Origin of the sequence: Promicromonospora umidemergens (assembly GCF_024171995.1) — a bacterium.
Taxonomy (GTDB): Bacteria; Actinomycetota; Actinomycetes; order Actinomycetales; family Cellulomonadaceae; genus Promicromonospora; species Promicromonospora umidemergens.
In genome coordinates this window covers 1-56,763 of record NZ_JAMTCT010000007.1, presented here as the reverse complement: position 1 = coordinate 56,763, position 56,763 = coordinate 1, and the positions used below count along the sequence as shown (strand labels likewise).

Annotated in this window: 53 protein-coding genes and 1 pseudogene (1 of these 54 only partly in view); 30 read left to right on the top strand and 24 right to left on the bottom strand. The window is 70.5% G+C overall.

Features of this window, described 5'->3' with window-relative positions:
- The 7 genes from APR04_RS13615 to APR04_RS13585 form a co-directional block, all read right to left on the bottom strand.
- Positions 1-555 carry the beginning of a hypothetical protein gene (locus APR04_RS13615; protein ID WP_253871093.1) on the bottom strand. Its footprint begins 570 nt before the window's first position, so the window shows 555 of its 1,125 coding nt (coding positions 1-555); it begins with the start codon at positions 553-555; its stop codon lies beyond the left edge, outside the window.
- Between the two features lie 48 nt (positions 556-603).
- Positions 604-1,062: a hypothetical protein gene (locus APR04_RS13610; protein ID WP_253871092.1), complete on the bottom strand. Its 459-nt coding sequence runs from the start codon at positions 1,060-1,062 to the stop codon at positions 604-606.
- 141 nt (positions 1,063-1,203) lie between these two features.
- Positions 1,204-2,703: an SDR family NAD(P)-dependent oxidoreductase gene (locus APR04_RS13605; RefSeq protein WP_253871091.1), complete on the bottom strand. Its 1,500-nt coding sequence runs from the start codon at positions 2,701-2,703 to the stop codon at positions 1,204-1,206.
- Positions 2,704-2,868: 165 nt separating this feature from the next.
- Complete coding sequence (locus APR04_RS13600) at positions 2,869-4,464, bottom strand: alpha/beta hydrolase (protein WP_253871090.1); 1,596 nt, start codon at positions 4,462-4,464, stop codon at positions 2,869-2,871.
- A gap of 131 nt (positions 4,465-4,595) precedes the next feature.
- A complete protein-coding gene (locus APR04_RS13595; protein ID WP_253871088.1) occupies positions 4,596-5,195 on the bottom strand; it encodes an LURP-one-related/scramblase family protein in 600 nt (199 codons plus the stop codon).
- Positions 5,192-5,977, bottom strand: a complete 786-nt coding sequence (locus APR04_RS13590; RefSeq protein ID WP_253871087.1) for a hypothetical protein — start codon at positions 5,975-5,977, stop codon at positions 5,192-5,194. Before APR04_RS13590 ends, APR04_RS13595 begins: the two co-directional genes overlap by 4 nt.
- Positions 5,974-6,681 (bottom strand): ABC transporter ATP-binding protein, encoded by a 708-nt coding sequence (locus tag APR04_RS13585; protein ID WP_253871086.1) that lies wholly within the window; start codon positions 6,679-6,681, stop codon positions 5,974-5,976. The genes APR04_RS13590 and APR04_RS13585 overlap by 4 nt, the downstream gene beginning before the upstream one ends.
- Before the next feature lie 162 nt (positions 6,682-6,843).
- On the opposite strand from APR04_RS13585, the gene APR04_RS13580 reads away from it, so the two are divergent.
- The gene (locus tag APR04_RS13580; protein ID WP_253871085.1) at positions 6,844-7,980 is read left to right on the top strand and encodes a sensor histidine kinase; all 1,137 of its coding nucleotides are present in this window, start codon (positions 6,844-6,846) and stop codon (positions 7,978-7,980) included.
- On the top strand, positions 7,962-8,630 hold the full coding sequence (locus APR04_RS13575; protein WP_253871084.1) for a response regulator transcription factor: 669 nt from the start codon (positions 7,962-7,964) through the stop codon (positions 8,628-8,630). Before APR04_RS13580 ends, APR04_RS13575 begins: the two co-directional genes overlap by 19 nt.
- 6 nt (positions 8,631-8,636) lie before the next feature.
- On the opposite strand, the gene APR04_RS13570 is transcribed toward APR04_RS13575, so the two are convergent.
- Together APR04_RS13570 and APR04_RS13565 are read right to left on the bottom strand one after the other, a co-directional pair.
- On the bottom strand, positions 8,637-9,383 hold the full coding sequence (locus tag APR04_RS13570; RefSeq protein WP_253871083.1) for a class I SAM-dependent methyltransferase: 747 nt from the start codon (positions 9,381-9,383) through the stop codon (positions 8,637-8,639).
- Positions 9,384-9,748: 365 nt separating this feature from the next.
- Complete coding sequence (locus APR04_RS13565) at positions 9,749-10,315, bottom strand: DUF3558 family protein (protein WP_253871082.1); 567 nt, start codon at positions 10,313-10,315, stop codon at positions 9,749-9,751.
- A 164-nt stretch (positions 10,316-10,479) separates the two neighbouring features.
- Between APR04_RS13565 and hrpB the strand changes: the two genes are divergently transcribed.
- The 3 genes and pseudogenes from hrpB (at position 10,480) to APR04_RS13550 (ending at position 13,821) form a co-directional block, all read left to right on the top strand.
- Positions 10,480-13,005 (top strand): ATP-dependent helicase HrpB, encoded by a 2,526-nt coding sequence (gene hrpB / locus APR04_RS13560; protein ID WP_253871069.1) that lies wholly within the window; start codon positions 10,480-10,482, stop codon positions 13,003-13,005.
- A gap of 101 nt (positions 13,006-13,106) precedes the next feature.
- Positions 13,107-13,511, top strand: a pseudogene (locus tag APR04_RS13555) (class I SAM-dependent methyltransferase); the annotation flags it as partial.
- 151 nt (positions 13,512-13,662) lie between these two features.
- Positions 13,663-13,821: a hypothetical protein gene (locus APR04_RS13550; RefSeq protein ID WP_253871349.1), complete on the top strand. Its 159-nt coding sequence runs from the start codon at positions 13,663-13,665 to the stop codon at positions 13,819-13,821.
- 159 nt (positions 13,822-13,980) lie between these two features.
- On the opposite strand, the gene APR04_RS13545 is transcribed toward APR04_RS13550, so the two are convergent.
- From APR04_RS13545 to APR04_RS13535, 3 genes are read right to left on the bottom strand one after another with little or no spacing between them, the layout of a single operon-like run.
- On the bottom strand, positions 13,981-15,474 hold the full coding sequence (locus APR04_RS13545; RefSeq protein WP_253871067.1) for a tripartite tricarboxylate transporter permease: 1,494 nt from the start codon (positions 15,472-15,474) through the stop codon (positions 13,981-13,983).
- A 12-nt stretch (positions 15,475-15,486) separates the two neighbouring features.
- The gene (locus tag APR04_RS13540) at positions 15,487-15,966 is read right to left on the bottom strand and encodes a tripartite tricarboxylate transporter TctB family protein (RefSeq protein WP_253871065.1); all 480 of its coding nucleotides are present in this window, start codon (positions 15,964-15,966) and stop codon (positions 15,487-15,489) included.
- The gene (locus tag APR04_RS13535; protein WP_253871063.1) at positions 15,963-17,024 is read right to left on the bottom strand and encodes a Bug family tripartite tricarboxylate transporter substrate binding protein; all 1,062 of its coding nucleotides are present in this window, start codon (positions 17,022-17,024) and stop codon (positions 15,963-15,965) included. The genes APR04_RS13540 and APR04_RS13535 overlap by 4 nt, the downstream gene beginning before the upstream one ends.
- Positions 17,025-17,146: 122 nt before the next feature.
- Here APR04_RS13535 and tcuA point away from each other — a divergent pair, with 122 nt between their 5' ends.
- The 14 genes from tcuA to APR04_RS13465 all read left to right on the top strand — a co-directional run bounded on the left by tcuA (position 17,147) and on the right by APR04_RS13465 (position 31,185).
- Complete coding sequence (gene tcuA, locus APR04_RS13530; RefSeq protein WP_253871061.1) at positions 17,147-18,631, top strand: FAD-dependent tricarballylate dehydrogenase TcuA; 1,485 nt, start codon at positions 17,147-17,149, stop codon at positions 18,629-18,631.
- A 56-nt stretch (positions 18,632-18,687) separates the two neighbouring features.
- Complete coding sequence (locus APR04_RS13525) at positions 18,688-19,356, top strand: GntR family transcriptional regulator (RefSeq protein WP_253871059.1); 669 nt, start codon at positions 18,688-18,690, stop codon at positions 19,354-19,356.
- A gap of 23 nt (positions 19,357-19,379) precedes the next feature.
- Entirely contained in the window at positions 19,380-19,991 is a 612-nt protein-coding gene (locus APR04_RS13520; protein ID WP_253871057.1) for an NUDIX hydrolase, read from the top strand.
- 33 nt (positions 19,992-20,024) lie between these two features.
- Positions 20,025-20,453, top strand: coding sequence for a PIN domain-containing protein (locus APR04_RS13515; RefSeq protein WP_253871055.1), 429 nt, complete (start codon positions 20,025-20,027; stop codon positions 20,451-20,453).
- Between the two features lie 72 nt (positions 20,454-20,525).
- Positions 20,526-21,158, top strand: coding sequence for a pyridoxal 5'-phosphate synthase glutaminase subunit PdxT (pdxT, locus tag APR04_RS13510; protein WP_253871053.1), 633 nt, complete (start codon positions 20,526-20,528; stop codon positions 21,156-21,158).
- 68 nt (positions 21,159-21,226) lie between these two features.
- Positions 21,227-21,988 (top strand): YebC/PmpR family DNA-binding transcriptional regulator, encoded by a 762-nt coding sequence (locus APR04_RS13505; RefSeq protein WP_253871051.1) that lies wholly within the window; start codon positions 21,227-21,229, stop codon positions 21,986-21,988.
- 78 nt (positions 21,989-22,066) lie between these two features.
- A complete protein-coding gene (gene ruvC, locus APR04_RS13500; RefSeq protein ID WP_253871049.1) occupies positions 22,067-22,633 on the top strand; it encodes a crossover junction endodeoxyribonuclease RuvC in 567 nt (188 codons plus the stop codon).
- A 171-nt stretch (positions 22,634-22,804) separates the two neighbouring features.
- Positions 22,805-23,434: a Holliday junction branch migration protein RuvA gene (gene ruvA / locus APR04_RS13495; protein ID WP_253871047.1), complete on the top strand. Its 630-nt coding sequence runs from the start codon at positions 22,805-22,807 to the stop codon at positions 23,432-23,434.
- A gap of 64 nt (positions 23,435-23,498) precedes the next feature.
- Complete coding sequence (gene ruvB / locus APR04_RS13490; protein WP_253871333.1) at positions 23,499-24,539, top strand: Holliday junction branch migration DNA helicase RuvB; 1,041 nt, start codon at positions 23,499-23,501, stop codon at positions 24,537-24,539.
- A gap of 136 nt (positions 24,540-24,675) precedes the next feature.
- On the top strand, positions 24,676-25,119 hold the full coding sequence (gene yajC / locus APR04_RS13485) for a preprotein translocase subunit YajC (RefSeq protein ID WP_253871045.1): 444 nt from the start codon (positions 24,676-24,678) through the stop codon (positions 25,117-25,119).
- Positions 25,120-25,200: 81 nt separating this feature from the next.
- The gene (secD, locus tag APR04_RS13480; RefSeq protein ID WP_253871043.1) at positions 25,201-27,066 is read left to right on the top strand and encodes a protein translocase subunit SecD; all 1,866 of its coding nucleotides are present in this window, start codon (positions 25,201-25,203) and stop codon (positions 27,064-27,066) included.
- Positions 27,066-28,157: a protein translocase subunit SecF gene (secF, locus tag APR04_RS13475; protein WP_253871041.1), complete on the top strand. Its 1,092-nt coding sequence runs from the start codon at positions 27,066-27,068 to the stop codon at positions 28,155-28,157. The genes secD and secF overlap by 1 nt, the downstream gene beginning before the upstream one ends.
- A gap of 22 nt (positions 28,158-28,179) precedes the next feature.
- Entirely contained in the window at positions 28,180-28,770 is a 591-nt protein-coding gene (locus APR04_RS13470) for an adenine phosphoribosyltransferase (protein WP_253871332.1), read from the top strand.
- A gap of 75 nt (positions 28,771-28,845) precedes the next feature.
- On the top strand, positions 28,846-31,185 hold the full coding sequence (locus APR04_RS13465) for a RelA/SpoT family protein (RefSeq protein ID WP_253871039.1): 2,340 nt from the start codon (positions 28,846-28,848) through the stop codon (positions 31,183-31,185).
- 19 nt (positions 31,186-31,204) lie between these two features.
- On the opposite strand, the gene APR04_RS13460 is transcribed toward APR04_RS13465, so the two are convergent.
- Together APR04_RS13460 and APR04_RS13455 are read right to left on the bottom strand one after the other, a co-directional pair.
- Positions 31,205-32,362, bottom strand: a complete 1,158-nt coding sequence (locus tag APR04_RS13460; protein WP_308292351.1) for an ATP-dependent DNA ligase — start codon at positions 32,360-32,362, stop codon at positions 31,205-31,207.
- A gap of 14 nt (positions 32,363-32,376) precedes the next feature.
- Positions 32,377-32,940 carry a dihydrofolate reductase family protein gene (locus APR04_RS13455; protein WP_253871037.1) on the bottom strand — a complete coding sequence of 188 codons (564 nt, stop codon included), beginning with the start codon at positions 32,938-32,940 and terminating at the stop codon, positions 32,377-32,379.
- A gap of 111 nt (positions 32,941-33,051) precedes the next feature.
- On the opposite strand from APR04_RS13455, the gene APR04_RS13450 reads away from it, so the two are divergent.
- Positions 33,052-33,321 (top strand): DUF7218 family protein, encoded by a 270-nt coding sequence (locus tag APR04_RS13450; RefSeq protein WP_253871035.1) that lies wholly within the window; start codon positions 33,052-33,054, stop codon positions 33,319-33,321.
- 132 nt (positions 33,322-33,453) lie between these two features.
- Here APR04_RS13450 and APR04_RS13445 read toward each other — a convergent pair whose 3' ends face one another.
- The 4 genes from APR04_RS13445 to APR04_RS13430 form a co-directional block, all read right to left on the bottom strand.
- The gene (locus APR04_RS13445; RefSeq protein ID WP_253871033.1) at positions 33,454-34,542 is read right to left on the bottom strand and encodes a DNA polymerase domain-containing protein; all 1,089 of its coding nucleotides are present in this window, start codon (positions 34,540-34,542) and stop codon (positions 33,454-33,456) included.
- Positions 34,543-34,551: 9 nt separating this feature from the next.
- Complete coding sequence (locus APR04_RS13440; protein WP_253871032.1) at positions 34,552-35,172, bottom strand: hypothetical protein; 621 nt, start codon at positions 35,170-35,172, stop codon at positions 34,552-34,554.
- 71 nt (positions 35,173-35,243) lie between these two features.
- Positions 35,244-37,142, bottom strand: coding sequence for a DUF349 domain-containing protein (locus APR04_RS13435; protein WP_253871030.1), 1,899 nt, complete (start codon positions 37,140-37,142; stop codon positions 35,244-35,246).
- Positions 37,139-37,915 carry a peptidylprolyl isomerase gene (locus APR04_RS13430; protein ID WP_253871028.1) on the bottom strand — a complete coding sequence of 259 codons (777 nt, stop codon included), beginning with the start codon at positions 37,913-37,915 and terminating at the stop codon, positions 37,139-37,141. Before APR04_RS13430 ends, APR04_RS13435 begins: the two co-directional genes overlap by 4 nt.
- A 206-nt stretch (positions 37,916-38,121) precedes the next feature.
- Between APR04_RS13430 and APR04_RS13425 the strand changes: the two genes are divergently transcribed.
- From APR04_RS13425 to APR04_RS13400, 6 genes are all read left to right on the top strand, one after another.
- On the top strand, positions 38,122-38,784 hold the full coding sequence (locus APR04_RS13425; RefSeq protein ID WP_253871026.1) for an MBL fold metallo-hydrolase: 663 nt from the start codon (positions 38,122-38,124) through the stop codon (positions 38,782-38,784).
- A 77-nt stretch (positions 38,785-38,861) separates the two neighbouring features.
- A complete protein-coding gene (gene hisS / locus APR04_RS13420; protein WP_253871024.1) occupies positions 38,862-40,232 on the top strand; it encodes a histidine--tRNA ligase in 1,371 nt (456 codons plus the stop codon).
- Between the two features lie 67 nt (positions 40,233-40,299).
- Positions 40,300-41,421: an Rv2578c family radical SAM protein gene (locus APR04_RS13415; protein WP_253871022.1), complete on the top strand. Its 1,122-nt coding sequence runs from the start codon at positions 40,300-40,302 to the stop codon at positions 41,419-41,421.
- 61 nt (positions 41,422-41,482) lie between these two features.
- Entirely contained in the window at positions 41,483-42,067 is a 585-nt protein-coding gene (locus APR04_RS13410) for a GNAT family N-acetyltransferase (RefSeq protein ID WP_253871020.1), read from the top strand.
- A gap of 156 nt (positions 42,068-42,223) precedes the next feature.
- Complete coding sequence (locus tag APR04_RS13405) at positions 42,224-44,188, top strand: hypothetical protein (protein WP_253871018.1); 1,965 nt, start codon at positions 42,224-42,226, stop codon at positions 44,186-44,188.
- Between the two features lie 51 nt (positions 44,189-44,239).
- On the top strand, positions 44,240-46,000 hold the full coding sequence (locus APR04_RS13400) for an alpha/beta fold hydrolase (protein ID WP_253871016.1): 1,761 nt from the start codon (positions 44,240-44,242) through the stop codon (positions 45,998-46,000).
- A 91-nt stretch (positions 46,001-46,091) separates the two neighbouring features.
- Here APR04_RS13400 and APR04_RS13395 read toward each other — a convergent pair whose 3' ends face one another.
- On the bottom strand, positions 46,092-47,306 hold the full coding sequence (locus APR04_RS13395) for a pyridoxal phosphate-dependent aminotransferase (RefSeq protein ID WP_253871014.1): 1,215 nt from the start codon (positions 47,304-47,306) through the stop codon (positions 46,092-46,094).
- A gap of 52 nt (positions 47,307-47,358) precedes the next feature.
- Here APR04_RS13395 and APR04_RS13390 point away from each other — a divergent pair, with 52 nt between their 5' ends.
- The 4 genes from APR04_RS13390 to APR04_RS13375 all read left to right on the top strand — a co-directional run bounded on the left by APR04_RS13390 (position 47,359) and on the right by APR04_RS13375 (position 52,244).
- Complete coding sequence (locus APR04_RS13390; RefSeq protein ID WP_253871013.1) at positions 47,359-47,610, top strand: hypothetical protein; 252 nt, start codon at positions 47,359-47,361, stop codon at positions 47,608-47,610.
- Positions 47,611-47,788: 178 nt separating this feature from the next.
- Positions 47,789-48,769 (top strand): hypothetical protein, encoded by a 981-nt coding sequence (locus APR04_RS13385; protein WP_253871012.1) that lies wholly within the window; start codon positions 47,789-47,791, stop codon positions 48,767-48,769.
- On the top strand, positions 48,766-50,517 hold the full coding sequence (locus tag APR04_RS13380) for a peptidase M16 family protein (protein WP_253871011.1): 1,752 nt from the start codon (positions 48,766-48,768) through the stop codon (positions 50,515-50,517). The genes APR04_RS13385 and APR04_RS13380 overlap by 4 nt, the downstream gene beginning before the upstream one ends.
- On the top strand, positions 50,514-52,244 hold the full coding sequence (locus tag APR04_RS13375) for a peptidase M16 family protein (RefSeq protein ID WP_253871010.1): 1,731 nt from the start codon (positions 50,514-50,516) through the stop codon (positions 52,242-52,244). Before APR04_RS13380 ends, APR04_RS13375 begins: the two co-directional genes overlap by 4 nt.
- Positions 52,245-52,284: 40 nt before the next feature.
- On the opposite strand, the gene APR04_RS13370 is transcribed toward APR04_RS13375, so the two are convergent.
- From APR04_RS13370 to APR04_RS13350, 5 genes are all read right to left on the bottom strand, one after another.
- Entirely contained in the window at positions 52,285-52,755 is a 471-nt protein-coding gene (locus tag APR04_RS13370) for a PPOX class F420-dependent oxidoreductase (RefSeq protein ID WP_253871009.1), read from the bottom strand.
- Between the two features lie 79 nt (positions 52,756-52,834).
- Entirely contained in the window at positions 52,835-54,088 is a 1,254-nt protein-coding gene (locus tag APR04_RS13365) for a hypothetical protein (protein WP_253871008.1), read from the bottom strand.
- A 284-nt stretch (positions 54,089-54,372) separates the two neighbouring features.
- On the bottom strand, positions 54,373-54,525 hold the full coding sequence (locus APR04_RS13360; RefSeq protein ID WP_253871006.1) for a hypothetical protein: 153 nt from the start codon (positions 54,523-54,525) through the stop codon (positions 54,373-54,375).
- A 161-nt stretch (positions 54,526-54,686) separates the two neighbouring features.
- Positions 54,687-55,235 (bottom strand): hypothetical protein, encoded by a 549-nt coding sequence (locus APR04_RS13355; RefSeq protein WP_253871004.1) that lies wholly within the window; start codon positions 55,233-55,235, stop codon positions 54,687-54,689.
- Positions 55,236-55,399: 164 nt separating this feature from the next.
- Positions 55,400-56,763, bottom strand: a 1,364-nt coding sequence (locus tag APR04_RS13350; RefSeq protein ID WP_253871002.1) for a polymorphic toxin-type HINT domain-containing protein, incomplete at its 5' end; no start/stop codon positions are given.

Below are 56,763 nucleotides of genomic sequence, written 5' to 3'. Positions count from 1 at the left end.
CTCGTGGAGCGGGACATCCTCCATGTGGAAGCGCAGCTCGCGCCCGCAGGACCGGCATGTCGGCATCGGCGGATCAGCGTCGTCGTTCGTCATCCCGCTGCACACCGCGCACTGCAGGAATCCGCAGTGCTCGCACGAGAACCCGTGACCGCGCTTGTACAGCGGTCCCTCCACCAGCACATGCGTCGCCACACTGCTCACAACCTCATGAAATCTGAGCCTGGGAAGCTCGACGGGGACGACGAAGTGGCCGCACCAGGCACAATGCGTCTCTGACGGTGTGGGGTCCGAGCTTGCCGGCCGCGGCGCAAGGGCCAGGGGCGTTCCATCGCTCTCGTCGAAGATGTAGACGAGATCGCGCCCGATATTTCCCTGTGGCGTCTCGACGATGAGATAGACGAACTCTTCCGTCACCGGAGTCTGCCGCAGGAAGTCGAGCGCAGCGGCCAAGCGGGCCGCACTGTAGATGATGTAGGTGGCCCGCTCCCGCTCGTCGCGCCCCACCAGCCGCACGTTCGCCGACGTCTTGTCGCGTCCGCGCTTCCGTCGAAACATCACATCGCCGTCCTCGGATCGGTGCTGATGGTCTGACGTGTCGGGTGGCTACCGTCGCCGCCAGGGCAGCCAGCTCGACCGGCGTGTTCGCGGAAGCTCTGCGGTGATGACCTTCACTCCATCGAGCGAGACCCGCGGGCGGCCTACGCGGCCGGCGATACCGAGACCCTCGAACACGCGCGCTCGGGCCTCGGAGCGACTCTGTAGATACTCGTCGATCGCGCCGACGAGCAGGTCCCAGCCGGTCGCAGGGCCGCAGGTAGGGCACTTCGGTAGCCTGGTAGCGGCAGCGATGGTGTAGACGGACATCCGCCCGGACAGAGGCCCGCTGATGTTCACGTTGCCTGCTCCCGGCGATCCCGCGCGCATGGCTTGCATCGGCAGAACCAAGAGTTCCGCGAGGCCGGCAGGGCCGCAGTAGCCGCACACGTATGTCCCACTCTCCGGGGCGGGGATACCGGGCTGCAGGTTGACGCTCGGCGCGGTGTCGTCAGGTGTATCAGTCATAGCGGGCCTCCGATGGCGCTTGACGTGGACCGACATGGACGCTCTCCGAGATCGTCGTCCCACATCACCTGGCGCCGGCCGCGAGCGGGACGTGCACGCCAGGATAGCGGCCCGATGGCCGGGCGAAAGAGGTGTTCAGTACTACCAGGGCGACGGCTCGTAGTCCTTGAGGAAGCAGCCGTACAGGTCGGTCTCGGCCTCGCCCTGGACGATCGGGTCATAGACGCGGGCGGCGCCGTCGACCAGGTCGAGGGGCGCATGCCAGCCCTCGGCGGCGATCCGCAGCTTCTCCTGGTGCGGGCGCTCGTCCGTGATCCACCCGGTGTCGACCGCGGTCATCAGGATCCGGTCCTTCTCGAACATCTCTGCCGCGGAGGTCCGGGTCAGCATGTTGAGGGCGGCCTTGGCCATGTTGGTGTGCGGGTGTCCCGCGGACTTGTAACGGCGGGAGAACTGCCCCTCCATCGCCGAGACGTTGACGACGTACCCGCGTCGCGCCTTGGACGTCGCGGCCCGCATCGCGGGCCGCAGCCGGGAGATGAGCAGGAACGGCGCGATCGCGTTGCAGAGCTGGACCTCCAGGAGCTCCAGCGGGGCGACCTCGTCAACGACCTGGGTCCAGGAGTTGCTCGTCTGCAGGTCGGGAAGCAGCCCGCCGGCATCGACGGCCGTGCCGGCCAGGTGGGCATCCAGGGAGGCCGAGCCCGCCCGGAGCGCCAGCGCCGTCAGAGACGCCGCGCTGTGCATCGCGACGGCGTCGTCCTGCGACTGTCCCTCGCGGTGGGCGACCGACAAGGCGGTCAGCGCCCCCGCGATCGCAGCAGGGTGCGCCTCCGAGATGCGGTCGAACGTGACCATCTCCGGTGCTTCCAGCCCGTGGGGAAGCGGGGCGACCGGCGACGACTCGCCCGTGACGAGCTGCGAGTAGGACCCAGGGGAGCGGCGGACCGTCTGGCAGGCGTTGTTGACCAGGATGTCGAGGGGGCCCGCCGCGGCGACGTCGTCGGCCAGGGCGATCACCTGGGTGGGATCACGCAGGTCGATCCCGACGATCTTGAGCCGGTGCAGCCAGTCGGCGGCGTCGGGCATCGCGGAGAAGCGGCGCACCGCGTCCTTCGGGAAGCGGGTGGTGATGGTGAGGTGAGCGCCGTCGCGCAGCAGGCGCAACGCGATGTACATGCCGATCTTCGCGCGGCCCCCGGTGAGCAGGGCGCGGCGGCCGGTCAGGTCCGTGCGCTGGTCGCGCCGCGTGTGGCTCTTCGCGGAACAGTCGGGGCACAGCCCGTGGTAGAACGAGTCGACCAGCGTGTAGTCGGCCTTGCAGATGTAGCAGGCGCGAGCGGTGCGTAGCTCCCCGGCGAACGCCCCCGCCGCGTTCGAGACCAGCGGGATGCCGGCGGTCTCGTCGTCGATCCGCGCTGCCGAACCGGTCGCCGTCCGTTCGATGACGCTCCGGTCGTGCGCCTGGATCTCCTCGCGGACCGCGGCCTTACGGGACTTCTTGAGCAGCTTCCACATGTAACCGGTCGCCCTCTTGACCGTCTGGACGTCGGGATGGTTGGGTTCGAGGTCCTTGAGCCGGCCCAGCACCCGAAGGGTGGTGGCAAGCTCGTCCGGGTCGATCCCCGCGTTCGTTGGCACTGCCGAAGAGTACCCGTCGCCCGGCCCGAAGCCTGGCTCGGTCACCACGCGCAGCTGCGCTCAGGATCGACAGCGCGGCACCGGAACTCCTGGTGAAACGGCGGCTGGTCAGCGGCCGAGTCACCAGGAGTCCCGTCTACGGACACTTGCCGCCAGTAACCAGCGTCACTGCGGGGCGACGTCCGTGCAGTAGACCTTCTTGCCTGGCAGCCGGCCGGTGGTCAGGAACGTCACCGTCGCCTCGTCCACGCACGTCGAGCCCTGGCCGTAGACGTAGTGCCCGCCGTTGTCCGCGCCGACGAAGGCCGCTCGCTTGCCGAGGACCTCGTACAGCCCGAGGCCGTCCTCCCACGGTGTGGCGTTGTCCCTGCGGTTCTGCAGGATCAGCGTGTTGCGCGGTCCCTTGTCGGTCACGTGGACGGGCTCCTCGATCGGCTCCGGCCAGAACGCGCACGCCCAGATGTTGGCGGGCATCCCCGCGGTGAGCGGCCAGGCCGCGCGGTCCTCGGCTGTGCGGCGGGCGTACTCGTCGACGTCGTCGGGCCACTGCGCGTCACCACAGGTCAGTGCCAGGAACATGGTGGCCTGGTTGTCGGCAGGCACGCCAGGGGTCGGCGGCGGTGCGGCGAACACCTGCTGCAGCACCTGGCCGTCCGCCTCGGTGAGCGTGCCGTCGGCCAGCCCGGCGGCGGCCTTCCAGAACTGGGCGAGCATCGGGAGGTTCTCGTTCTGCAGCAGGAGGCTGTAGGTGACGGTGCGCAGCATCGAACCCGTCAGGGCCTGTTCGGTGCCGGGGACGGGCGCTGGGGTGTGGTCGAGGCGGTCGGCGAGCGCGAGGTAGTTCTGGGTCACCTCGTCGACGGTGCCGCCCAGCCCGAGTGTGGCGTGCTGTGCTGCGGCGACTCGTGCCGCGTCGGGGAAGCGTTCCGACATGGCCTTGCCCCAGTTGTCCTTCGCGTTGGCCCAGACCTTCGTGGGGTCGACGTTGCCCTCGAGGACCACCCGGTCGGCGCGCTTCGGGAAGAGTGACTCGTAGACGACGCCGAGGTACGTACCGTAGGACTGACCCCAGTAGGAGATCTTCTTCTCACCGAGCGCCGCGCGGATGCGGTCCAGGTCGCGGGCCGTGTTGGCGGTGGTGAAGTACCGGAGCTTCTCGCCGGCGTTCGCTGCGCACAGCTCGGCGTCGGTGCGGGCGTGGTCGACGTTCGCGGTGATCGACCCGTCCGCGGCCGGGTACGGGAAGAGGCCGGCGAGAGACGGGTCGTCGAAGCCGCAGCTCTGCGGGGTGCTGTGCGCGACCCCACGCGGGTCGAAGCCGATCAGGTCGTAGGCCGCCAGCACCGACGGCGGCAGGGTCTGTGCCACGTCACTCGGTGTCTCCAGGCCGGGCAGCGCCGGGCCGCCCGGGTTCAGAAACAGGACACCGCGGCGGTCGCGGGACTTCTTAGCGGGCAGCTTCGAGACGGCTACCTCGATCTGCTCGCCATTGGGATTCTGGTAGTCGAGCGGAACCTTCACCGTTCCACAGGTGAGCCGGGGGTCGCGACCGGCGCCCTCGGCCAGCTCGGGGCACTCGCCCCAGGTGATGCGCGACGTGGCGGCCGCCTCTGCGACCGGTCGTGCGGCCCCACCCGCCGCGCCCGTGTCCGAGGTGGTGGCACAGGCCGCCATCGTCGCGACGGTGAGCGCCGCCGCGATCACCGTCGTGGTGAGTCTCCGGGGGATACCGGTTCTCGCTGACCGTTGGATCGTCTTCAACGTCGTGCCCTCCAGCTCTTGATGTGTCACGACGTGCTGACGCCGCTACCGATGAACCTATGGAAGATGGCTGCGCCACAAATCCCCTTGATGTGGACACTTCTCTGTACTCTCACGGGGGACAGCGGCCGTCACCGCCCCAGCAGCGCGTCGACGCCGACGGCGACCGAGGCGGCGAGCCGGAAGTCCACCCGGGCGTCGGGCACCTCGACGGTGTACCGGTCGCGCAGGCTGAGCTGCCGCTCGCTGGTCAGGACGGGCGCACCCGTCCCCGTGTCGCGGAACGTGAAGTGGACGGGCAGCGGGAGCTCGGCCACGCGGCGCAGGATTGCGACGAGCGTGCTGCGCTCCTGGCCGTAGGCCTCCAGTGCAGGGGCCCGGAGGTGAAAGCTGGAGCGGATCAGGCTCGCGGCGAAGTCCTTCTCGAAGGATCCGATCGCGGACCCGTCGGCGGTGGTGACGTCGTAGGCCGCCGCGACGTCGATCAGCTGCCGTGCGCGGAAGCCGAACAGCGGCCGGGTCCTCGCCTCGTCCTCGTAGAAGGTCACCTTCTCGCGCACCGCGAGCCGCTTCTGCTGGGCGAACGCGAGCATCCGACCCTCCGACCCGTCGTCGAGCGCCTCGACGATCGTGTAGCGGTTGACCAGCACGGTGAAGTGCTGCTTGACGAAGAAGCGCGGCAGGTGCTGGACGGCGGAGCTGGTCATGGTCACCTCGTCGGGGTCGCTCATCGAAGCTCCATCCGGTGCACGCGAAGGAGGCCGAGGAGGAAGGGCCCCGCGACCCACAGGCCGGTCGAGGCGAGGAGCGGGCCGACCGCGTCGGTGCTCATCTCGCCGCCGGCCAGCGGGACGGTCGTGACGTTCAGGTCGAGCCAGCCCGCGAGCGTGCTGCCGAGATCTCCGGTCAGTCCGATGAAGCCCCAGGCGATCGAGGCCACGAAGTAGACGACGATCGATGCCCCAGCGTTGAGCAGCATGGAGCCCAGTGCGATACCGCAGAGGGTGAACAGGACGCTGACGGCGGTCCAGGCGGCGAGGGCCACCGGGTCGAGCGTGAAGTCCGCCTCCACGCCGCGCACTGCGGCGGCGACGGCGGTCGTCGGGTAGGCGAGCACGATCATCAGGGCGCTGGTGGCGACCGCCACCACGGTCCCGGCGACGGCCTTGGCGACGAGCACGCGCCAGCGGCGTGGTTCGAGGGCGAAGGTCGTGAGCGCTGTGCGCTTGCTCCACTCGCTCGTCACCGAGACGATCCCGAGCACCGGGAGGAACAGGCCCAGGGTGAGCGCCGCGCTGCTGGCGACGTCCTGGACGTCCTGCGTGAAGTAGGCGGCGTTGATGATCATCGCGCCGACGGCGCTGAGCACGAGCAGCGTCAGGAGCACGAGCGCTGTCCGGGTGTCGGCGAGCTTGCGCATCTCTACGGCGGCCACACGGGTGAACGGGACGGTGCGTGAGGGGCCACTCTCCGCGCGTACCTCGCCGGCGGGGGTAACGGTCGTGCTGCTCATGCTGCGCTCCGATCATCTGTCGAGGTGAGAGCGAAGTAGCGGCTCTCCAGGTCCTGCGTCGTGCTGTGGTCGACCGGGGTGTCGTCAAGGATGCGGCCGCGGCCGATGATGACGACGCGGTCGGCAAGCTGCGCCACCTCGTGCAGCAGATGGGAGCTCAGCAGCACGGCGCACCCGTCGTCGGCGACGGCACGCAGCAGGTCGCGGATGGCCCGGATGCCCTGCGGGTCGAGGCCGTTCGCCGGTTCGTCGAGCACGAGCGCTCTCGGTGCGCCCAGGAGGGCCTGGGCTATCCCGAGGCGCTGGCGCATACCGAGCGAGTAGCCCTTGACCGTGCGCCGGCTCTCGGCGACGGAGAGGCCGGCGAGATCGAGCACCTCCCCGATGCGTCGCCGGTGGACACCGATCATCGCCGCGGCGATGGCCAGCGTCTCGGCGCCGGTGCGGCCGGGGTGGACCGCCTGCGCGTCGAGGAGGGCGCCCACCGTTCCCGCGGGGTTGCTGATCCCCGCGTACTGCTGCCCGTCGATCGTCGCTCTGCCCGAGGACCGGGTGTGGCCGAGGAGGATCCGCATCGCGGTGGTCTTGCCCGCTCCGTTGGGCCCGAGGAAGCCCGTGATGGAGCTCGCCGGCACCTCGAACGAGACGTCGTCGAGTGCGAGTGTGGCGCCGTAGCGCTTGGTGACGTGGTCGAATGTGATCATGAGTCCAGTCCACCCGCCGCGGGTCGCGGGTGCTACGGACCCTTGGCCATACCGGATGGTGCAGGTCTCCTTTGAGCCGGCCGGATCGTCGACGTCGGTCTATCGGACCGTAGCCCCAGGTCGCTGGGCACCGGCCCCACCGGCTGCCTACGATCGGTCGCGATGAGACCCCTCACTGGCCGGCAAGAGCTTCTGCGCTACGCCATCGCGTCGGTCCCCCTGGCGCTCATCGGGTTCGGCTGGGTGTTCCTCGTCGCGCAGGGCTTCGCCGAGTGGCCGATGGGCGCGCTCGACGTCGCCCTCGGAGTGGTCGGCCTGATCCTGCTGCGCTGGCGCCGGCGGCTGCCGTTCACCATCGCAGTCGTGACCGCCGTGCTCACTACCTGGTCAGGCTCGGCCACGGGTGCCGCGTCCGTCGCCCTCGTTTCGCTCGCCACCCACCGCGACGTCCGGCGTGTCGCCGTGGCCTGCGTGGTGCAGTGGTTCGCGTTCATCGGCACCTCGTTCGTCGACGACGGATGGGAATGGGGGGACGCCACCCTGGTGGCCGGGATCGGCGGCGCCGTGACGATCGCGTGCCTGGTCGGCTTCGGCCTGTATCTGCGGAGCACGCGGGACCTTGCGCTGTCGGAGGAACGACGGCGGGAAGGGGAGCGCCGCGACGGGCTGGAGCGTGCGCGGGCGGGAGAACGGGCGAGGATCGCGCGCGAGATGCACGACGTGCTCGCCCACCGGCTGTCGATCCTGTCGCTGCACGCCGGCGCGCTCGCGCACCGTACCGACCTGACCGCCGACGAGGTCCGCCAGGCGGCGGCGATCATCCGGGACAACGCCCATGCCTCGCTCGAGGAGCTGCGCGGCACCCTCGGCTCGCTGCGCGAGGAGGACCCGCTGGGTGGCCCGCAGCCCTCCTTCGGCGACCTGGCCGCGCTCGTCTCCGAGGTGCGGGAGGCGGGCCAGCGCGTCGAGTACCGCGCGGCCCTCGAGCAGGTCGAGCAGCTGCCCCCGCAGGTGGGCAGGCACGTCTACCGCATCGTGCAGGAGGCCCTGACCAACGCACGCAAGCACGCACCGGGCGCGCCCGTGACCGTCGAGCTGAGCGGTGCGTGCGGGACCTCCGTCGAGGTCCGCGTGACGAACGTGGCGGGCTCCCCGGGTGAGCTGCCCGTATCCTCCGACGGGCTAGGACTCATCGGGCTCGGTGAGCGAGCGGCACTCCTCGGCGGCACCCTGACCCATCACAACGACGGCGACCGATTCGTCGTGGAGGCATCTCTGCCATGGAGCGTGACCGCGTGATCCGCCTCCTGCTCGTCGACGACGATCCACTCGTACGCCGCGGCCTCAGCCTGATTCTCGGCGGTGAGAACGATATCGAGATCGTCGGCGAAGCCGCTGACGGGATCGAGGCCGAGATCGCGACCCGCGATCTCGCGCCCGACGTGGTGCTCATGGACGTCCGTATGCCCGTCCAGGACGGCGTCACGACGGCCGAAGGCCTGCTCCGGCGGCCCGACCCGCCCGCGATCATCATGCTGACCACGTTCCACGTGGACGACCTGGTGCTGCGTGCCCTCGCCGCCGGTGTGTCGGGTTACATCCTGAAGGACGCCGCACCCGACAAGGTGATCGCGGCCATCCGGTCCGTGTCCGACGGCGAGCCCGTCATGTCGCCGACCGTTGCCCGTCAGGTGATCACGGCGGCGACCGCCGGCACGGCCGACGGCGTGAAGCGGGAGAGCGCCCGGGCCCGGCTCGACGTCCTGACAGCGCGCGAGCTCGACGTCGCCATGGAGATCTCCCGCGGGGCGAGCAACGCAGAGATCGCCACGCGGCTGTTCATCAGCGTCCCCACCGTCAAGGCGACGGTGACCCGCATCTTCCTCAAGCTCGAGACCGACAACCGCGTGACCATCGCACTGCGGATACGCGACGCCGGCCTGCTCTGAGCTCGACTACTCGCAGATGCAGAGCTGGAGCGGCGCATCACCGGCGAACGGGAGACCCGACCAGTCGCCGAGGCGCTCGACGAGCTCAAGGCCGCCGAGCGAGAGGAGCAGCGGCAGCTCCTGCGGGAAGATGCTCCTGATCTCGAGCGGTGCGACGACGAAGTCGGGCTCGGAGCCGGTCGAGAGGTACCACGTCCCGCGCGTGACCTGCGTGGCCGCATCGTAGGTCTCAGCGACGTCCACGCTGACGTCGCCACGGTCAGGGTCCACGAACGACAACGACTTCCGGGTGCGGCGCACCCCATCGGCGTCGGCAAGCAGCCGCACGCTCGGGTTGAAGACATTGAAGACGAACCGTGCGCCAGGTGCCAGGTGTCGTCGAACCGACCGGAAGCAGCTGACCAGATCCTCGGCTTCATGCAGATGCAGCAGCGAGTTGGCAGCGATGAACACGTAGTCGAAGGTGCGGCCCAGATCGAAGTCGCGCATGTCGCCCTGGATCCACTCCACCGCGACACCGCGCTCATGCGCTTTACGCTGCGCCTCAGTCAGCATGTCTGCCGAGAAGTCCAGGCCGACGCACGGCTGCCCGTCGGACGCGACAGGGATCAGCTTGTTCCCGGTGCCGCACCCGAGCTCCAGCACCCGCCCGCCCTGCCGGTTGGCGTCGGCCCGGTAGAAGTCGACCGCGGGCCCACCGCCCGGGAACATCAGGTCGTACAGCCTCGCGTGCGAGTAGAACGCTTCACTCATCGAGCGCCTCCTCCATCCCGGCTCATCCGCAGCCGGCCTTTCGTGCATGGTCGTCCGGCAGTTCGCTGCTCCAGCAGGTCCGATCCCGCGCGGACCCCCGCGAAGGGCTCTGTCAGGTCGAGGCGCATGCCTGACAGTGTGCCCAGACGATCGGCTGATCGGCCAAGGATTACGCGGTGGCTCTCGACGCATCTGAAGGACGAGTGGACGGGTCAGCCCGGATCAAGAACGCGAAGACGGCCGAACTGAGGGGCATCATCCTGTGACCTGGCCCGGAAGGTCGCGACCCGGGCGGTCCGCTGTGGCCGCGGGGTGTCCTGTCGGACGCGAACGTCTTTTCTCCCGCGTGCTGCGGCCAGCCGTCGCTAGCCGAGATTGCTGAGCACCGCGCTCGCGAAGTCTGCGGCTCGGGCGCAGGTTCGTCCTGACGGCCTGGTCCCGTCCCAGTGCTCGGCGAACTCCAGCGAGGTGCCCTTCTCGTGACTGACGTGCACGACACAGCCGCGGTCCTTGATGTAGATGCCGACGAGTGCGCGGTGCCCGTCGATCGTGCTCTCGCTCATCACCTCGCGAGCTTCCCGATCGGCGGTCTGGTCGACAGCTGTGTGCGGCACGAAGCTCACCGTCCGTTGTGGCCCCATCCACATGCATGCCGGGCGCTCGACGTCATCCATGGGTACCGCGAGGCCGGCGTCGAGCTGGTCCAGGTCCGCGTCGCTGAGGGCCAGGCACGGCTCAGCCTTGAGGGCGGCGAGGTCGAGCGTGTCCGGTAGCTCCTCGGGTGGCGGTCCGATGGGACGCTGGACCGTCGCGCTGGGGGTCGGCGATGCCTCCGAAGGCTCCTGGCTGGGCGATCCAGAGCCGGGGGAGCAGGCCGTCAAGATGGCAGCAAGAAGTACTGCGTACGTCGTCGCGGGCAGGATGAGCCTCATCCACGTGACGGTAGGGCAGTGCCTCCGGGACTGGTCCCGAAGGCTGTAGGCCTCGGGTGAGACGAGCCCGGTACGCCGACTTCAGGACGATGTTCGGTGGCGTGGGTGAATCCGCTCGCGGGCGGGTGAGGAGCTCAGCGGCGGCGGTCGGCTACGGTCGGGTCGTGCTGCTGCCTGAATCGTCGGTGCCCGGGGCGGACCTGCCCGTCCGGGCCGTCCTGCCTGCGACGGTCGACGCGGTGCGGTCCCGCGGCACCGCTGTGCTGGTCGCGCCGCCCGGGTCGGGGAAGACCTCGCTGCTGCCGCTCGCGCTGGCCGACGCGCTCGAGGGCACGATCCTCGTCGCCGAGCCGCGCAGGATGGCGACCCGCGCGGCGGCGGCCCGGCTGGCGATGCTCGTCGGCGAACCGCTCGGGCAGCGGATCGGCTATGCGATGCGCGGTGAACGCAGCGGCGGCAAGGGACTCCGTGTCGAGGTGGTGACGACAGGGCTCCTCGTCCGGCGTCTGCAGCGGGACCCGGAGCTGCCAGGGGTCGCCGCGATCGTGATCGACGAGTGCCACGAGCGGCACCTCGACGCCGATCTGCTGCTCGCGCTCTGCGTCGACATCCGGGCGAACCTTCGGGACGACCTGGCGATCGTCGCGACGTCGGCAACGGCGGACACGGTCCGGCTGAGCCGCGCGCTGGGCACCGACGTCCCGGCGCCCGTGGTCACCGCGTCCGCCGCACTGTTCGACGTCGCGGTCGAGTGGGCGCCGCCCCCGGTCCCCGTGCCGTTGCTGCCCGGTGGGCGGGTAGACCCGCGCCTGCTGGACCACGTCGCCGCCGTCGTCCGGCGTGCACTGACCGAGAACGAGGGCGACATCCTCGTGTTCGTCCCGGGGGAGGGGGAGATCAACGGGGTGACCCGCCGGTTGGCCGGGCAGAACGTCCTGCCGTTGTTCGGCCGCCAGTCACGCGCTGAGCAGGACCGCGCCCTGGCGCCGTCCGCCACCCGTCGGATAGTGGTGACGACGTCGGTCGCGGAGAGCTCGCTGACCGTGCCAGGGGTCAGGGTCGTGGTCGACGCTGGTCTTGCCCGGGAGCCGCGGACCGATCAGTCCCGCGGCCTCGGTGCGCTGGTCACCTGCCGGGTCTCGAAGTCGTCGGCCGACCAGCGAGCGGGCCGCGCCGGGCGGGAGGCGCCCGGCCGGGTCTATCGGTGCTGGTCCGCGACCGACCACGCGCGTCTCGACGATCATGCGGCGCCGGAGATCGCGATCGCCGACCTGGCGGCCTTCGCCCTCGACCTCGCGGCGTGGGGTGCGCCCGCTGGTGCCGGTCTGACCTTGCTCGACGCGCCGCCGACGCCGGCGATGACCGCGGCCACCGAGCTGCTGCGCCGCATCGATGCCACCGACGACGACGGCCGGATCACCGAGCGGGGCCGGCGGATGACGGCGATCGGGGCGCATCCTCGCCTTGCTCGTGCGCTGCTGGACGGCACGCCGCGGGTCGGCGCCGACCGGGCTCGCGAGATCGTCGCGATGCTCTCGGACGACTCCGGCCGTAGCTTCGGCGACGATCTACCGGCCCGCTGGCGGGCCCTGCGCCGTGGCGAGGACCGCGGAGCAACGGCCCGTTGGCGAGAAGAGGCGAAGCGTCTCGGCCGAGGTGCGAGTACCGGCGACCCGTCGGGTGGGCAGGCCGGCCGGGGGACGCGCGGAGTACCTGATGATCTCGCGGTGGGGATCGTCGTGGGGCTGGCGTATCCGGACCGGATCGCGCGGGCCCGGGGGACCGACTCGGCGACCTACCAGATGTCCGGCGGCACGGGTGCCGCGCTGGATCCGCAGTCGCCGCTGCGGACCACGACCTGGCTGGCGATCGCGGTCGCCGACCGGGCACCCGGTCGCGCCGACGCCAGGATCCGTTCCGCGGCGCCGATCGACGAGCAGACCGCCCGAGACATCGCAGGCGACCTTCTCTCCACCACGGACCAGATCCGCTGGGACGACGGCCGGATCGTGACGCGGCGCGTCGAGGCCCTCGGCGCGATCGTGCTGGGCGACGTCCCGCTGGCGAAGCCCGACCCCTTGCTCGTCCAGGCGGCCGTCCGCGACGGCCTCCGGCGCAACGGCCTGTCCGTGCTGCGCTGGTCCGAGGCCGCCCTCGCCCTGCGGGAGCGGCTCGCGTTCTGCCACGCCCACCTCGGCGCCCCGTGGCCCGCCGTCGACGACGAAGCGCTGCTGGCCGATCTCGACGGCTGGCTGGGTACCGAGCTCGCCTCGGTGCGGGCCGCGCGCGATCTTGCCCGCATCGACGTGGCCTCGGCCCTGAGGCGACTGCTGCCGTGGCCCGCGGCGGCCCGGTTCGGCGAGCTTGCACCGGAACGGCTCCGAGTCCCCTCGGGCTCTGAGGTCCGGCTCGCGTACGACGGCGTCGAGCCGCCGGTCCTCGCGGTGAAGCTGCAGGAGGTGTTCGGCTGGACCGCCACGCCGGCCGTCGCGGACGGTCGTGTCCCGGTCGTCCTGCACCTGTTGTCGCCCGCACAGCGACCGGTCGCGATCACGAGCGATCTCGCCTCGTTCTGGAGACAGGCCTATCCCCAGGTCCGAGCCGACCTACGAGCCCGCTACCCCCGGCATCCGTGGCCGGAAGATCCGCTGAGCGCCGTCCCGACCAGACGGGTTAAGCCTCGCCAGTGAACCGGGCTGCCCTGATCAGTACGTATGCACCGTCTGAGCCGCCAACGCGATCCTCCCGATAGCGTCAGGCGGGACATGGACCGTCCGTCGAAGGGGATCCGATGAAGGCCGACCACTACGACGAGTTCGCAGCCAGCTACGACGCCGAGAACGCCGGGAGCCTGCTCAACGCCTGGTACGAACGACCGGCCATGCTCCGACTCGCGGGCGACGTGCGCGGTCGCAAGATCCTGGACGCGGGCTGCGGCTCCGGACCGCTGTCCGCCGAGCTGCGCGACCGCGGCGCCGAGATGACCGGGTTCGACGGCAGCCTCGCGAGGATCGAGCTCGCCCGCCGCAGGCTCGGCGACGACGTCCCGCTGACCCTCGTAGACCTCGCGCGGCCGCTGCCCTACGCGGACGACACCTTCGACGACGTCGTCGCCTCCCTCGTTCTGCACTACCTCGAGGACTGGCAGCCGCCGCTGACCGAGCTGCACCGGGTCCTCAAGCCCGGCGGCCGCCTCATCCTCTCTGTCAACCACCCGCTCGTGCGCCCCTTCCTCTTCCCGGACGAAGACTATTTCGCTTCTCTTCGCTTCTCGGCAGTACTCGGAGGACTACGAGTTCGCGGGCCAGCCAGGGACGCTGACGTTCTGGCACCGCCCCCTGCACGCGATGACCGACGCCTTCACCGCTGCGGGGTTCCACATCGCGTCCGTGGCCGAACCTGCACCCTCCCCGGACACGCCGTCCGAACTTCTCCCGCCACGCATCGCGAGCGGAGAGCGGACCGGCTTCGTGTCCTTCCTCTTCTTCGTCCTCGAGGCCCGCTGAGACCCCCACGTTCTGTGAACAGGTGCGGCCTGCCGCCGCGAGCTTCGTTGTCATCTGACGGGTTCGGCAAGACTCAGCCGTCGGAGCCATGTGGTCGCATCGAGGTGGCCCGCCCGGCGGTTGCCCTCCGAAACCGCTCCGGTGACCACCCCGTGGTCGTCACACACCGGCGGTCCGCTTCTTCAGCCTGCTGACCAGCGGCGGTAGCACCAGGCCGAGGCCGGCCACCGACCACAGCACGATGCTCAGCATGCTGTCGAAGAGCACCGACGGGTCGCCCTCGGAGATCTGCAGCGCGCGCTGCAGCTGGGTCTCGAACAGCGGGCCGAGGATGAGCCCGACGATCGCGGGGGCGACCGGCACGTCCGCCATCGTCATGAGCACCCCCAGCAGGCCGATCACATAGAGCAGCAGCAGGTCCGCGAACCCACCGCCTGATGCGAGTGCACCGAGGGTGGCGAACACCAGGATGGCCGCGTAGATGGCGTAGGCAGGGATCTGCAGCAGCCGTGCCCAGACACGGGCGAGCGGCAGATTGAGCACCAGGAGCATCAGGTTGCCGATGAAGAGCGATGCCAGCAGGGCGTAGACGAGCGGACCGGACTCGCTGAAGAGCTGTGGGCCTGGCTGCAGCCCGTAGGACTGGAAGGCCGTCAGGATCACCGCCGCCGTCGCGGAGGTGGGCAGCCCGATGGTCAGCAGCGGCACCAGCACGCCGGCCGCTGCGGCGTTGTTGGCCGCCTCGGGACCGGCTACGCCTTCGATGGCCCCGTGCCCGAACTCGTCCTTGTGCTTTGAGAGGTTCTTCTCGGTGGCGTAGGAGAGGAACGTGGGGATCTCCGCGCCGCCGGCAGGGAGGGCGCCGATCGGGAACCCGAAGGCCGTGCCGCGCAGCCAGGCGGGCCAGGAACGTCGCCAGTCCTCGCGGGTCAGCACGGCACGACCCTTGAGCGGGGTCACGGTGCCGCCGCCCCCGCCGCGCAGCGCGTGGGCGAAGACCTCGCCGATGGCGAAGAGCGCGATGACGACCACGACGACGTCGATCCCGTCGAGCAGGCTCGGCAGCCCGAAGGTCAGGCGGGCCTGGCCGCTCTGCGACTCGATACCGACCAGGCCGATGGTGAGACCGATGACGAGCGAGGCGAAGCCCTTGAGCGGCGAGGCTCCGAGCAGGCTCGCGACCGTGACGAACGCGATGGCCATCATGGCCACGTAGTCCGCAGGCGTGAATCCGACGGCGATCTCTGCGAAGGGCTGCGCGACGAAGGTCAGCAGGATCGTGGCCATCGTGCCGGCCACGAAGGATCCGATGGCCGCGGTCGCCAGTGCCGACGCGGCGCGTCCGGACCGGGCCATCTTGTTGCCCTCCATGGCCGCGACCATGGAGGCGGACTCGCCGGGAGTGTTCAGCAGGATGGCAGACGTCGAGCCGCCGTACATCCCGCCGTAGTAGACGCCGGCGAACAGGATGAGCGCGCCGGTCGGTTCGAGCCGGAAGGTCAGCGGCAGCAGGAGCGCCACCGTGAGGGCAGGGCCGATGCCCGGGAGCACGCCGACCGCTGTGCCGATGGTGACGCCGAGGAGGGCCCACAGGAGGTTGATCGGCGTCGCCGCGTCGGCGAAGCCGTCCAGGAGGAGATTGAAGGATTCCATGTCAGGCCTTTCCTAGAAGCCCCACGGGCCTGCGGGCAGGGAGATGCCGATGACCACGTCGAAGCCGAGGAAGACCACCACGGCGACGCACCAGCCGACGACGTACGAGCGCACGCGTGACGGGGCGCCGAGGACGATGGCGACGGTGCCGAAGAGCAGGGTCGTGGACACGACATAGCCGAGGTAGGGGACGACGAGCGCGAAGGCGATCAGCACCGCGAGGAGCACCGCTGCGCGCTTCCAGTCCTTGGCCGAGGTCTGCGGGTCCTTGCGCCAGGCGCCCAGGTCCCGTCTCGCCCGGAGTGCCAGGACCGTGCCGACGACGAGCAGGAGCGCGCTGACCACCCACGGGACGGTCGCCGGACCGATCCCGAGGCCGCCGTTGTCGAGCTGGAGCGCCTGTACGAGGACGACGACACCGAGGACGACCACGAGCGCGCCGAGGATCATGGTCGCCAGCGCCGTGCGCCGCTGATCGGTCCCGTCGCTCATCGCTGCTCCTCGCTCAGGCCGAGCTCGTCGACGATCTGAGTGGTGCGCACGATCTCGTCGTCCAGGAACGTCTCGAACTGCGGTCCTGCGAGGGCGACGTCGCCCCAGCCTTCGCGCGCGAGGGTCTCCTGCCACTCGTCGGTCTCGGTCATGGCCATCACGAGGCTCTCCAATGCTTGCTCCTGCTCGGTGGTGATGCCGGCCGGCGCGACGACGCCGCGCCAGTTGGTGAGCTCGACGTCGATGTCGGACTCGCGCAGCGTGGGTACGTCGGGCAGCACGCCGACGCGTTCGGCGCTCGAGACCGCCAGTGCCCGCATCTGACCGGCGTCGATCTGTGCCTTGATCTCGGAGATCCCGGAGATGCCCGCGACTGCGCTGCCCGACAGCAGCGTCGCGACGGCCTCACCACCGCCCGAGTGCGCGATGTAGTTGACGTCACCCGGGTTCAGCTCGAGGTCCTTCGCGACCAGCCCCGCGAGGATCTGCTCGGCGCCGCCCGCGGAGCCGCCGGCGAAGGAGACGGACGAGAGCTGGTCGCGCATGCGGTCGGCCAGGTCCTCCATCGTCATGATGTCCGACTCGGCCGGGACGACGATGACCTGGCTGTCCGTTGTCAGCCGGGCCAGGGGAGTGACCTCGTCAAGGGTGTTGGCCGAGCCGTTGGCCGCGATCGCGCCGACCATGATCAGCCCGGTCGTCATCAGCTGGTGGCTCTGCCCGTCGAGCTGGGCGAACTGGCTGAGTCCGATCGTTCCGCCCGCGCCGCCGACGTTGTAGACCTCGGTGCGGCCGGCCAGCTCCTTGAGCGACGCCTGCATCGCCCGCGACGTCTGGTCCCAGCCGCCACCGGGGTCGGCGGGCGCCATGATCTTGAGCTGCTGGTCGCCCAGCGCCTCGTTGGTGACGTCCGCCGCGCCGCCGCGTACGACGGTCACGACGACGAGCACCACCGCGAGGACAGCGGCGACGACGTAGGGGAGGGGGCCGGCCAGGCGGCGGCCACGTTTTTCGGACGGCGCGGTACGCCCTTCGTCCTGTGTGGCTGGTGGGGGCATCGGGGCCTCTCATGGTCGGAACGACGTTGATCACAACCTTGCATGCCTTTGTATACAGACGTATTCTGCCGAGCACAACCTTGGGCGGGCATCGTGACCGCCCCAATATGCGAGGAGCGCGCATGCCGGAGCAGATGGATTCGTACGACGTCGTCGTGGTCGGCGGGGGCAACGCGGGGCACAGCGCCGCGCTCTCGGCTGCCGAACGGGGACGGCGGGTGCTGCTCCTCGAGAAGGGCGTTCGCGGGGAGCACGGGGGCAACTCCTTCTACACGGCCGGTGCCATGCGGGTGACGCACGGCGACGTCGGCTCCGTACGGGACCTCGTGGACGACGACGACCGGCTCGACACGACGGTGCTGCCCGCCTACACGCGCGAGGACTACCTCGCCGACATGGAGCGGGTGACCGGCGGTGCCAACGACGCAGAGCTCACCGCCCGGCTCGTCGAGGACAGCGAGCCGACGATGCGCTGGCTCAAGGGGCACGGCCTGCGCTTCCGCCTGATGTACGAGCGCCAGGCCTACCTGAGCGAGCGAGGGGACGACGAGGGAAGGTTCGTGTTCTGGGGCGGGCTCGCCCTCGGCAGCACCGGTGGCGGCAAGGGTCTCGTGGAGCAGCACGAGGCGGCGGCCGCCCGCGCCGGGGTCGAGGTGCGGTACGGCTGCGCGGCCACCGAGCTAGTCGCAGAGGACGTGCGCGTCACCGGCTTGCGCTACACGGACGCCGCGGGCGTGGCGGGCGAGTTGCGCGCCGAGTCCGTGATCCTGGCGGCGGGCGGCTTCGAGGCCGACGCCGCGATGCGGCGCGGGCACCTCGGCGAGGGCTGGCAGCGCGCCAAGGTGCGGGGCACCCCGCTCAACACCGGTGACATGCTGCGGGCCGCGCTCGCGATCGGCGCCGAGGCGTACGGCGACTGGTCGACCTGCCACTCCGTGGCGTGGGACGCGGGCGCCGACGACGTGGGCGACCGGGAGGTGACCAACCAGCTCACCCGTGGTGGATATCCCCTGGGCATCGTGGTCAACAGGGACGGCAAGCGGTTCCTCGACGAGGGCGCGGACTTCCGGAACTACACCTATGCGAAGTACGGCGCGCAGATCCTCGCCCAGCCCGGCGGCGTCGCCTACCAGATCTTCGACGCGACCACGCGGCCGATGCTCCGTTCCGAGGAGTACGACGCGGCAGGTACCTCCGTGGTGAGCGCTGACAGCGTCGAGAAGCTGGCCGCCGCTCTCGGCCTCGACGAGGCGTCGCTGGCCACCACCGTGCGTGAGTTCAACGCCGCCATCGACCGGTCGGTGCCCTTCGACGCCGCGGTCAAGGACGGGCGGCGCGCGGACGTCGAGCCGCCGAAGAGCAACTGGTCGCTCCCCGTGGAGACGGCGCCGTATTATGCGTTCCCCGTGACCTGCGGCATCACGTTCACCTTCGGCGGCCTCCGTGCCGACACCAACGGCCGCGTCCTGAGAGAATCAGGCGCGCCGATCGACGGGCTGTTCGTGTGCGGAGAGATGCTCGGCGGTCTGTTCAGCGGAAACTATCCTGGCGGCACCGGCCTGGTGTCGGGCGCCGTGTTCGGGCGGCGGGCGGGCAGCCTCGCCTGAGTGGTGATCGTTCGCGTCCGTCGTTCGGGTAGAGCAGGTGGAGAGGGAGGGTGGCGGTGGCCGAGGAACAGCGCGGCAAGGTGGGCGCCGCGGCGATCTACGACGGTCTTCGTGCCGACATCCAGGACGGGTCGCTGCGGCCCGGCGAACCGATGCGCGAGATGGCGATCGCGGAGCGCTTCGGTGTCTCGCGGACACCGGTACGAGAAGCGTTGCGCCGGCTTGAGCACGACCGGATGCTGGCATCGTCGTCGCGAGGGCTGGTGGTGCGCGAGGTCGATCCGGACGAGGTGATCCAGATCTACAACGTCAGGATCCTGCTGGAGGGGGAGACGGCGGCCGAAGCCGCGGAGAGCCGCACCGAGGCCGACCTGCTGCGCCTCGAGTCCCTGCTTGACCGCGACCGTTCGCTCGAGGACCCGGACGACGGCGCACGCGCGCTCACCAACATCGAGTTCCACGAGGCGATCTGGACGGCTACGCACAATCCCGTGCTCCAGGACATCCTCCGGCGGCTCACCGTGCACCTCGTCCGCACACCGCACTCCACGCTGTCGGTGACGGGACGCTGGGAGGAGGCGCTGGACGAGCACGCCGCACTCATCGACGCCGTCCGCCGCCGCGATGCGGGCACCGCTCGCTCGCTCGCGTCCGCCCATATGACCAGGGCCAGGGAGATCCGTCTCGACCTCCTGCGCCGCAACGTCGTCACGGCGCTGCACTGACCACGCTCCCGAGAGGACATCGCATGACCGGGTACCTACCGGACGCGGCTGACCAGCACCTGCCGTCGACGACGTCGACATCCTCGGCGGACGGTCCTGGCACCACGTCCCTCGGGGACGACTGGGTGCCGGGACCGGACGGCATCCGCGAGCGTTCGGCGGCCCGCGTCATCCTGGTGAACGACGCCGGGCGTGCGCTCGTGATGCGTGGGCACGACGTGAACCAGCCCGAACGCTCCTGGTGGTTCACGGTGGGCGGTGGCATCGACCCGGGGGAGACCCCGGAGCAGGCCGCGCTCCGCGAGACCCGCGAGGAGGCCGGCATCACGCTCGCGCCTGAGGACCTGGTGGGGCCGGTGCTCACGCGGACCGGCATCTTCGACTTCTTCGCGGAGACGTGCCGCCAGTACGAGGTCTTCTACCTCGTGCGGGTCCAGGACGCGCTCGAGGTCAACGCTGACGGCTGGACCGACGCCGAGCGCGAGCTGCTCGACGAGATGGCCTGGCTGACGGCGGCGGAGCTGCGCGCGCAGCCGCTGGAGGTGTTCCCGCCCGAGCTGCCGGACGTCGTCGACCATCTCGTGGCCGGGTGGGACGGGCAGGTCCGGCACCTGGGCGAGCAGTTCGACGACTGAACGGAACGCACGGTGTAGACGCGCGTCTACACCGTGTTTTTAGGATGCTGTCATGAAGACAGTCGGAGCCCGCGAGCTGAAGCAGAATCCGCACACGGTGATCTCGATCTGTACGAGTTCGATCCAGATGAGGCGTACGGCGCCAGCATCTTGTCCCGGGCTGAGCTCGAGTTCGGCATTCATGCCGCCAGGAACCCGTACGACCTAGCCGAGCGGACCCGCCGGATCAACGATCTCGACCAGCGATTCGCCTGGGTCGAGCTCGACATCGAGTCGACCCGCTCGTACGGCGTCGTCGCAGCGGGCGCGAGAGCGACCGGCGCGAAGGTGCGCAGCAAGGACGCCCTCATCGCGGCTCAGGCGCACAGGCACGGCGCTGCGGTGATGACGGCCAACATCGACGAATTCAAGCCCTTTGATCACCTCGTCGAAGTCATCCCCCCAGCTCGCCGGAAACCTTGAAGCCGGTTCACCGCTCGACATCTGGCAGGCACGGGCCGGTCCGCGGATGGCTGGCGAAGCGTCGTAAGATGGATGGTTGTGGCAACCCCGACCGTTGGAGTCCTCGCCCTGCAGGGCGACGTCCGTGAGCACTTGACCGCCCTGGAGTCCGTTGGCGCGCACGCCGTGTCCGTCCGGCGTCCTGCCGAGCTGGCCGCCGTCGACGGGCTCGTGATCCCCGGCGGGGAGTCCACGACCATCGACAAGCTGCTGCGCATCTTCGAGCTGCGCGACCTGCTGCAGGCCCGGATCAAGGAGGGCCTGCCGGTGTACGGCTCGTGCGCCGGGATGATCCTGCTCGCCGACCGGATCCTGGACGGCACCGCCGACCAGCAGACCGTCGGCGGCATGGACGTCGTCGTGCGGCGCAACGCGTTCGGGCGGCAGGTCGACTCGTTCGAGACCGACCTCGACCTCGTCGGCATCTCCGACGGCGGTCCGGTACGCACCGCGTTCATCCGCGCCCCCTGGATCGAGGAGGCCGGGCGCGACGTCGAGGTGCTCGCGCGCATCCCTGCTGTGGATACGCAGGGCCGTCCTGTGGCGGCCGCCGGTAGGATCGTCGCAGCACGGCAGGGTCCGCTGCTCGCCACCGCATTCCACCCCGAGATCACGGGGGACACGCGTGTGCACGGGCTGTTCGTCAGCATCGTTGCGGGCGGCTGAGCGGATTCCTCGCTACCGTACGACGCCATTGAAAGTGCCATCGGAAACGCAAGGAGTCAGGTAGAGGTATGTCAGGTCACTCCAAGTGGGCCACGACCAAGCACAAGAAGGCCGCGATCGACGCCAAGCGCGGCAAGCTCTTCGCGAAGCTGATCAAGAACATCGAGGTCGCGGCGCGCACGGGCGGCGGCGACATGGCCGGTAACCCGACGCTGTTCGACGCGGTGCAGAAGGCGAAGAAGTCGTCTGTGCCGAACGACAACATCGAGCGTGCACTGAAGCGCGGTTCCGGCGAGGGCGCCGACGCCGTCGACTACCAGACGATCATGTACGAGGGCTACGGCACCAACGGCATCGCCGTGCTGGTCGAGTGCCTCACCGACAACAAGAACCGCGCGGCCTCCGAGGTGCGCCTCGCGTTCAGCCGCAACGGCGGCAACCTCGCCGACCCGGGCTCCGTGTCGTACCTGTTCTCCCGCAAGGGCCTCATCGTGGTGCCGAAGGCCGACGGCGTCGGCGAGGACGAGGTCATGCTCGCCGCGCTCGACGCCGGCGCCGAGGACGTGACGGACCAGGGCGAGGTCATCGAGGTCCTGACCGAGGCCACCGACCTGGTGTCGGTGCGTACGGCCATCCAGGAGGCCGGCATCGAGTACGACTCCGCCGACGTGATCTTCCACCCCTCCATGCAGGTCGAGGTGGACGTCGAGGGCGCCCGCAAGGTCATGCGCCTGATCGACTCGCTCGAGGACAGCGACGACGTGCAGAACGTCTACGCCAACTTCGACGCGAGCGACGAGGTCATGGCGGCGCTCGACGAAGAGGAGTGACGTACCCGCTGGTCGGGACCGCCCCCCCGCTGGTCGAGCCTGTCGAGACCGTGCCCGGCGTCGTGAGAATCTGACGCCATGCGCGTTCTAGGAGTCGACCCCGGCCTGACTCGGTGCGGCGTCGGCGTGGTCGACTCCCTGCCCGGCCGCAAGGCACGGATGGTCGCGGTCGGGGTGATCCGCTCCGACCCCGACCAGTCCACCGACCTGCGGCTCCTGAAGATCGCCGAGGGACTGGACGGGTGGCTCGACGAGCACGTGCCCGACGTCGTGGCGGTCGAACGCGTCTTCGCGCAGCACAACGTGGGCACGGTGATGGGGACCGCCCAGGCTGCGGGCCTGGCCATGGTGGCAGCGGCCCGCCGGGGCATGCCCGTCGCGCTGCACACGCCGTCAGAGGTGAAGGCAGCGGTGACCGGTTCGGGCCGCGCCGACAAGGCGCAGGTGACCACCATGGTCACGCGCATCCTCGACCTGGCCGAGGCGCCGAGGCCCGCCGATGCCGCCGACGCGCTGGCGCTCGCGATCTGCCACCTGTGGCGGCCCGCCGGCGCCCTGCAGGGCGGGGACCGGCACGAGCTCACCCCCGCCCAGCGGGCCTGGGCCGCGGCGGAACAGGCCGCCAAGCAACGCCCGAGGCGCTGATCTGCTGGCGATGACCCACCGGTGACCGGCCGGTCGGCGGTCTGCGGCGTGGCCCGCTTCCTGGCATGGCCGGCCTTGTTAGGCTCCTCGCACGAACGTTCGATCAGGTCTCGGCAGGTTCAGCCGCCAGAGGGCATCGACCGTGCCCGGGACGTACAGAAGGGGGAGCCCGTGATCGCCTCGCTGACGGGAACCGTCGCCCACGTGGGCCTCGACCGAGCGGTGGTCGACGTCGGCGGCGTCGGCTACCTGGTGCACGCCACGCCCACCACGCTGGCCGGGCTGCGCGTCGGTGAGACGGCCGGGGTAGCGACCAGCATGGTGGTCCGAGAGGACTCGATGACGCTGTACGGGTTCGGCGACCCCGACGAGCGCGACGTGTTCGAGGTGGTGCAGACCGTGTCCGGCGTCGGGCCGCGCCTGGCGCTGGCGATGCTCGCCGTGCACACGCCGGACGCGCTGCGCCGTGCCGTCGCCGGCGAGGACCTCGCCGCGCTCACCCGCGTGCCGGGTATCGGCAAGAAGGGCGCCCAGCGCATCGTTCTCGAGCTCGGCGACCGGCTCGGGCTGCCGTCCGGGGCGCCGACGGCGGAAGCCTCGGCGGGCCCTGCCCTCGGCGCCGCCGCCGACCACTCCGAGCGCGTGGTCGAGGCCCTCGCCGGTCTGGGCTGGCCGGCCAAGCAGGCCGACGACGCCGTCGCGAAGGTCCTGGCCGAGGCAGGGACCGACGCCGTGGCCGCAGACGACGTAGCCGGCACGCTCCGCTCCGCGCTACGTCTGCTGGGAGGCCACCGTGGCTGAGGTCTCGACGGGCTCGACCACCGGGGCAGAGCCGAGCACAGGAACCGGCTCGGCCGGCGGCCGGATCGTCGCACCGAGCGCCGACGAGATCGAGCGCGCCGCCGAGGCCGCCCTACGCCCCAAGCGGCTCGACGACTTCGTCGGCCAGCGGGTCGTGCGCGACCAGCTCTCCCTCGTGCTGCAGGCGGCGGTCGCGCGCGGCAACCCGCCGGACCACGTGCTCCTGTCCGGCCCGCCCGGGCTCGGCAAGACCACTCTGGCCATGATCATCTCGGGCGAGCTGGACGCGCACATGCGGCTCACCAGCGGGCCCGCCATCCAGCACGCGGGGGACCTCGCCGCAGTCCTGTCCTCCCTCGAGGAGGGGGACGTGCTGTTCATCGACGAGATCCACCGCCTGGCCCGCCCCGCCGAGGAGCTGCTGTACGTCGCGATGGAGGACTTCCGGGTCGACGTCATCGTCGGCAAGGGCGCCGGCGCATCAGCGATCCCCCTCGCGCTGCCGCGGTTCACCGTCGTCGGCGCCACCACCCGCTCCGGTCTCCTGCCCGCCCCGCTGCGGGACCGCTTCGGGTTCACGGGCCATATGGACTACTACTCGCCCGAGGAGCTGGAGCGCGTGATCCTGCGCTCCTCCGGGCTGCTCGGCGTGCACCTCGAGCACACCGCGGCGCACGAGATCGCCGGCCGCTCGCGCGGTACCCCCCGCATCGCCAACCGGTTGCTGCGCCGCGTGCGCGACTGGGCGCAGGTGCGCGGCGACGGCCGGCTCGACCTCCACGCCGCGAAGTCGGCCCTCGAGGTCTACGAGGTCGATCCCATCGGCCTCGACCGCCTCGACCGCGCGGTGCTCACCGCGCTGTGCACGAGGTTCGGCGGCGGTCCCGTGGGGCTCAGCACGCTGGCCATGACCGTGGGCGAGGAGGCAGAGACCGTCGAGACGGTCGCAGAGCCCTACCTCGTCCGCGAGGGCCTGGTCGGCCGCACTCCCCGTGGCCGCGTGGCGACCGCCGCGGCCTGGGAACACCTGGGGCTCACGCCGCCCGCCCAGCCGTCCGGGCGCGGCCCCGAGACCCCCGCCGCGGGAACTTTGCTCGACCCCTGACGTTGTTCCTGTGGTGCCCGTCGCAGGGGTATCCGAGGATTCGACCCCGAGCACTACACTGGGTTGGATCCTCGTCGTACTTGCGCGACGCACGTGAGTGCACATCCGACCCAGCAATCGAACAGGACCATCCACCGTGGACCCCACAATGCTCATCCTCATCGCGATCCTGCTCGCGGTGATGTTCTTCATGTCCTCCCGCACCCGCAAGCAGCAGCGTGAGGCAGCGGAGTTCCGCAACAACATCACGGCCGGGACCAAGGTCATGACCGCGTCCGGCATGATCGGCACCGTGATCGACGTCGACGAGTCGACCGATCAGGTGACCATCGAGTCCTTCCCGGGCAGCCCCACGACGTGGCTCCGTGCCGCCATCTCCAAGAAGGTCGAGGAGCCCGTCGCCGACGACGTGGACACCGACGACGAGGCCGATGAGTCCGACGTCACAGAGGAGAGCGAAACGGCAAGTACGATCAGGCCCGACGCGACCGACGTTCCCGACGACCTGTCAGACCTGGACACCGCCAAGCGCGAGTACCAGGAGCAGCAGCGACGGGACGCTGACGCGGACGGCAAGTGACGGCCGCGCCGTCCGGTGAACCCGGACGGCGCCGAACCCGCGTCGGACGTACCCCGGCGCGCACACGAGAAGAGACAGACGTTGGCGACTGACACCCGGCGCTCGCGGCCGGTTCGCACGATCGTGCTCCTGACGATCTTGACGATCCTGCTGCCCTTCGGCGCCCTCTTGGCTGGTTGGCAGCTCGACGGAAAGTCGAGCGATAATCCGGACGGCGCGAGCCTGGCCCCTGGCCTCGCACTCGACCTGCAGGGTGGCACCCAGATCATCCTCCAGGCCGTCACGTCCGACGGGTCCGAGGTGACCCCGGAGGCGATGCAGGAGGCCATCGGTGTCATCCGGCAGCGGGTGGACGCCAACGGCGTCACCGAAGCCGAGATCGCGAGCCAGGGCAGCAACCAGATCGTGGTCGAGATCCCGGGCGTGGTCGATGACGAGACCATCGCGCTGATCTCCAAGGCCGCGCAGATGAAGTTCCGCCCGGTCCTGACCGTGGGCAACCCGATCCCGACGGTGCAGCCGTCGGCGTCCCCCAGCGCTCCCGGCGACGACGCCGAGGGCAAGGGTGATGAGAGCGCCCAGGGCGACCAGAGCAGGGCAGAGCTCGAGAAGAAGGCTGCCGAGGAAGCCAAGGACGTCGACCCGACGGACCCGAGCGACCTCGCCCAGATCACCCCGGCGGTCCAGCAGCTCTTCGACCAGCTCGACTGCACCGACCCGAAGAACCTGCAGGGCGGTGGCGGCGACCACCCGGACCGCGTGCTCGTCACGTGCGACCAGACCGGTGTGGCCAAGTACATCCTCGGCCCCGTCGAGGTGGACGGCACCGACCTGACCACCGCCACTTCTGGCCTGGTGCCGGGCGCGAACGGCACGGTCTCGAACGAGTGGGGAGTCACCCTCGACTTCGACTCCGAGGGCGCCACGAAGTTCCGCGAGACCACGGAGCGCCTGACCCCGCTGGAGCCTCCGCGCAACCAGTTCGCCATCGTGCTGGACGGCCTGATCGTCTCCGCGCCGAGCAGCAACGCGGCGATCACGAACGGCCAGGCGGTGATCTCCGGCTCCTTCACCCGCGACTCGGCGGCAACGCTGGCCAACCAGCTGAGCTTCGGTTCGCTGCCGCTGACGTTCGACGTGAACGGCCAGAACCAGATCTCGGCCACCCTGGGCTCGGAGCAGCTGCAGCGCGGTCTGTTCGCCGGCCTCATCGGCCTGGCCCTGGTCGTCGTCTACTCGCTGTTCCAGTACCGCTCGCTCGGCCTGCTGACGGTGATGTCGCTCGTCGTCGCCGGTGCCATGACCTACGTCGTGATCGCACTCCTGAGCTGGGGCATGGGCTACCGCCTCTCCCTGCCAGGTATCGCGGGCCTGATCGTGGCCATCGGCTTCACCGCCGACTCGTTCATCGTGTACTTCGAACGCGTCCGCGACGAGCTACGTGACGGAAGGTCGCTCCGGCTCGCCGTCCAGCGTGGCTGGCAACGTGCCCGCCGCACCATCTATGCGGCCAAGGCCGTGAACCTGCTGTCGGCGGTGATCCTGTACTTCATGACGGTCGGTGGGGTGCGCGGCTTCGCGTTCACGCTGGGTCTGACCACGATCATCGACGTCATGGTGGTCATCTGGTTCACGCACCCGGTCATGGAGCTCCTGGCCAAGGTCCCGTTCTTCCGTGACGGGCACAAGGCGTCGGGCCTCTCGCCCGACCGCCTCGATGTCGAGCCACGGTACCGGGGCGCAGGGAAGTTCGCCGGCTCCAAGCCCGTAGCCTCGGATGCCCCCGGCGCCGACACTCCGGACCGGGAGCGCGAGCTGGTCTCGGCGCAGTCCGTCGCCCCGGCGCCGCGTGCTGCCGAGGACGGCCGCAGGATGACTATCGCGGAGCGGCGTGCCGCCGAACGCAAGGCTGCCGCCGAAGCGGCTCAGAACGAGGAGAAGCACTGATGGCTCGCGGCGGCTTCGCCCAGTGGGGCAACGACCTCTACACGGGGCGTCGGTCCTACCCGATCATCCAGAAGCGGGGCATCTGGTTCTCGATCGTCGGCCTCTTCTCGGCCGCGTCGATCCTCGTGATCCTGGTCCAGGGGCTCAACCTCGGTATCGACTTCCGCGGTGGCTCCGAGTTCACCGTCTCCGGCGTGTCCAGCACGGACGAGGACATCGCCCTCGACGCGGTCGGGGAGGTCGCCCCTGGCGAGGAGCCGCACATCAGCCAGGTGGGTCCGGACGCCGTCCGCGTCCAGGTCTCGCAGCTCGACTCGGAGGGCACGGACCAGCTCCAGGACGCCCTGGCGCAAGCCTACGGTGTGGAGACGACCGAGGTCACCTCGAACTTCATCGGCCCCACCTGGGGTCAGTCGGTGAGCATGCGGGCCCTCTGGGGCACCGTCGTGTTCGTCCTCGCCGCGGCGGTCTTCATGGCCGTCTACTTCCGGGCGTGGCGCATGTCGGTGGCCGCCATCGTGGCGATGCTCCTGGACGTCCTGGTCTCGGCCGGCGTGTACGCGCTGATCGGCTGGGAGGTCACACCGTCGACGATCATCGGCTTCCTGACCATCCTTGGCTTCTCGCTCTACGACAAGATGGTCGTCTTCGACAAGGTCCGCGAGAACTCGGTCGCACTGACCGAGCAGACGCGCAGCACGTACGCCGAGCGGGCGAACCTCGCGGTGAACCAGACGCTGGTCCGGTCCATCAACACCTCCGTGGTGGCGCTGCTGCCGGTCGCGGGCATCCTCTTCGTGGGTGGCTTCCTCCTGGGCGCCGGCACGCTGAAGGACATCTCGCTGTCGCTGTTCGTGGGCATCGCGGTGGGCGCGACGTCGTCCATCTTCCTGGCCACGCCGCTGGACGTGGCGCTGCGGGAGAGCGAGCCAAAGATCGCCGCGCACACCAAGAAGGTCATGGACCTGCGTGCGGGCCTCGTGGCGGAGGGCGCCGACGAGAGCATGCTGGCCGCCGCGGCGTCCGGTTCCGCGCAGCTCGTCCCGGGACATCACCAGGGACATGAAGCTCAGCCCAAGCGTCGCCGGTAGGCTCCGCTTCGTGGCAGACGACATGACCGACGTCGCCCTCTCCGGCCTGCTGCCGGAGAGGGCGACGCGCGTTCGCAACCTGATCGTGGACGTCCCTGACTTTCCGTCCCCAGGCATCCTGTTCAAGGACATCACCCCGCTCCTTGCTGATGCCCAGGGGCTGGCCGACGTGATCGAGGCGTTCACGCGCCTTGCCCTGGCCGACGGCAGAGGTGGGACGGGCGGGATTGATGTAGTGGCGGGCATGGAGGCACGCGGCTTCCTGCTCGGCACGCCCGTTGCCCACGCGCTCGGGCTGGGGTTCCTGCCCCTGCGCAAGGCGGGAAAGCTCCCGCCACCCACGGAGAGGGTGTCGTACGACCTGGAGTACGGCTCGGCGGCCATCGAGCTGCGCTCGGGAACACTCACCCCCGGTGCGCGTGTTCTGATCATCGACGACGTCCTCGCAACGGGTGGTACGGCTGCGGCGGCCGCACAGCTGGTGGAGCAGTGCGGGGGAGTGGTAGCCGGGCTGGCTTTCCTGCTCGAGCTGGAAACACTCCACGGGCGGGACAGGCTTGCACGCTACAACGTCGATACTCTCCTGCGGGTAGGCGCGTCGTCCGGCGACTGAGCCGACCGGACGGGGCATAGAGGTCCAGGGCTAGACTGGCGACTCCGGGTTCGACCCGGGGAAGGAGGCGCGTACATGGCTGAGAACACGGTGTCACGCGCTCCTGTGCCTGAGAAAAGCTCGTCGACGCCGCCAGGTGGCAACCGGATGCGGAACCGGCTGGTGCGCCTCGGGGTGCGCAGCGTGAGCGGCGGTACGCCCGCGGCGATCGAGCCGCTTCTGCAGGCCGTCCGCAGCAACCACCCCAAGGCCGACGTCGCACTGATCGAGCGTGCCTACGTCGTCGCGGAGAAGGCGCACCGCGGGCAGATGCGCAAGAGCGGCGACCCGTACATCACGCACCCCGTCGCGGTGTCCACGATCCTGGCGGAGCTCGGCTTCGAGGGGACGACGATCGCGGCCGCGCTGCTGCACGACACGGTGGAGGACACCGACTACGCGCTGGACACGCTGCGCGGCGAGTTCGGCGACGACGTCGCCCTGCTGGTGGACGGAGTCACCAAGCTCGACAAGGTGAAGTACGGCGACGCGGCGCAGGCCGAGACCGTGCGCAAGATGGTCGTGGCGATGGCCAAGGACATCCGCGTGCTGGTCATCAAGCTGGCCGACCGCCTGCACAACGCCCGCACCTGGAAGTACGTGCCGTCCAAGTCGGCCGAGCGCAAAGCCCGCGAGACCGTCGAGATCTACGCTCCGCTGGCCCACCGGCTAGGCATGAACACGATCAAGTGGGAGCTGGAGGACCTGTCCTTCCAGGCCCTGTACCCCAAGGTGTACGACGAGATCGTGCACCTCGTGGCCGAGCGGGCTCCCGCGCGTGGGGAATACCTCGGCGTGGTGAAGGGCCAGATCGAGTCGGACCTGCGCAGCTCCAAGATCAAGGCGACCGTCACCGGCAGGCCCAAGCACTACTACTCGATCTACCAGAAGATGATCGTCCGCGGTCATGACTTCGCGGAGATCTACGACCTGGTCGGCACCCGGGTCCTCGTGGACACGGTGCGCGACTGCTACGCGGCGCTCGGCGCCATGCACGCGCGGTGGAACCCGGTTCCTGGCCGGTTCAAGGACTACATCGCGATGCCGAAGTTCAACATGTACCAGTCGCTGCACACGACGGTGATCGGTCCGGGTGGCAAGCCGGTCGAGATCCAGATCCGCACGCACGACATGCACCGGCGCGCGGAGTACGGCGTCGCGGCGCACTGGAAGTACAAGGAGAAGACGCCCGCCGGCGCGGGTGCCAACGACCCGAAGAACCAGGACATGGCCTGGCTGCGCCAGCTCGTGGACTGGCAGCGCGAGACCGCCGACCCGGCGGAGTTCCTCGACTCGCTGCGGTTCGAGATCGGCGGCGACGAGGTCTACGTCTTCACGCCGAAGGGCATGGCGATGGCGCTGCCGGGTGGTGCGACACCGGTCGACTTCGCGTACGCCGTGCACACGGAGGTCGGCCACCGCACCATGGGCGCCCGCGTGAACGGCCGCCTGGTGCCGCTCGACTCGCCGCTGGAGAACGGCGACGTCATCGACATCCTCACCTCGAAGTCGGAGACGGCGGGGCCGAGCCGGGACTGGCTCGGGTTCGTGAAGTCGCCGCGGGCGCGGAACAAGATTCGCCAGTGGTTCACCAAGGAGCGCCGCGAGGAGGCGGTCGAGACCGGTAAGGACTCGATCGCCAAGTCCATGCGTAAGCAGGGTCTGCCGATCCAGCGCCTCATGTCGCACGAGACCCTGGTCGGTGTCGCGGACGAGATGAACTACCAGGATGTCTCCGCGTTGTACGCGGCCGTCGGCGAGGGGCAGGTCTCGTCCGCCCACGTGGTGGACAAGCTCGTCAAGGCGCTCGGCGGTGCGGGCGGTGCGGAGGAGGACGTCGCCGAGGCGACCCGGCCCGGCGGCCTCACCGCCCGGCGCGTGCGGTCGGGCGACCCTGGCGTCATGCTCAAGGGGGCCGACTCCGCCGACGTGTGGGTCAAGCTCGCCAAGTGCTGCACCCCGGTGCCGGGCGACGACATCGTCGGCTTCGTCACCCGTGGCCAGGGCGTCAGCGTGCACCGCACGGACTGCGTGAACCTGGACGGGCTGCGCAAGCAGCCGGAGCGGCTGGTCGAGGTCGAGTGGACCCAGGGCGCCAACACGATGTTCCTGGTGCAGATCCAGGTCGAGGCGCTCGACCGGTCACGGCTCCTGTCGGACGTGACGCGGGTGCTGTCCGAGAATCACGTGAACATCCTGTCGGCCTTCGTCTCGACGTCGGACGACCGGCTGGCGGTCTCCCGGTTCATCTTCGAGATGGCCGAGCCCGCGCACCTCGCGACGGTGCTCACGGCCGTCCGAAAGGTCGAGGGCGTGTTCGACGTGCACCGCATCACCGGCACCAAGCCGGTGGAGCGGACCCACCTGCCGGTCTGACGGGGCACGGCTCGACGGCCTAGGTCGTCCCGGGTGCACCCGGGAGCAGCTCGCCCAGGTCGAAGAGGACCGGCTCGTCGAGCTGCTCGTAGGTGCAGGACGCCGGCTCACGGTCCGGGCGCCAGCGCTTGAACTGGGACGTGTGCCGGAACCGGCTGCCCTCCATGTGGTCGTAGCCCACCTCGAGCACGCGCTCCGGCCGCAGGGGCGTGAACGACAGGTCCTTGCCGGAGCTCCAGCGCGACTGCGCTCCGGGCAGCCGGTCCCCGGCCTCTGCCTTCGTCGGGTCGGTCCAGCCGTGCCAGGGGTGCTCGTCCGCCGCGGGTGTCCCTGGCTCTACGAGCAGCGGTGCCAGCTCGGTGATCAGCTCGGCGCGCCGGGTCGCCGAGAACGACGCCGCGACGCCGACGAACTGCAGGCGCGGCTCGTCGTCGGACTCGTCCCACAGGCCCAGCAGCAGCGAGCCCAGCACGGGCTGCTCCGGGGTCGAGGTCTTGTGCAGCCGGTAGCCCGCCAGCACGACGTCGGCCGTGCGGGTGTGCTTGATCTTGAGCATCGCGCGCTTGTTGGGCGCATAGGTGCCGTCCGCCGGCTTGGCGACGACGCCGTCCAGCCCGGCGCCCTCGAACGAGCCGAACCACTCCTGGGCCACCGCGGCGTCCAGGGTGCGCGGCGTGGCGAACACGAGCGGGCCCGTCAGGCCCAGCCCGTCCAGGGCCGCCAGCCGTTCGGTGAGCGGCCGGTCCATGAGCGACTCGTCGCCGAGCGCGAGGACATCGAACACGACGAGGGCCGCCGGCGTGGTCTCGGCGAGCATGCTCACGCGCGACGCAGCCGGGTGGATACGCTGGGAGAGCAGCTCGAAGTCGAGGTGTGCCGCGCCCCCGCCCGGCGTCTGGGCGATGACGATCTCGCCGTCGACCACGCACCGGTCCGGGAGCGCCTCCCGGACGGCAGCGACGACGTCCGGGAAGTAGCGGTCCATGGGCTTGGTGTTCCGGGAGTCGATCCGGACATCGGAGCCGTCGCGGTACACGATGGCGCGGAAGCCGTCCCACTTCGGCTCGTAGACGTAGGCGGGACCGACGTCGGTCTCCGCCTGGGCCGGGATCGACGCGACACTCTTGGCGAGCATCGGCCGGACCGGTGGCTGCACGGGCAGGTTGAGTGTGGTCACGGTACGAGCCTGCCTCAGCGCGGCACGTAGCGCAGGTAGACGCACCCGCTCGCGAACGTCCGGGTGTCGACGAGGCGCAGGCTGAGCCGCGCATCGGGAGGTAGCGCCGACAGGCCACCGCCCAGCACCTCGGGGTAGACGAAGAAGCGGAACTCGTCGACGAGCCCGGCCCGGATAGGTTCGGCGGCCACTGTGGGCCCACCCACGGAGACGACGCCGGGCGCGCAGTCCGCGATCCGCCGCAGCTCGCCGAGCTGCAGGTCACGCACGAGCCGGGTCCGCGCCGACGTGATGGCCTCCTCGGGCAGGGACGACGACGCGACGACCTTCTCAACCCCCTGCCAGATCTCCGCGTACCGCGACGTGTGCGGTTCCGGGTCGGGGCCGGGTTCGTAGGTCTCCCAGTAGACCATCGTCTCGTACATGCGCCGCCCGTGGACGTAGACGGCGACGTCCGCCTCGATCTCGTTGATGAACGCGAGCACCTCGTCGGTGGGGTCGGTCCAGTCGAACTTCCCCTCGGTGTCGACGGTGTACCCGTCGGCGGACATGTTCGCGAAGTAGCTCAGGGTTCCCATGCCTGGTCCGACGGCGCGGTGGGGCAGAACTCATCGGTGCACGAGTGTGCGAGCCGCTGCGGGCTGGGCCATCGTGGAGGTGAACGGTCAGCCCGAGCGGAAGGAGCAGCCATGCCGAAGCGTGACCCAGGACCGAGCGTCAAGGACAAGGAGCTGTACGAAGAGCTGCGCGACGAAGGCAACTCCAAGGGGAAGTCGGCGCGCATCGCGAACGCGGCGGCGAACTCGTCCCGCGAGAGCGTCGGTCGCAAGGGCGGGAAGTCGGGCGACTACGACGACTGGACGGTCGACGACCTGCGCAAGCGCGCGGCCGAGATCGGCATCGAGGGCCGGTCCACGATGCGCAAGGACGACCTGATCGAGGCCCTGCGCACCCACTGACCTGGCCTGGCCTGGCCTGACCTGGCCTGGTCGGCTGGCCGCCACGCGATTGTCTGCGTGCCATGCCATCTTCCGCGCAACGGCAGTCGGTTCCGCGGAGGATGGCATGGCCAGTGGAGCATGGCGTGCCGCTCAGCTCTCCCGGTCCCGGTCCTTGTCGCGGCTGGGCTGCACACGCTTGGGCTCGCCCGGCATCTTCGGGTACTCCGGCGGGTAGGGCAGGTCCTCGAGCCCGTCGGCCTCGTCGCGGACCGCGAGCTCGAGAGCGGCGTCCAAGGAGCAGTCCAGACCCGGGTCCCTGTCGGCACGCAGCGCGGCGAACAGGTCGCCGCGCTCGGCGAACCGGGCCGGCGCGCTCAGGACGTCGAAGTCGTCCGGATGCACCTCGGCGACCTCGTCCCAGTCCAGCGGCATGGAGACCGTGGCGTTCCCGTTGGCGCGGATCGAGTACGCCGAGGCGATGGTGCGGTCGCGAGCCATCTGGTTGTAGTCCACGAAGATGGCCTCGCCCCGCTCCTCCTTCCACCACCGGGTAGTGACCTGGCCGGGCAGCCGGCGCTCCAGCTCCCGCCCGATGGCGATGGTGGCCCGCCGCGCTTGCGTGAACGTCCACCGCGGCTCCACCGGCACGAACACGTGCAGTCCTCGCCCGCCGGACGTCTTGGGATACCCCGTCAGGTTCAGCTCGCCCAGCAGCTCCCGCAGGTGCGGAGCCACCGCGGCCGCATCGGAGAAGCTGGTGCCCGGCTGCGGGTCCAGGTCGATACGGAGCTGGTCGACCGCCTCGACGTCGTCGCGCCGCACCGGCCACGGGTGGAACGTGAGCGTGCCCATGTTGGCGGCCCAGGCCACCACCGCCGGCTCGGTGGGGCACACCTCGTCCGCCGTCCGGCCCGACGGGAACGCGATGGTCGTCGTCTCGACGTAGTCCGGTGCGCCCTTCGGAAGGCGCTTCTGGTAGAAACCGTCGCCCTTCGGGTCGTCCGGCTTCGGCGTGCGCGTCGCGAGGTGCGCGCCCTCGTGCCAGCCCTTGGGCCAGCGCTCCAGTGTCGTGGGGCGGTGCAGGAGGGCGCCGGTGATGCCGTCCGACACGGCGACGAAGTACTCGACGACCTGGAGCTTGGTGATTCCACGGGGGAAGACGACGCGGTCAGGGCTCGTGACGCGCACCGTGCGGCCCGCGACGTCGAGCTCCACCGGGGGTGTCTTGGATCCGGCCATGGACCGAACCTAGCCCGCCAGCTGCTCCAGCGCTGCTGAAAGCGCCCGGCGCGCCGCGGGACGGCCGATCACGCGGGCCCGCCGGTCGAGCCGGCGAGCCGCCTGCCGCAGGTCCACGCCACGCTCCGCCAGGGTGACGAGCACGGGCACCGCCACGTCCAGCGGCGCCGTGCACGCGACGTCGACGGCGGTGCGGGCCATCCCGGTGACCGCCACTCCCGCGAGCCGGACCGTGTCCCGCGTGAGCCCCGGTGCCCGCCGAGTGACCCGCCCGGGGCGGGGCGCCGGATAGTGCGTGTCGGGGGAGTAGGCGAGCTCGACCGGCGCACCGGTCGGCCAGGCGGGGGCAACGACGCCGTCGTACAGCCCTGTGTGCACCCATGCGGCCGTCGAGGCGGCCAGGACGCACCGGGCGGGTACCTCGCCCGCGAGCGCCAGCGCGCGGTGCCGGGACCTGACGACGGAGCCGGCGGCCACCGCCGCGCCGTCGTGCAGCACGACCAGGGCACCGGAACGACGCAGGTCGGACCAGGCCACCGGGCCACCGACGTGCGCGGGTGTCACCACGAGGGGTGCGGGCGCCTCGTGGGGGTCCAGGAGCGCGGCGAGGGAGGTGCGCGGGGACGGCATGCGCAGAACCTATGCGCAGCGGGCCCGGTCGCGCAGTGCGACCGGGCCCGCTGTGGACAACTCGGGAGGCGTCAGCCTCGGGAGTCCTCCGCGGCCTTGACCACCTGTTCGAGCCACGAGCGACGGGCCGCGACCGCCGCCTCCAGCTCGGACACCTTGCGCTTGTCGCCCTTGGCCTGGGCAGCCGCGAGCTCCGCCTCAAGACCCGCGATCGCCGACTCGAGCTGCGCCGCGGCACCCTCGGCGCGCGCACGCGTCTCCGGGTTGCTGCGCTTCCACTGCGCCTGGTCGGCGTCGCGGACGGCGGTCTCGACCGCCCGCAGCCGACCCTCGACACGCTGGATGTCGCCACGCGGGACCTTGCCGGCCTCTTCCCAGCGCTCCTGGAGGCCACGCAGCGCCGCCTTGGCCTTGTTCAGGTCCTTGACCGGCACCAGCGCCTCGGCCTCGGCGAGCAGCTCCTCCTTGACCTTCAGGTTCTCGCCGTACTCCGCGTCGATGACCGCGTTCTCGGCGTCCCGCGCCTGGAAGAACCGGTCCTGAGCAGCCCGGAACCGGGCCCACAGGGCGTCGTCGTCCTTGCGGGAGGCACGGCCAGCCTCCTTCCATCGCGTCATGAGGTCGCGGTACGCACCGGCCGTGTAACCCCAGTCGGTGCTGGTCGACAGCGACTCCGCCTCGGAGACCAGCTTCTCCTTCTCGATCTTGGCGGCGCTGTTGCGCTGCTCCAGATCGGCGAAGAAGTGCCGGCGCTCGCGGTCGAACGCGGTGCGGGCGTGGCTGAACCGCTTCCAGAGCGACTCCTCCGTGGGGCGGTCGATGCGCGGACCGGAGCGCTGCGCGTCCTTCCAGCGGTCCAGCAGGGTGCGGAGCTCCTCGCCCGCTGGGCGCCACTGCATCTTGCTCGGGTCGGTCGCCGCGAGCTTCTCGGCGGCCTCCACGATCGAGGTCCGGGCGGCGACGGCCTCTGCCTTCGCGGCGGAGCGCGCCTCCTCGAGCGCGGCCCGGCGCTCCGTGGCCCGGCCGCGCAGCGCCTCGACCCTGCCCCGCAGTGCGTCCAGGTCGCCGACGGCGGCCGGCTCGGTCGTCTCCTCGCGGAGCTTCTGGAGCGTCTGGTCGATCTCGCGCACCGACAGGTCGGCGCTCTCCAGGCGGGCCTCGAACAGGCCGACCTTCGCGGCCAGGTCGAGGTACCGGCGCACGTACAGCGCCAGCGCCTCCTCGGTGCCGACACCAGGGAACTGGCCGACGATGCGTTCGCCCGCGGACTCGCGGACGTAGACGTTGCCATCGTCGTCCACACGGCCGAACTTCTCCGCCTCGGCGTGCGCGGCGGCGTCGGCGGCTACCGGCGCCACGGGGGTCTGCGCGGAGGGAGCTGCCTGCGCCGCGGGAGCCGAAGGCGCGCCGGGCTTGGGCGGACGCGGCCTCGCGAGCGCGGCCGGCGACGGGATCGCCGACGGCTTCGGGGTCGCGGGCTGGGGGTCGGGAGCAGACGCCGGGGCGGGCGCCTCCTCGGCGGGAGTCACGTCCTCGCCAGCCGGCGCAGGAGTCTCTTCCGTAGGTGCCTCGGCCACGGCGGCTTCCTCCGCGGGAGCTTCCTGTGCGGGAGTCTCGGGAGTTTCCTCCGCGGGAGCTTCCTGTGCGGGAGTCTCGGGAGCTTCCTCCGCGGGAGCTTCCTGTGCGGGAGTCTCGGGAGCTTCCTCCGTCGGAGCCACCTGTGCGGGCGCCTCCGCGACGACCTGCTCCTGTGCGGGGGCCGCGGTAGCCGCCCCGACGGTCTCCTCCGGCGCCTCCACCTCGGCTGCCTCGGTCACCTCAGCCTCGGTCACCTCGGCTGCCTCAGCGGCCTCGGTCACCTCGCTCACCGCCTCGGCGGAAGATTCGGCTGCGGTCGGAGTCTCGGCCACTGGCTCGGCGGGCGCGTCCTGCTGGACGGGCTCGGACGAGCGAGAAGTGGGTTCGCTCACTGGGTCTCAACTCCTTCGATGGTGACCGGGGTGACGGGCGCACCGTCAGATGCACCGCCCGCCGCTCCCGCGTCAGCGACTGCCTGGACGAAGTCCAGGCCGGATGTGATCGTGCCGAAGACCGTGTACCCGCCGGCGGCGTCGGAGGGGATGGTCGATTCCTCGTAGACGAGGAAGAACTGGGAGCCCATGGACTCAGCGTCTCCGCCGCGGCGCGCCATCGCGACCGTGCCGGCGGGGTAGACGTCGTTCTGCGGGGCGTTCTCGACGGGGCCGAACGAGTAGCCCGGGCTGCCGGAGCCGGTGAACGTCGGGTCGCCGCACTGGAGCACGAAGATGCCCTGCGTGACGAGGCGGTGGCAGCCGGTGTTGTCGAAGTAACCGCCCTGGGCGAGCGTGACGAAGCTGGCGACGGCCTGCGGGGCGCTCTTGCCGTCGAGCTCCAGGACGATGTCGGCCTCGGTGTCCCCGGAGCAGGCCTGCAGCGTGACGGTCCAGGTGCGGTCCTCGGCGACCGACGGATCGGCGAGCTCGTAGTCGTCCCGCGCCTCCTCGACACCTGCTGGGCAGGCTCCGGTGGCGTCGTCGGACGCGGTGCCGTTGTTGTCGACCAGGGCTGCGATCACGAAGGCGCCGACGAGTGCGAGTACCGTGAACAGCGCGATCAGGCCCCAGAGGCGCTGCTTGCGGGCGCGCTTGGCCGCCAGCCGCTGTGCCTGCTTCTCTGCCTGCCTGGCCTGCTGTGCGCGCTGCCGCTGATTGCTGGACGCCACCGCGTTCCCCTTCTCCGTGCTCTCTCGTGCTCGCCTTGACCCGGGGGCTTGGCCGCGCTGGACCGATTCACTGCCGGATCCGGGGCGAATCACCCCGTGCGGGGACAGTGTAGGCATCGGATGCCAAGTCATACTGTTCGAGCGGTTTCGCCGACGGGTGAAGATGCGGTCTGCCAGCGAGAACATCTGCCGTTAACGTTGGCGCCGTGGAGCTCCGAGTCGTGGTCGCACCAGTGTTCGGGACCAACTGCTGCGTGGTGTCCTCCGGCACCGACTGCGTGGTGGTCGACGCGGGCGCCGGAGTGGCCGACGCCGTCGGGCGGCTCGTCGACGACGAAGGCCTTACGCCGCGTGCCGTCCTGGCCACGCACGGCCACGCCGACCACACGTGGGACGCCGGAGAGCTGTGCGCGCGGTACGAGATCCCGATGCGCCTGCACGAGGCCGACGCCTACCGCCTCGCCGACCCGTTCGGTACCCTCAGCCCCGCGCTGGAGGCCGCGCTCGGCCTGCACCGCGACGACTACCGTGCGCCCGCCGTCGTCGAACCGTTCGCCACCCCAGGCGGGTCGGCCGTGCTCACCTTCGGGCAGGTCACGCTGCATGCCCTGCACGCGCCCGGCCACACGGAGGGCTCCACCCTGTACCGCCCCGACGACACGGTGGTGCTCACCGGCGACGTCCTGTTCGCGGGCTCCGTCGGCCGCACCGACCTGCACGGCGGCTCGGACCAGGTGATGTCCGAGACGCTGCGCTCCGTCGTGCGCGTCCTGGACCCGGTGCTCGCCGTCGTGCCGGGACACGGACCGGTGACCACCGTGGCGCACGAGCTGGTGACCAACCCGTTCCTCGCCGCGGACCGCACATGAGGGTGTAGATCGGCCGGCAGGTGCTGGCTGTGGAAAAGCCGGGCCGCGCGGTCCGCGCTCGTGGGAAGATCTGTGGCATGGCAAAGCCCACTCCTCTCTCCGGTTTCCCCGAATGGCTCCCTGACGGTCGCATCGTCGAGCAGCATGTCCTCGACACGCTGCGACACACCTTCGAGCTGCACGGGTTCGCCGGGATCGAGACGCGGGCCGTTGAGCCGCTGGACCAGCTGCTCCGGAAGGGCGAGACCTCCAAGGAGGTCTACCTGCTCTCGCGGCTCCAGGAGGAGAACAGCCAGATTCCTGACAAGCAGCTCGGCCTGCACTTCGACCTGACCGTGCCGTTCGCGCGCTACGTGCTCGAGAACGCGGGCAAGCTCGCGTTCCCCCTCCGCCGGTACCAGATCCAGAAGGTCTGGCGCGGCGAGCGCCCCCAGGACGGCCGCTTCCGCGAGTTCATCCAGGCCGACATCGACGTCGTGGGCGCTGGCGAGCTCCCGTACCACTTCGAGGTCGAGGTGCCGCTCGTCATCGCCGAGGCCCTCGGCTCGCTGGCCGGGATCGGCCTGCCGCCGGTCCGCATCCTGGTGAACAACCGCAGGGTCGCCGAGGGCTTCTACCGTGGCATCGGCCTGGACGACGTCGAGGGCGTGCTGCGCCAGATCGACAAGCTCGACAAGATCGGGCCCGAGAAGGTCTCCGGTCTGCTCGTCGCCGAGTGCGGGGCCACCGAGGACCAGGCCAAGGCCTGCCTGGCACTCGCGTCCATCTCCGGGTCGGACGTCGGGGTGATCGCGGAGGTCCGTGCCCTCGCCGAGTCGCACGGTGCGGTGACGGAGCTGCTGGAGACCGGCCTCGGCGAGCTGGAGGCGCTGATCGCGGCTGCCTCGGAGCGTGCTCCGGGCGTGGTCGTGGCGGACCTCAAGATCGCGCGCGGGCTCGACTACTACACGGGCTCCGTCTACGAGACGGTGCTGGTCGGGCACGAGCAGCTCGGTTCGGTCTGCTCGGGCGGCCGCTACGACACGCTCGCCTCGGACGGCAGGAACACGTACCCGGGCGTCGGGCTGTCGATCGGTGTCTCGCGCCTGGTGTCGCGTCTGCTGTCCGCCGAGCTGGTGCGGGCGACGCGTTCGGTGCCGTCAGCGGTGCTCGTCGCCGTGTCGTCCGAGGAGGAGCGCGCGGTGTCCGACGCCGTGGCCACTGCTCTGCGGGCCCGCGACATCCCGGTCGAGGTGGCGCCGAGCGCTGCCAAGTTCGGCAAGCAGATCAAGTACGCCGACCGGCGCGGCATCCCCTTCGTATGGTTCCCGGGCACCGCGGGGGAGGACGGCGTGGTGGGCGCCGACCAGGTCAAGGACATCCGTTCCGGCGAGCAGGTGGATGCTGACGCGGCGACGTGGGAGCCGTCCGACGAGGACCGCTGGCCGCAGGTGGTGCCGGTGCCCTGAGCGCCCGGCGTCCGACGCCGCGGGATCACCAACTTGACGCCTGTTCGAACGAGTGTTCGAATCAGGTATGCGATGGCACGGTCAGGCAATCAATCACGACGACGGTGCGCTTCCTGGGCTCGAGCTGCCCGGGTTGCGCACATCCGGTCTGCTGCGCACGGTCCGGTCGCCCGAGTTCGCGGGCGTGACCTTCCACGAGGTGCTGGCCAAGAGCGCGCTGTCGAAGGTGCCGGCGGTATCGCAGATGCCGTTCAGGTGGACGGTCAACCCCTACCGTGGCTGCTCGCATGCCTGCTATTACTGTTTCGCCCGAAATACCCACGAATATCTCGACCTGGACGCCGGGCATGACTTTGACTCCCAGGTAGTCGTCAAGGTCAATGCCGACCAGGTGCTGCGCGCCGAGCTCGCCAAACCCTCCTGGACCCACGAGGCCGTCGCGCTCGGCACCAACACCGACCCGTACCAACGGGCCGAGGGCCGCTACCAGCTCATGCCCGGCATCATCTCGGCGCTCGCGGACTCGGGCACGCCGTTCTCGATCCTCACCAAGGGCACGCTCCTGCGGCGCGACCTGCCGCTGCTGACGCAGGCCGCCGAGAAGGTCGACGTCGGTCTCGGGGTGTCGCTCGCGTTCGCCGACTCACCAGCGGGCAACGAGCTGCAGCAGGCCGTCGAGCCCGGTACGCCGTCGCCGCGCGCCCGTCTCGACCTGATCCGCGCGATCCGGGCCGCAGGCCTGCCGTGCGGGGTCATGGTCGCGCCGGTCCTGCCGTGGCTCACCGACTCGCTCGCCCACCTCGAACGGCTGCTCGACAACCTGGTCGACGCCGGAGCCACCGGCGTTACCGTGCTGCCCCTGCACCTGCGCCCGGGGGCTCGCGAGTGGTACCTGGGCTGGCTCGAACGGGACCACCCGCACCTGGTGGAGGGCTACGGGCGGGTCTACGCGCGCGGCGCCTACGCGCACAAGGGCTACCGCGACTGGCTCTGGGAGCGGGTGCGGCCGCTGATCGCCGAGCGCGGGCTAGGGGGTGCAGCCATGCATCGCCCCCGGGTCGCCGGAGCCCACGAGGGCGATCAGCACGTGGAGGGCGACTACCCACGTGGCGCGTTCAGCGGGGTGCGGGCCGACGGTGCCGGTGCGGCGTCCTTGGTCGCGGACGCCGGGAGCGAGACCCTGTTCTGATGAGACGTCCGTACCGAGGACGTGCAGGCCGGACCCTGACGTGCGCCGCTAGCGTGTGGCCATGGCTGAGCTCGTTCCGCATACCGTCGCGCCCGGCACTCTCGCAGGGCTTCCGCAGCCCACGTTCCCCCTCGGTGAGGGCGTCGAGCTGCGCGCGTGGGCCGACGGCGACGCCACGGCCGTCATGTCGGCCTATGCCGACCCGGACATCCAGCGCTGGCACGTGCGCGGTATCGACTCGATCGACGAGGCCCGCGAGACGATCACGGCCTGGCGGCGAGCGTGGGTGCAGGAGCGGCGCCTCGAGTGGGCGGTCGCCGAGACCGATGGTGCGGTGCTCGGGCGGCTCGCGCTCAAGGACCTCGTCCTGTTCGACGGCATCGCCGAGATCGCCTACTGGACCGTGCCCGCCGCTCGGGGCCGCGGACTGGCGCCGAGGGCTCTGGCTGCCGCGAGCGGCTGGGCGTTCGACGTCGGCTTCCGGCGCCTGGAGCTGGAGCACTCGACGCAGAACCCGGCGTCGTGCCGGGTGGCGGAGAAGGCGGGCTTCCCCTGGGAAGGGACCCGCCAGAGGTCGGCCCTGCACGCGGACGGCCACCACGACATGCATGTCCACACCCGGCTGACGCCGAGCGCGTCCGCCTGACCAGGGCCTGTGCGAGCACACGCGGGCGGTCGCCCGTACCGGGGACCTGCACGCCGTACCCTGACCTGCGGCTACCGTGTGGCCATGACCGAGCTCGTTCCCCGCCCGGCCACGGTCGGCCGCGCCCTAGGCCAGTAGCCCAGGAAGGCACCCACCATGATCTCTGCCCCAGTCCCCGAGTGGCCCCGCATCGAGGCCGTAGCCCGGCCCGACGGCACTGGCGAGCTCACGATCGACGGCACCAGCCACCCGATCCAGGCCCTCACCGTCGAGGAGGCCCGTCTGACGATCCTCACGCGCATCGCAGACACTGCTGCCGAGCTCCAGCGCCCTGTGCGTGCACTGGCCAGCGGGCCGGACGGGCAGTGGCCCCTGATCGTGCATCCCGACGGCCGCGTCCAGGCCGACGAGAGCCGTCCGGCGAGCCCCGCACCGGTCGCGCCGTCGCCATCGGTCTTCGCACCGAAGCTCGCAAGCACCGACGAGGCAGCAGCTCCCGAACCGCCCGTGACCGGCGCAGCCGATCCCGCCGTCGAGAAGCCTGACGGCGACCCGTGGGCGCATGCCGCCCGCCAGGCCCAGGCCACAGCGATCTCGACCGAGCCCCGGGGGGTCACGGATTCCGCTCCGTCCAGCCAGCAGTCGTTCGTCGGGCCGCCCGAGGAGGTCACGGTCGTGCGCGCTCATGGTGAGGTCGTCGACGCGGCGCCGTTCGTCGGGCTGCCCGAGGAGGTCACGGTCGTGCGCGCTCATGGTGAGGTCGTCGACGCGGCGCCGTTCGTCGGGCCGCCCGACGACGTCACGGTCGTACGTGCCCATGGCGAGGTCGTCGACGCCGCGCCGTTCGTCGGACCGCCCGACGACGTCACGGTCGTGCGCGCCCATGGCGAAGCCGTCGACACCGCGCCTGCCCCTGCCCCTGCCCAGCCAGCGGTACCACGCCGACGCCGCATCATCCGGCTCACGGTCGCCGTCGCGGGGGCTGTCGTGCTGGTCGCCGCTGGGACGTTCGCCGTGGTCGCCTTGACCGGCAACCTTCCTGAACCTGGGCCGACCACTTCCGTGGACGCGCTGCCCGGCGAGGGAGCGACCCTCCCGGTCGAGGCGCCCGCGGGCTATGGCCAGACCGCGCTCTGGTCGGTCCCGGTCGGCAGCGAACCGCAGGTCCTGCTCACCCCCGACGGCGGAGTCCTTGTCGCACCCGTGGGAGACGACGAGATCACCATCCTCGACCGGGCCACGGGAACCGCGACCTGGGAAGGACGCGACCTCGTCGAGGACCTCCACCTCTCGCAGGTCGGAGAGGGACCTGTGCTGGCCGCCGACAGCCCCGGCACTCTGCACGTGTGGCCGTTGGACGCCCCCGACCCCGCGGGCGTGGCTCCCACCACGATCGAGCTCGGCAGCGACCAGGCCGAGGTCACCTACGACGGCACGGCCCCGCTGATCGTGCTGCCGGACCAGACCGTGGCCCTCCTGGACAAGAAGGGCGCCACCGCGGTCAGCCGCGACGTACCCGACGGCGCGACCCCGGTGGCTGCGACCCCTGAGCACGTCATAGCGGTCGGCCCTGACGCCTGGTGGATCATCACCGCCGACGCCGATCCCGTCCGGCACCGCCTGCCCAAGCCAGAGCAGGCCGTCGGCGACCCGACAGCGGCGATCGCTGTCGGCGGCAATCAGCTGGCCGTCGTCTGGCGCACCGAGGATTCAGCCGAGGACGTCCTCGCACTGGTCGGCCTGAACCGCAACGCCATCCGCACGAGCAGCTTGATCCAGTCGTCGGCGTTCCGGCCTGACGTCGTGCCTCTCCGAGACCGCGCCGGCTCCACCCGGACGATCGGGCCAGTACTCCTGGACGTCGGTTCGAAGCCTGTGATCGCCGACCTCGGGGACATCGCCCCCGAGGCGGTGCTCGGGCGCACCGTCTATGGCACCAGCAAGAGCAAGCCGGCCGTCGCGACCTGGGGCCCCGACGGCGTCAACCTCGAGGCAGCCGAGGGCCCCGGCGAGACCGCACCGATCGCAGCGCTGACCAAGGACGTCGCGTTCATCGTGACGTCGAAGGCAGACGAGACCTTCCTGTACGCACTACCCCGCATCGAAGGGAAGAACCCGTGACCGGGCGAACTTTCGTTGTGCGTGCTCGATTCGACTGTTTCACTCGACGCCATGACCTTGCGCTCGACGGCGTCGCGCCGAGCACGCGCGGCCCTCACCCCAGCCCTGTCCCTACTCTTCGTCGGCTCGCTGCTGGCCGTGGGCACCGTGCCCGCCCAGTCAGCGACCGGAGCGGCACCGTCAGCCGCAGGATCCGCTACGGCTGCGAGCGAAGCCACAGCGTCCGAGACCATCGTTCCGGCATCGACAGCGGACCTCCCCTGGACCACGTGCGCGAACGAGGGCGCTGACGCCTTCGACTGCGCCACGATCGAGGTGCCCTCTGACTACGACCGGCCGCGCGGGCGCACCAGCACTGTCGCCGTGACCCGGCTGCCCGCGCTGGACCAGGAGAACCGCATCGGCAGCGTCCTGGTCAACTTCGGCGGGCCGGGCGGGGAGGGTGTGTCGACCCTGCACGCGATCGGCGAGGTCCTGTTCGACGCGTCGGTCCGTGAGCGCTTCGACATCGTCAGCTTCGACCCGCGCGCCGTCGGCCTGTCCGACCCTGCCACGTGCTTCGCCACGCAGGAGGCCGAGCAGGAGTTCCTCGCGTCCAGCCTGGCCCTTCCGCTGACCAGGGCCGAGAACGCTCGCTTCCTCGGTGAGGCGGCGGCGCTCGGTACGGCGTGCACGGTGTTCGGTGGCGACCGCATCGCGACGGCGTCCACCGCCAACGTGGCACGCGACATGGACGTGCTGCGGCAGCGGCTGGGCGACGACGAGCTCACCTATGTCGGGTACTCGTACGGCACGCTCCTCGGCGCCACGTACGCGGCGCTGTTCCCGGACAACGTGCGTGCGCTGGTGCTCGACGGCACCGTCGACCCGCGGGCCTGGACCGGCCCGGCGGACGGCGAGCTGTTCGGCACCCGCCTGCGGCAGGCGGAGGCCGGCACCGAGACGTACGGCGAGTTCGTGCGGCTGTGCGCCGAGGCGGGGGAGCGCTGCGCCCTGAACGCCCTCGGTGACCCCGCCGAGGTGGTCGAGGACGTCTATGCGGCGCTCAAGGAGGAGCCCGTCGAGATCCCGCTGGGCGACGGGACCACCGTCGAGGTGGGGTACGCCGACGTGGTCGCCCAGGTCTTCTTCTCGATGTACGGCACGGCCGGCTGGCCGAACCTCGCGGCGTTGCTCGCCGAGCTCGCCGTCCTGACGGACGTCGTCCCGTCGTCGGCCGCGCAGACGCTCGACCACGGTCCGTCCCTCAGGGAGCTGCTGCGCCGCCTCGGTCTGCTGGAGGACTACGCGTCCGTCGGCGGTGGCCTCGCGAGCCTGTGCGTCGACGGCGACTTCCCCGGCCGGCCCTCGACCTACCCGCGCAAGGTCGCGGCGCTCGACGAGCAGTACCCCCACTTCGGGCTGTTCCGTGGCTGGGTCGGCGTCCACTGCGAGTTCGTCGCCGCCCAGGACGAGGACGCCTACACCGGGCCGTGGGAGCAGACCACGCAGCAGCCCGTGCTCGTGATCGGCACCCGGTTCGACCCGGCCACGCACTACGGCTTCACCGCGCCCTACGCCGCGCTGTGGCCGGACGCCCGGATGCTCACCGTGGAGGGCTGGGGCCACACGACGGTCGGCGTGAGCACCTGCGCCGACGCGGCGATCGGGCGCTACCTCGTCATGCTCGAGGCCGACGACGGCGCGGTGTGCCAGCAGGACCTGGTGCCCTTCGCCCCGGGCACGCTGCGGGACGACGCGCGGCCGACCCTGCCCGCACCGCGGGTCCCGGTGCTCCCGGGTACGGCGGCGGTGGTGGACGCCGGGCGCTGACCTCGGCCCCGCCTGCCGACCACATGTCAGACGTACAGGTCATTCGAGTGGCCTGTACGTCTGACACGTCTCGACAGGCTCGACCGGTCGGTCAGGCGCGCAGGGTCTCCAGGTGTTCGGCGATCCGCCCGATCGCCTCGGTGAGCACGTCGACGTCGGGCAGCGTCACCAGGCGGAAGTGGTCCGGCTCCGGCCAGTTGAACCCGGTGCCGTGCGTGACCAGGATCTTCTTGGCGCGCAGCAGCCCGATCACGAACGCCTCGTCGTCCTTGATGGGGTACACCTCGGGATCCAGGCGCGGGAAGCAGTACAGCGCTCCGCGGGGACGGACGGACGTGACGCCAGGGATGTCGTTGAGCAGCTTGTCGGCGAGCATCGACTGCTCGTAGAAGCGTCCGCCGGGCCGGACCAGGTGGTCGATCGACTGGTGGCCACCCAGCGCCGTCTGGATGGCGTGCTGGGCCGGGACGTTCGCACACATGCGCATGTTCGCCACGAGGGTGAGGCCCTCGATGAAGTCGACCGCGCGGTGCTTCGGACCCGAGATCATGGCCCAGCCCGACCGGTAGCCACAGATCCGGTACGCCTTGGACAGGCCGCTGAACGTGATGCACAGGACGTCGTCGTCGGCGTAGGTGGCGGTGTGGTGGTGCGTGGCGCCGTCGAACAGGATCTTCTCGTAGATCTCGTCGCTCAGGAGCACCAGGTCGTGCTTGCGCGCCAGCTCGGCCAGGCCCTTGACGGTGGCCTCGCTGTAGACGGCGCCGGTGGGGTTGTTCGGGTTGATGATCACCAGGGCCTTGGTGGCGGGGGTGATCAGCGACTCGATGTCCTCCAGGTCCGGGTTCCAGCCGTTGGCCTCGTCGCAGCGGTAGTGCACGGGCGTTCCACCCTGGAGGCTCACGGCCCCGGTCCACAGCGGGTAGTCCGGCGCCGGGACCAGCACCTCGTCGCCGTCGTCGATCAGGGCCTGGAGCACCAGGCTGATCATCTCGGAGACGCCGTTGCCGATGTAGACGTCGTCCACGTGCGTGTCGAGGCCGTGCGACTGGTAGTAGTGCGCCACGGCGGTACGCGCCGAGTAGATGCCGCGGCTGTCGCTGTAGCCCTGCGCCTCCGGGAGGTGGTGCATCATGTCCGCGAGGATCGCGTCCGGCGCCTCGAACCCGAACGGCGCCGGGTTGCCGATGTTCAGCTTGAGGATCTTGTGACCCTCCGCCTCCAGCCGGTACGCCTCCTCGAGGATCGGACCCCGGACGTCGTAGCGGACCGACTTCAGCTTGCGGCTCTGCCTGATCTCTCGCACAGCCTCATGCTCTCAGACCGGAGGAAGATCTTCGGCACGGGACAATAGCCGGATGAACATGACAGATGATGCCGAGAAGGTTTCAGTCCGGCGTGCGTCGGCCGGGATGACCGTGGTTCTCGTCCTCGCCCTGTGGGTCGGCACCGTGCTGGTGCTCGCGGGGGGCCAGATCCTCCTGAACCGAGGATTCGGCATCGCTCTCGAGGTGGGCTCGCTGCCCGGTGTCTGGGACTGGGTGCTCGCCTTCGCGATCGTCGTGGCGTCATGGGTCCTGGTGCGCAGGCGGCACCCCAAGAACGGCTGACGGCCGGCGGGCGGGTCACCCCTCCGCGGGTCGCGCGGGGAACCCGCCCGTCGCCGTCCGGTCCCACGAAGATCACCCGGGCGACGACCCGGATCTGGCCAGGTGGGAGGCCATGGCACCAGTAATCTCCGGTCGGGCGATGCTGCCCCCAAGTACTCGAACACCGGACAGGTACTCCATGCCCACTGCACGTGACGCGGCGTCGACCGCCGAATTCTTCGATCCGCTGGCACACGTGCCGAACGGCGCCGCTCTCCGCGGGGCCCGCGACGCAGGGGACATCCGTGCGGTCCTCGCGGCCACCGGCGCACTGACCACGCACGACGACGTCGTGGCGACACTGTGGGCGGTCGCCGGCCACGCGACCGTGGACCCGCGGTTCACCGCCGCGATCGACGCCGCCGACGACGGCACCCCGCTGGCCCGGACGCTCCGCGCGGTCCGGTATGTCACGGTGGGCTGGGCGATCCGGTCCCGGTTCCGGGCGGAGCACGTCTCCGCCGGCCAGTTCGAGCAGTTCCACGACTGGCTGCGGCGCGCCGAACGAGTCCTGTTCGACGTCTGCTCCGAGCACCCCGGCTACGTGCCGGCGTGGGAGGCCAGGATCACCACCGCCCGCGGACTCGAGCTGGGGTCGGGCGAGGCCCGGCGCCGGTTCGACCGGCTGGCGGCCCTCGACCCGCAGGTGTTCGCCGCGCAGCGTGCCTACCTGCAGCAGATCCTGCCCAAGTGGAGCGGGTCCTGGGAGGAGGCCTCGCGGTTCGTCGAGGAGTGCACAGCGGGCGCCGCGCCGGGATCGCTCGGTCCCCTGCTAGCGGTCGACCTGGCGGTCGAGCGCTGGCTCGACGGGGAACGGATCGTGCCGCCCGCGATGCTGGACCGGGTGCGCCAGGCGGCGATGTCGTCGGTGTGGCACCCCGAGCACCCGCGCACCGTGGCGACAGCGACCGCGCACGCGAACCTCGCGCTCCTCTTCACGGTCGCGCAGCAGTACGCCGACGCGGCACCGCACTTCGAGGCTCTCGGTGACGCACCGGTGGAAGGGATGTGGGGCTACCACCCCGGCGAACCCGCGGTGAACTTCCGTACGCACCGGGACCTGGCGGCCAAGGCCGCTGCCAAGGCGGCAGGTCGTCGCGGGCCGGGAGCGCGCGCATGACCGCAGCCTTCCCGAACCTCGCGGACTTCCCCGGCATCACCGCCGCAGAGGCCGACGGCGTTCCCGTGCTCCTCGCGCCCCGGACGGGCAACACCGCCGGCGGCATCATCTTCCGCGTCGGCTCGGCGCACGAGACCCTCGCCACGTCTGGCATCACACACCTCATCGAGCACCTCGCGCTGCGCGACCAGGTCCTCAGCGACGCTCACCTGAACGGGCACACGCACGCGGACGTCACGGTGTTCCACGTCGCAGGCTCCACGAGCGACGTCGTCGCCTACCTGAACGACGTCTGCGCCGCGCTCCGTGAGCTGCCGGTGGACCTCATCGAGACCGAGAAGGACATCCTGCGGTCCGAGGCGGAGGGAAGGAGCACCGGGTTCGGCGGACGGATGCGGATCAACAGGCACGGCGCTCGTGGCTTCGGTCTGGCCGGGTACGGCGAGCGAGGCCTCGACCGGATCACCGCCGACGAGGTGCTCGGCTGGTCCGCCACCAGGTTCACACGGGAGAACGCCCTCGCCTGGATCTCGGCGGACGCCCTGCCGGAAGGCCTCGACCTGAGACTGCCGACCGCCGGGCGCAGGCCGCCGCCCGTGCTGACGAACGTGCTCCCGGACACCCCCGCCTATCTGACCGGCTTGCAGGACGGGGTCGCGTTCGACACCGTCGTCCCGCGCGGTTACACGGCGCAGATCGCCTCCAGGGTGCTCCGGGAGGTGCTGCACCGCGACCTGCGCGGCAACGCTGACATCGCCGGCACGCTCGACGTCGGCTACGAGATCCTGGACGACGATCTGGCACGCGTCTCCGTCACGGTCCAGGCTGCGGAAGACCGGCCCGACGCGGCCGTCGGCGGCCTGGCCGACGCGCTGGGTGGTCTGCGTTTCCACGTCGCTCCTGACGACCTTGCCGCAGCGCGGGCGGAGGCGCTCGACGAGATCGCGGCGGTCGCCTCGGCGCCACCGGCAGATCTTCTCCCGGCTCTGGCGCACCGCGTGATCAGCGGACGCCCTCTGGTCGGGCCGGTGCAGGCACGGGCCAAGATCGAGCAGGTCACGGCGGACGACGTCCGTGCCATGGCCCGCGAGATGTGGAGCGGCGCGCTGTGGTTCGGACCGGGTGTCATGGACTGGGCCGGGATCGCCCCGGCGCCCGTCTGGTCACAGGAGCGCGGACGGGGACGGACGTTCCGGCGCAAGGACGCACCGGACGTGGCGCTCGTCCTCGCCGCGGAGGGTGTCAGCCTCGTCACTCCTGACGGCGCCGTCACCGTGCGCTTCGACGACTGCGTGCTCCTGGAGTGCGTGCCCGACGGCGCACGCGTGCTCACCGGGGCCGACGGGTTCCGGATCGTGATCGAGCCGACGTTGTACGAGGCGCTCGGTGTCTGGGACGTCGTCCAGCACGTCGACCCGCGGGTCTCGGCGAGCGTCACCGTCCAGCTCCCGGCGCGGGACCCCGGCGACATCCCTGTCGCCGAGCCGCCCCCGCCCACGGCGACGGGCGCGCGCGGTCGGTGGGGTCTGTGGGGTGGCGACCGCTCCGGCGGACCGGTGTCGGTCATGGCGACCGTGGTGCTGGTCGCCGCTCTGTGGGTGGTGGGCATCGTCGTGCTCGGCGGCGGCCAGCTGCTCCTGAGCGAGCTCCTCGACTTCGAGCTCAGGCTGGGCCTCCTGCCCGTGCTCGCGCTGGTCTGGGCCTCCATCGGTCTGGTGCGGCAGCGACACGGAAAGAGCGATCGATGAGCCTGTCCACCGACCGCGGCCTTCGCGCGATGTTCGCGTACCGCCCTGGCCGGATGACGGCAGGCCTGGTGTTCCGGGTCGGGTACGCCGACGAGACCCTGCCCACCAGCGGGATCACGGCCCTCGCGCTCGCTCTGGCGCTGCGGTCCGTGGAACGGCCAGGCCTCGACCTCGCCGCCTCCGTGGGCCCCACCGTGACGGAGGTGCGGGTGAGCGGCTCCGAGGACAGGGTGCGAGCGACGCTGCGTGGCTTGTCGGACGCCCTGGCGGGCCTGCCGGTCCGGCATCGCGGGACCGAGGCGCGCGCGTTGCGGGAGCGCACCGCTGACGTCGTCGCGCTGCCGCCCTGGCGGTTCGGGCTGCAGGGCTACGGCCTCGGACCGGGCCAGTACGTGGGACTGCACCGGGTGACCGACGACGAGCTGCGGGCCTGGGCACGCAGGTGGTTCGTCGGGTCGAACACGGTGGTGTGGTCGACGGGCGAGAGCACGCCGGACCTGGACCTGGCACTGCCCGACGGTTCCGGCCCTGACCTCCCGGCGCCGCCCGCCGACGGCCTCGCGCCGCACCTGCCGGCCGAGGCGCCTGCCGGTGGCAGCAAGGTGATCTGGGACGCCGTCGTGCCCGATGTGCCTGCCCTCGGTGTGCTGGCAGAGGTCGCGCGGCGGGCGGTGTTCCAGAACCTGCGGCACGACCGCGGCTGGACGTACGACGTGTACGCCTTGGTCGGCGTGCTCGACGGGCAACGGGCCATGTTGCAGATCGCCGCGGGCCTCCGGCAGGAGACCGCCGCAGCGGCGACGGGCGAGTTCCTCGACACCTGGGGTCGGTTGCGTTACGCCGTGGACCAGAACGTGCTGGAGACGGCGCGGGCCCACCTGCTCATGGCGTTCGACGAACCGCACCAGGACGCGATGTGGCTGTCGGACGACGCCGTGCGCACGCTGCTGGGTCGCCCGGCCGTGTCACCGGCCCAACGGCGGACGGCGATCGAGAACGTGACCGAGGCCGACGTCGTCGCGCTCGCCCGTCAGGCCTGGGACTCGGGGCTGCTCGTCACGCCGGTCGGATCGGGCTGGGCGGGCACGTCGTTCGTCCCCCGTGGGGCAGGCGAACCCGTCGCCGGCCGAGCCTTCGAACGCCTGGACGCGGACGCGACGATCGTGGTCGGGAACGAGGGCGCCACACTCCGCGACGGACGGACCCGGACGACGGTCCGATTCGACGCGACCGCCGCGCTCCTGGCCTATCCGGACGGCGGGCGGCTCCTGATCGGCCTCGACGGGGCACGGGTCCCCCTCGAGCCGACCCTGCACGGCGACCTCGATGTGCCGGCGGTCGTCCGGCTCGTCGACCAGCACGTGCCGAGCGGCCGGACGATACCGGTGCCTCGGCCGGAGGCGCCGGGGCGCCCCGACAGAGTGCGGGTCCAGAAGGTGCGCAAGGCGCGGGCCGAGCGCGAGGCGGGGGAGGGCGGGCTCCGGGGCACGTCCCGCCGGCTGGTGGCAGACGCTGGGAGCGTGGGTGCCGTCGTCGGGATCTTCCTTGCGCTGCTGGCGGCGATCAGCGGAGTGCTCGCTTCCATGGCGGCACTCCTGCTCTGGTCCCTCGCCTGGCTGGACGGGCCGCAGGACTGGCAGTTCCCAGCCATCATGGTGCCCGTGGGACTGATCTGTGCCGGTGTCACCTGGCTGTGCTACCGGGGGCTGCGGCGGCTACGTCAGTGAGGACGCGACGTGGACGGGCTGACCCGGCGGTGCCGCCGGGTCACCCCTCCGCGAGCCGCGCAGGGAACCCGCCCGTCGCGATCGGGCCCCAGCGCTCGACGGTGATCCGCACGATCGACTTGCCCTGCTCGACCATGGCCGCGCGGTACTCGTCCCAGTCGGGGTGCTCCTTGCCCGCGGCCGCGCGGAAGTAGTCGACCAGCGGCTCGACGGACTCGGGGACGTCCAGCACCTCGGCGGTGCCGTCGACCTGGACCCAGGCCTCGTTGAAGCCCTCCCCGAGCGCCATGAACGACGCCGCGGGCCGCTTCTTCAGGTTCCGCACCTTGGCGCGTTCCGGGTACGTGGAGACGACGACGCGCCCCTGCGGGTCGACGCCGTACGTGACGGGGCTGAGCTGCGGGGCGCCGTCGGCCCGGCTGGTCACGAGGATCCCGTTGCGGCGCGAGCGGAGGAACTCCAGCAGCTCGTCACGGGTCACCACGGTGTTGGTTGCGATCGTCCTGGGCATGTGCAGCAGGCTACGCCAGGCAGGGCGGGAGCCCTGGCGACGGCTCGCCAGGGCTCCCGCGAGGGTTCCCGCGTGCGCGTCAGACGCCGGCGGGGCTCGGCGTGGACGGTGCCGGGGCGGGGGCAGCGGGTCCGCCCGGTTCGCCGGAGCCCGGCTCGGCCGCGGAGTCCGCGGGAGTGTTCTCGCTCGGCTGCCCGAGGATCCACTCGGTGGAGAACAGGACCTTGTCCGTGAGACGCAGGATCTCGTCCCGGATCCCGATGTGCGGGGTGGAGAACGCGAGCCGTGCCACCGACTGCTTCCCGGGAGCCTCGGCCCAGTAGTCGACCAGGAGCAGCGGGACGTCCTGGCCGCCGACCTCCTCGGCACCCCGGCTCTGCCGGACGTGGCGGAGGAACGGCCCGGACAGCGTCTCGGTGCGGGTCAGGACGCCCTCCTGTCCGAGATCGGAGTTGAGGCGGTCCTGCACCCGCTGCAGGTGGCTCGCCGTCCCCGCCTCCGGGCCGAGATCGTGCCAGTAGAGGGTCAGGTTCAGGGCGAGCGTGGCCTCCTGGCCGGGCAGCAGCAGGTAGGCCATGATCTTTCCGCCGGCGGCCTCGGCCTTGTCGGCGACCTCGATCATCTTTTCGCGCAGGTCACGACGCAGGGGAGCGGAGCGGTCGCCCAGCCGAGCCGTCTGCTGCTTGACGATCTCGCGGATCTGACGTTCGCGCTGCTCGGGCTCGTCGAGCTCGATCATCGCCCAGTGGTCGGGCAGGTTCAGCTCGATGCCGATGCCGCGATACCCGCCCGGGTCCTCGACGGTGCCCAGGGCATGCAGCGCCTCGCCGCTGATCCCGGCGCCCGTCTCGTCGAACAGACCGGTCGGGTCGTCGGCGGGCGGCTGTGGGTCCAGGAGGTCCAGGGCCTCGGCGACCCCGAACGCCATGGGGCTGGGCCCGGAGGGGTCTATGACCACCTGCTGGAGCGCGTCACCGTGCCGCTTGATGAAGGGCACCAAGGACTCGCGCCGACGCAGGCTGAATGCGCGGTCCGGGGCGTCTCCGAGGAACTCGCCCAGGGTCTGCGTCGTGGAGAACAGGTGCAGCTGGTAGGGCTTGACGGAGTCCTCCGGTGTGGGGAACACCTGGATCTGGGGTGTGCCGTCCCCGCGGTCGAGGATCGGCACGACGACGGCGTCGTCCCGCAGCGCCTCGCCCACGGCGGCTCGGTCAACCGTCGCAAGGGCCAGGGCAAGGGCGGGAGAGCCGACATCGGTCTGGGGATCGACGGTCGGGCGAGGGCTCTCACCGTCGGATCCGAGAGGTCCCACCGGGGACGATTCGTCGTTCATACCTGAGGGTCTCCTTCGTTGCGGTCCTGACGGGGACCGTTCCGGGACGGGGGTGGTGCAGGTGTCACGACGCGGCTACTTCTGAACGCTTGATGAACGTCCAGGCCACTGTGTCGTGAGGGGTGATGGTAGGTGTGTCGTGCACCTCTTGTGCGATCGTGACGGAGACGTGCTCCCCTAGCAGCACCAAGAGTTCTTCATAGTGAGCCGGCCTTCGAGCTCCATTTGATCGCTTTCTTATGCCCGGTGTTGTGGACGAGAAAGGCCGTGTCGCCGGCGTGGACTTAGTAGTTGGAGTGGGTCTCGACGTGGAGGTTGTAGACCGTCTCGATCTCTGCTTCACCACGCTGTTCGGTCTCGATGGCGACCGGGACGGTGGTGCCGTCGGGGGGCCTCGAGGAACGCGGCATCGATCCAGCCCCGCCCCCCTGCACCATGAACGGATGCTCCGGCGGTCGTGGAGACCACCGTGCCGTTGATGGTCAGGTGGAACAGCTCGTCGGTAGACCGGACGAATGTCTCGGTCACCAGTTGCAGCTCCTGGTGGCAGGGTCGATCGCGCGGAACGGGGGCCCTATGGTCCGGGGCGCGGCAGAGGTCAGAGCGCGAGGCTGCCCGCGCGGCGTACGACGTCCTCCCAGGTAGCCTCCGCGAGGCCCGGGACGGGGTCAGGCAGTGCCGACCTCAGCGCGGAGAGAATCGTCGCGTCGCCCACGAGGACGTATCCCCCCCACGGATGATGATCGAGCGGAACCAGGCTCGCGTAGCCTGCGCCAGGGCCCGTGGCCAGGTACGTGAGCGATGCTGACCGGTTGGCTTCCTCGCGATCCGTGCCGCCGATCCCCCCGAAGGCGAGCAGCCCTCGGTGCATCATCGCTGTGGACGCGGCGTACCACGCCTTGGGCGAGGCGCCTTTCCCCATGAGGGCGAGAGACGTTCCGTTACCTCGGGCTTCCCGCGCGGCCGTGAGGAATTCGTGGAGGGCTCCGGAGCCCGGATTCAAGGTGCTCCACTCGGTACGCACCGTGAGCCCCCGGGGTGTCGTCAAGGTCCCTTCCGCGATGAGCTCGCGCTGCAGGCCGTCGTACCGATCGGCCAGGCCTGCCGGCAGCTCTGGCGCAGTGGCCGGTGCGAACCACGTACCCATCCCGCACCACTGAAAGGACTCCCAGGCTGAACCGAGTGCAGCGACCAGCGATGACTCCTCGTCCGCATCGGCGGGAAGCCACAACGCAGATGGCAGGCGTCTCGATGCTTCCTCAGGCCAGTACAGCAACGCGCCGAGCTCAGGGCCGTCGACGAACGTGGCGGTTACCATATGCGCTCATTCCCATAGAAGTAGTGCCCCTCGGGGCCGTGGTAGTGCGGCAGTGCGTACTCATTGGTGTCTTTGAAGAAATGGCCGTTCGAGTGGTGTTCGATCTGCACCAGGCGACCGCTGTCGTCTATGGCTTCGAGCTGCTCCCAGGGCTGCCCCTGCGGGCCCTTGAGGTTCGGGTTCGGACCGTACATGGTGTAGCTGTCCACGAGGGACTTGTCAGAGACGCCGTGTGCGTCGAGCACGGCGTTCCGAGCATCATCTTGGGTGTCGAACCACTTGTCCGCCTTCTTCGAGACAATCTCGGTGGCATCGTCCGCACCGCCGTGGCTGTTGTGGACCAGGACGGGTGTGTCGCCGGCGTGGACGTAGTAGTTGTGGTTGTTCTCGACGTGGAAGTTGTAGACGTTCTCGATGTCGGCGAGGTCGCGTTCCTCGACGTCGACGGCCTCCAGGACGGTGGTGCCGTCGGGGGTGATCAGCACGTCGCCGGGGCGCAGGTTGCCGGCCATCTGCCAGCCTCGCCCGTGGACCATGAACGGGTGCTCGGCCGTCGTGGAGACCACGGATCCGTTGATGGTCAGGTGATGCAGGGCGACGGTCTGGTGCACGAACGTCTCGGCGACCAGCTGTAGCTCCTCCAGACCCGTGGCGAGGTTCCGGGTCCAGACCTTGTCCCCGGCCCGGATGTCTTCGATGGGCTTGGTGCCGTCCGCGGTCAGGACCGGGGTGCCGGCCACGAAACAGGTACTGAACCCGAGCTTGCAGTTCTTGCCCGATCTCAGCCCCTGCTTGACCGCGGTCTTGCTGACGCCCTTGGCGAGCCCGGTCGCGGCCTTCGCCGCGGCACCCAGACCGATCAACGACAGGGCAGCGCCTGCGATTGCCAGGCCGGCCTCGGCCCAGGAGCGCTCACCCGTGGCGGCCAGGGTGATGTTCGCGACCGCACTGACGATCGCCGCCACCGCCGCTATGACGATCAGCACCCCAGCAAGCGCGGTGCCGACCACTGGGATGAACGCGACGATGATCGCGAGGATCCCGGCGATGGTGGAGATCATGTCGGCGATGTCCGCGATCGCGGCGACGAGCTTGGAACCCCAGTTGTCCCACCACCCATCATTCAGATCATCGGAGGAGGTGATCTCCTCGATCTGGTCGACCGCATGCTCCGCCGCCCGATCCCGATCCGACACGGCCGACTCCACGGTGGACTTCGCGGAGGAGAGTACCCCGGCGGCTTGGTCCGCGTCGCCGCCGGCCTGCTGTGCTTTTTGCTCGTATTCGGCTTTCTCGGTCTCGTCCTTCGCGCCATCGGCGAGGTCCTGCCACCGGTCCTTCGACCCCGCAGCCGCCT

Bases quoted from the DNA above. Each gene is read 5' to 3' on its own strand.
- APR04_RS13610 (WP_253871092.1), bottom strand. From the start codon at position 1,062: ATGACTGATACACCTGACGACACCGCGCCGAGCGTCAACCTGCAGCCC.
- APR04_RS13595 (WP_253871088.1), bottom strand. From the start codon at position 5,195: ATGAGCGACCCCGACGAGGTGACCATGACCAGCTCCGCCGTCCAGCAC.
- APR04_RS13590 (WP_253871087.1), bottom strand. From the start codon at position 5,977: ATGAGCAGCACGACCGTTACCCCCGCCGGCGAGGTACGCGCGGAGAGT.
- APR04_RS13585 (WP_253871086.1), bottom strand. From the start codon at position 6,681: ATGATCACATTCGACCACGTCACCAAGCGCTACGGCGCCACACTCGCA.
- APR04_RS13580 (WP_253871085.1), top strand. From the start codon at position 6,844: ATGAGACCCCTCACTGGCCGGCAAGAGCTTCTGCGCTACGCCATCGCG.
- APR04_RS13575 (WP_253871084.1), top strand. From the start codon at position 7,962: ATGGAGCGTGACCGCGTGATCCGCCTCCTGCTCGTCGACGACGATCCA.
- APR04_RS13570 (WP_253871083.1), bottom strand. From the start codon at position 9,383: ATGAGTGAAGCGTTCTACTCGCACGCGAGGCTGTACGACCTGATGTTC.
- APR04_RS13565 (WP_253871082.1), bottom strand. From the start codon at position 10,315: ATGAGGCTCATCCTGCCCGCGACGACGTACGCAGTACTTCTTGCTGCC.
- APR04_RS13550 (WP_253871349.1), top strand. From the start codon at position 13,663: ATGACCGACGCCTTCACCGCTGCGGGGTTCCACATCGCGTCCGTGGCC.
- APR04_RS13545 (WP_253871067.1), bottom strand. From the start codon at position 15,474: ATGGAATCCTTCAATCTCCTCCTGGACGGCTTCGCCGACGCGGCGACG.
- APR04_RS13540 (WP_253871065.1), bottom strand. From the start codon at position 15,966: ATGAGCGACGGGACCGATCAGCGGCGCACGGCGCTGGCGACCATGATC.
- APR04_RS13535 (WP_253871063.1), bottom strand. From the start codon at position 17,024: ATGCCCCCACCAGCCACACAGGACGAAGGGCGTACCGCGCCGTCCGAA.
- tcuA (WP_253871061.1), top strand. From the start codon at position 17,147: ATGCCGGAGCAGATGGATTCGTACGACGTCGTCGTGGTCGGCGGGGGC.
- APR04_RS13520 (WP_253871057.1), top strand. From the start codon at position 19,380: ATGACCGGGTACCTACCGGACGCGGCTGACCAGCACCTGCCGTCGACG.
- pdxT (WP_253871053.1), top strand. From the start codon at position 20,526: ATGGTTGTGGCAACCCCGACCGTTGGAGTCCTCGCCCTGCAGGGCGAC.
- APR04_RS13505 (WP_253871051.1), top strand. From the start codon at position 21,227: ATGTCAGGTCACTCCAAGTGGGCCACGACCAAGCACAAGAAGGCCGCG.
- ruvC (WP_253871049.1), top strand. From the start codon at position 22,067: ATGCGCGTTCTAGGAGTCGACCCCGGCCTGACTCGGTGCGGCGTCGGC.
- secF (WP_253871041.1), top strand. From the start codon at position 27,066: ATGGCTCGCGGCGGCTTCGCCCAGTGGGGCAACGACCTCTACACGGGG.
- APR04_RS13470 (WP_253871332.1), top strand. From the start codon at position 28,180: ATGACCGACGTCGCCCTCTCCGGCCTGCTGCCGGAGAGGGCGACGCGC.
- APR04_RS13465 (WP_253871039.1), top strand. From the start codon at position 28,846: ATGGCTGAGAACACGGTGTCACGCGCTCCTGTGCCTGAGAAAAGCTCG.
- APR04_RS13455 (WP_253871037.1), bottom strand. From the start codon at position 32,940: ATGGGAACCCTGAGCTACTTCGCGAACATGTCCGCCGACGGGTACACC.
- APR04_RS13450 (WP_253871035.1), top strand. From the start codon at position 33,052: ATGCCGAAGCGTGACCCAGGACCGAGCGTCAAGGACAAGGAGCTGTAC.
- APR04_RS13445 (WP_253871033.1), bottom strand. From the start codon at position 34,542: ATGGCCGGATCCAAGACACCCCCGGTGGAGCTCGACGTCGCGGGCCGC.
- APR04_RS13440 (WP_253871032.1), bottom strand. From the start codon at position 35,172: ATGCCGTCCCCGCGCACCTCCCTCGCCGCGCTCCTGGACCCCCACGAG.
- hisS (WP_253871024.1), top strand. From the start codon at position 38,862: ATGGCAAAGCCCACTCCTCTCTCCGGTTTCCCCGAATGGCTCCCTGAC.
- APR04_RS13415 (WP_253871022.1), top strand. From the start codon at position 40,300: ATGCGATGGCACGGTCAGGCAATCAATCACGACGACGGTGCGCTTCCT.
- APR04_RS13410 (WP_253871020.1), top strand. From the start codon at position 41,483: ATGGCTGAGCTCGTTCCGCATACCGTCGCGCCCGGCACTCTCGCAGGG.
- APR04_RS13405 (WP_253871018.1), top strand. From the start codon at position 42,224: ATGATCTCTGCCCCAGTCCCCGAGTGGCCCCGCATCGAGGCCGTAGCC.
- APR04_RS13400 (WP_253871016.1), top strand. From the start codon at position 44,240: ATGACCTTGCGCTCGACGGCGTCGCGCCGAGCACGCGCGGCCCTCACC.
- APR04_RS13390 (WP_253871013.1), top strand. From the start codon at position 47,359: ATGAACATGACAGATGATGCCGAGAAGGTTTCAGTCCGGCGTGCGTCG.
- APR04_RS13385 (WP_253871012.1), top strand. From the start codon at position 47,789: ATGCCCACTGCACGTGACGCGGCGTCGACCGCCGAATTCTTCGATCCG.
- APR04_RS13380 (WP_253871011.1), top strand. From the start codon at position 48,766: ATGACCGCAGCCTTCCCGAACCTCGCGGACTTCCCCGGCATCACCGCC.
- APR04_RS13375 (WP_253871010.1), top strand. From the start codon at position 50,514: ATGAGCCTGTCCACCGACCGCGGCCTTCGCGCGATGTTCGCGTACCGC.
- APR04_RS13370 (WP_253871009.1), bottom strand. From the start codon at position 52,755: ATGCCCAGGACGATCGCAACCAACACCGTGGTGACCCGTGACGAGCTG.
- APR04_RS13365 (WP_253871008.1), bottom strand. From the start codon at position 54,088: ATGAACGACGAATCGTCCCCGGTGGGACCTCTCGGATCCGACGGTGAG.
- APR04_RS13360 (WP_253871006.1), bottom strand. From the start codon at position 54,525: ATGGTGCAGGGGGGCGGGGCTGGATCGATGCCGCGTTCCTCGAGGCCC.
- APR04_RS13355 (WP_253871004.1), bottom strand. From the start codon at position 55,235: ATGGGTACGTGGTTCGCACCGGCCACTGCGCCAGAGCTGCCGGCAGGC.